Below are 57,671 nucleotides of genomic sequence, written 5' to 3' on the forward strand. Positions count from 1 at the left end.
CCGCGTCGACCGCGCCGGCCGCGCTTCTGATGCCGCCGAGCAGGTGCTGACGGAAGTTCGCCTCGGAGTACGACGCGTCGGTGTGCCCGAGGCCGGTGTACCAGGACCGGCCGCCGGAGTAGTTCTGGCACCATGAGATCGGGTGGTCGGCGCCCATGCTTCCGCCGGTGTAGGTGCTCTCGTCCAGGGTGGCCAGCACGTGCGCGTTGCCCCGGGGGTTGGTGCGGTAGTTGTACCACTCGTCCAGCCGGGTCCAGCGCTGCGGCAGCGTCTCGGTGGAGGGGTGCACCTGGTCGGCCACCTTGATGGTGGCGGTCTGGTCGGCCGGGTGCGAGGCGAAGTACGCCCCGACCAGCCCGCCGTACCAGGGCCAGTCGTACTCGGTGTCGGCGGCGGCGTGCACGCCCACGTATCCGCCGCCGCCCTGGATGTAGCGCTCGAACGCGGCCTGCTGGGTGGCGTTGAGGACGTCGCCGGTGGTGGAGAGCCAGATCACCGCGGCGAACCGGTCCAGGTTGGCGTCGGTGAACTGGGCCGAGTCCTCGGTGGTCTCGACGGTGAACCCGTTGGCGGCGCCGAGTTGCTGGATGACGGCGATGCCCGGGGCGATGGATCCGTGCCGGAAGCCGGCGGTCTTGCTGAACACCAGCACGGTGAACGGTGCGGCGTTCGCCGCGGGTGGCGTGGCGACTATGCCGCCCATCACGAGGATCGCGCTCAGCACGGCGCCGAGCCACGATCTCAGGGATCTGCGCACGGTGGGTCCTTTCGCGGTGCGGGGACGGCGTGCGCCGATCACGCCTGGTGGTGTGCGGGAGGTGGTGCCGGGCACATGCCCACGCCTCGCCCTGCGGCACCGTCGCCACCACGAGCGCGAAGACATGTAAATACATCGTTACGGCTGGATCACGAGCCCGTCAAGCACTCTCCCACCATCCGTGAGAGCGTTATCTCCGCAGCTCAGGGCCGACGGCCGAGCGGAGATCAGATTACGGTTTTCCGGGCCCGATCTCGCCACGCAGGCCGCGCACGAGGTTGTCGACCAGGGCGCGGGCGAAGTCCTCGGTGAGGGGCTGGTCGGGGATGAGCAGCCGGTGGTAGCAGGCCCCCCAGAGTTGGTCGACGACGACCTCGGGGTCGAGGTCGTCGCGCAACTGGCCTCGGGCCATCGCCCTGGTGAGGGCCTCGACGCCGAGGGCGCGACGCGGCGCGGAGTAGCGCTCACGGTAGGCGGCGGCCAGTTCGGGATCGGTCTGCGCCTGGGCGACGAGCTGGCTGATGACCCGCCCGGCCGGAGTGTCGGTCATAAGGTGGACGAAGGCGACGAGCTGGTTGGTCAGGTCGGCGACGACATCGCCGGTGTCGGGGAAGGCCAGCGTGTGGGCGACGACGGAGAAGTAGCCGTCCAGGGCGAGCGCGCCCTTGGAGGGCCACCACTTGTAGATCGTCATGCGGCTGGCGCCCGCCAGGGCCGCGACCTTCTCGATGGTGAAGCCGGCCATGCCCTCGGCCAGCAGGAGATTGCCGGCGGCGGCGAGGATCTCGGCCCGGACCTGGTCGGCTGGGCGCCGGCCTCGCCCACGGCGAGGCGGCGGGTCGGCGCCGGGAGTGAGCTGGGGCACGGTCCCTCCAGTTATATGGACAGGGTGTCTTCATCGTGGTTATATGGACACAGCGTACACATGAGTAGAGCCGAAGGAGACACCCCATGAGCAGCACCTCGGCCAGCGGAACTCGGGTTGCGATCGTCACCGGCGGATCCCGGGGCATCGGTCGGCAGGTGGTCCAGCGGCTGGCGGCCGACGGATACGCCGTCGTCGTGAACTACGTGGGCAACCAGGCCGAGGCGGACGCGGCGGTCGCCGAGGTCCGCGCGGCGGGCGGCCAGGCCGTCGCGGTACGGGCCGACGTCGCCGACGAGGTCGCCGTGGCCGCCCTCTTCGATGCCGCCGAGCGGGAGTTCGGCGGGATCGACGTGGTGGTCAACGCGGCCGGGGCGATGGCGTTGAGCCCCATCGCCGATCTCGACCTCGACCAGCTCGACCGGCTCCTGCGGGTGAACGTGCGGGGCACCTTCGCCGTCGACCAGCAGGCCGCCCGTCGGGTGCGCCGGGGCGGGGCGATCATCAACTTCTCCAGCTCGCTCATGCGCTTCGCCCGCCCCGGCTACGCGGCGTACGCGGCGAGCAAGGGCGCGGTCTCCGCGATCACCCTGATCCTCGCCCGCGAGCTGCGCGGCCGGGACGTGACGGTGAACGCGGTGGCCCCCGGCCCGACCGGGACCGCTCTCTTCCTCGACGGCAAGGACGAGGAGACCCTGGCCCGAATCGCGGCCGAGCCCCCGATGGAGCGCATCGGCACCCCCGAGGAGATCGCCGAGGTGGTGGCCTTCCTCGCCGGCCCTGGCCGCTGGGTCAACGGCCAGGTGCTGTTCGCCAACGGTGGGGCGATCTGACCCGCCCCTCCCCCGCGGCAAGGTCAAGCCGGCACCGGTCGGGCCGCCCACTCGGCGGCCACCCGGTGCGGATCACCGAGGCGGAACCGCGGCGGGTCGTGCAGCAGGAAGTCGCGGTGGCTGATGTTCCAGGCGTACGCGCCGGCCATGGCGAAGACCAGCACGTCCCCCACGCCGACCGGCCCGGCGTCGGCCGAGCGGGACAGCACGTCCTTGGGGGTGCACAGCTGGCCCACGACGGTGACCGGGCCGCCGTCGGTGCGCGGACCGGCGCCTCCCGGTCGCCGGTGCACGGTGAACGGCTGCGGATGCCCCTTCGCCGCGGGCGTGCGCAGGTGATGCGTGCCGCCCGCCACCACCACGAACCACTCGCCGTGCGACCGCTTCACGTCGATGACCTCGGTCAGGTACGACCCGCAGTAGGCGGTGACCGACCGGCCCGGCTCGATCCGCAGTCGCAGCCCGGGGTACGCCCCGAGGATGTCGGCCAGCGCCCGGCCGTAACCGGCCCAGTCGAACCGGGCCGCCGGGTGGCGGTAGTCCACCGCCATGCCGCCGCCGACGTCGACCTCGGCCGCGTCGAGCTGCCCGACCGACCAGCGCACCACCTCGGCGGCGACCTCCCCGGCCAGCGGGGCGTCCAGACCGCTGGCCAGGTGTGCGTGCACCCCCCGCACCTCGACACCTTCGGGCGGGCGCCGGGCGCACCGCACCGCGTCGACCGGGTCCATGCCGAACGGGCTCGGCCCGCCCCCCATGACCAGGCTCGCCCCGGGCGCGGCGACCGGCAGGTTCACCCGGAGCAGCACCTGGGCCGTGGTGCCCGCGGCGAGGGCCAGCGCGCCGAGGCGCCGCAGCTCGGTCGGCGACTCGACGTGGATGCGGTGCACCCCGGCGGCGAGCGCCGCGACGAGATCCTCGTCGGTCTTGCCCGGTCCGGCGTACGCGGCCGGCGCCCGGCCGGGCAGCACCTCGGCCAGCCTGCGCAGCTCGCCGCGGCTGGCGGTCTCGAACCCGTCGACGGCCGGGGCCAGGGTCCGCAGCACGTCGGCGTCCGGGTTCGCCTTGACGGCGTAGAGCAGCTCGACCCGGCGCGGCAACGCCGACCGGATGGACCGGGCGTGCGCGGCGAGCCCGTCGAGGTCGTGGACGTAGACCGGTCCGGTCACCGGAGCACGCCGATCGGGTTGGGCACCGGCACGAAAGGCGCGGCACGGTCAGGATCACGCCGCCAGCGGACCAGCAGGTTCGCCTTGGCCACCAGCGGTTCCCCGCGCAGCAGCTGACGCAGCTCGGGCGGGTCGCCCAGGTCGGCGGCCACGTCCGCGACGACCTCGCCCAGTTCCTGCCACAGGCGCGGCTCGATGCCCGGCCGGGCGTCGGCGAGCGCCCCGCAGACGCCGGCCAGGTGGTTGACGAACAGGCAGTAGACGATCCGGTGGCGGGCGTCCGAAGCGCGGTAGCGCGCCTGCGGTGGAACACCGTCCGGCCAGGTCGCCAACCGGTCGGCGTCCAGCTTCACCCCCTCCAGGTCGCGCAGCAGCATCCGCACCGGCCGGCGGGCCCGGTCGAGCAGCACGACCACGTTCTGCAGGTGCGCCTCGTACACGACGCCGTGGCGGAGCCAGGAGCGCAGCACCGCCGGCACCAGCAGTCCGACGTACGCGCGCCACCAGGCCACCGGGTCCGGCACCGCGAGCGGCGCGGCGGCCAGCGCGGCCGCCAACAGCGGGGTCTCCCCGGGGCGCAGGTGCGGGCGCAGGCCGGTTCGCAGGATCGTTCCGTACGCCTCGTCCGCGCCCGGCACGTCGACCGTGCGGTAGGCGGGCTCGGTGAGCAGCGCGACCCCGGCCGGCAGCGGCACGGTGGCGAGCAGCCCGGTGAGGGCCACCGCTCCGGTGAGTTCGTACCGCGCGTTCTTGCGCAGGCAGTTGGTGATCCGCACGTGCAGGCTGGTCTTGACGAACAGGTCGGCCATCGGGGCGTAGAGGGTGCGGACGCTGGCCGTCGGCCGCACCGGGACGCCGGCCGGGCCCAGCTGCAGAGCCCACGGATGCACCGGCGGGACCAGCGACAGCTGCCAGGGATGCACCGGCAGCACCTGGTGCCCGGCGGGTGCCCGCGGCGGGTCGAGGGCCTCGATGAGCGGATCGAACGGCCCGGCGCCGGCCACCCGCTCGTCCGGGATCGCGAGCCAGTGCAGCCGGAAAGCGGTGCGCAGTTCCGGCGCGTACGCCCGCCAGCCGTCCGGATCCCCGCTGCGCCACTTCGGGGCGGGATGGTGCGGATGGCCGAAGAGCAGTGACTGCTCGGAGTCCACGTAGGCGTCGACGGCCGCGTCGCCGGTCGGGCTGGGATCCTGCGCCGGCCGCCCGGCCAGCAGCCGCGCGACCGTGTCGCGGCTGGCCCGGATCTGCCCGACGAACTCGTCGTTCACCAGGCCGGTGCGGGCGGTGAGCTCCGCCGCGACCTGCTCGGCCAGCTGCGCCGCGTCGAGATCCTCCCACTGGTCGCCGGCGGCCAACCGCTGCACCGGCCCGGTGTAGCGGTGCGCACCGAGCGGTGAGGCCCGCGCGAGGGCGCAGCGCAGTGTCACGTCGAGGTGCCGCAGCCGCAGGCGCACCGCCCGGCCCGTCACGCTCGCGTCGCCGTCGGGCTGGGCGACCTCGCGCAGCAGGCAGCCGAAGACGGCGTGGGCCGCGGCGAGGTCCGCGAGCCGGTCGGTGTCGGGGCCCGGCCGGGAGCGCAACCCGGTGCACGTCATGACGTCTCCCGCAGGTAGTTCGGTCCGGTGCGCCGGTAGTACTTGTTCACGTCGGCGCAGCCCAGTCGCTGCTTGGGCAGGAGGGTGCCGGCCGTGAGCATCGCCTTGATCGGCAGCCGGGCGGCGTCCAGCACCCGCTCGGTGAGCAGGCGCGCCGCCGGCCCGGCGCCCCACCGGTCGCGGGCGGCGGCCAGCCGAGGCGCCAACGCGGCGGCCGGCGACGGCACGCTCACCCCTCGGGCGGCGAGGGCGAGCAGGGGCGCCGCCGCGGCCAGGTGCAGGCTGATCGTGACGAACACGTCGGCGAGTTCCTGCGGATCGTGTGCCCACATCCGCTCGTCGCGCAGCGTGAGCCCGCCGGGCCCGCGGTGTCGGGGGTCCAGGCGGGCGCCGTCGTTGTCCTTGTAGAGCAGACCCACCGACCGGTCCGGGCGGACCAGCAGGTGGATGTTCTGCGGATGTGCCTCGAGGGCGACTCCGTACCGCAGCCAGAGGCAGACGTGCCAGTCGAGCAGCAGGTCCAGGTAGGACCCGATCAGCGCTCCGGGCCTGCCGTCGCTGACCCGCTCGGCGACGGTGCCCGCCACGGGGTCGGTCGCGGCGAGGGCCGCCACCGGCACCACCTGCGCCCCGGCCAGGTCGCGCGGGAATCGGCGCAGCAGAAAGCTCAGTCGCTCGTCGCCGCCGACGTGCGCGTACGTGCCCTCGTCAACGTGCCGGATCCGGCCGGCGAAGGCCGGTTCCGTTGCGGCGATCCGGTCGAGCAGCCCGGCGACGGCCGCTCCGTCGGCGAGCGTGTCCGGGTGCAGCGTCCGCCGGTTGCGGGCGCCGAGGGTCGCGGTGGGCAGCGGCAGCTTCAGGTGGGTGTACGGGTCGTGCTCGAGCGCCACGGTCCGCATGGAGAGGGTGGGCCGCACGGCGATCACCGGCTGGTCCGCCACCGGCAGCGCGTCGCGCGCGGCGGTGAGCGGGTGCACCGGCATCAGCGGCTGGTCGGTCCGTTCCGCCCGTGGCCACCACGACGGCAGTTCACCGGTGAGCCCCACCGTGTCGGCGGGAACGGCGTGCCAGCGCAACGGGAAGCGGGGCGCGTGTTCGGGCGCATAGCGGAGCAGTTCGTCGTCGCCGAGGCCGTGCCGGCAGCGGTCGGTGGGATAGACGGGGTGCCCGGCGTGCGCGGCGAGCACGTCGTCGAGCAGCGCCGCCGGCATGCCGGTGCGGGTGAGAGCCCGTTCGGCGGCCACCGAGGCGTACACCCGGGGGCGGGCCCGGGCGGTGAGGCGCCGAGCCCGCAGGTCGGCGCGGCACTCGGCGGCGAAGGTCCGCCAACCGGCCTCCGCGTCGGGGTCGGTGTGGGGTGCGAGCAGGGTCAGCAGACCGTCCACGGTGTCGACCTGACGCACGGGCGCCGCCGCGCCGACGACGTGCAACCGCGGCTCGGCCATGCGGAAGCTCTGCTGGAAGCCGTCCCTGCGGACGGGCATCCGCAGCAGCCCGTTGGCGTGCGGGACCTCCCACCAGTCGGCGCCGGCCGGCCGGCCCCGGCTGAGCAGCCCGAGGTGGTCCTCGCGCAGCAGGGCGTCGAGCACTCTGGCGAACAGTTCCCGCTCGGTGTCGTCGGTCATCCGGCGATGGTCCAGCGGAGGTCGTCCCGGAAGGCGGCCAGCGCCGCACGGACGCTGCTCTCGTCGGGGCCGATGGCGTGCAGCACGGCCAGATAGTCGCGGTTGGTCCCGGTCCGGTCGGCGCTGCGCCCGATCTCGCGCAGCGGTCGGCAGGCCAGGTGGACGCCGTCATGCACCGCGTCCAGCCGGTCGGGGGCCGCGACCAGCCGGCCGGGGCGGTCCGCGCAGACGTACTCGACCCGGGCGTACCGGTTGCTCGCGGCGGGGGCGGGCAGCTCCAGCGCGGTCAGCGGTTCGCCCAGGTGCAGCCGGATGACGTGCTCGAACAGCGGTACGCCGAGCAGCTCCGCGAGGATCAGGTCCATCCGGTCGCCGATCAGCCGGTAGTTCACCTCGATCAGCCGGACCCGGCCGTCCTGCACGACGTACTCGGTGTGGCACGCGCCGAAGCCGACGCCGAGCGCGTCCAGCTGCGCCCTCACCTGGGCGCTGACCCGCTCCTGCGCCGGCGACCAGTCGAGGCTGACCTCGGTGAAGGTCGGTGGCGGGCCGAGACCGGTACGCCAGCCGCCGAGGACGGCCAGCGTCGTCGCGTCGCCGAGGGTCTCATGGGTACGCAACTCGCCCGCGAGGTACTCCTCGACCATCAGCGCGACGTCTGGTCGGCGCTGGCGGATCTCGGCGATCCGCGCGGTCAGCTCCCGGTGGTCGGTGACCAGGTAGACGTCCTCGCTCGCCACGCCGTCGCGGGGTTTGACGACCGCCGGAAACATCTCGTCCGGCACCGCCGGTGTCGTATCGGGGTCGACCACGACGGCGCTCACCCGGTCGAGACCGGCGGCGGCGATCGCCTGCCGGGCCGCGGCCTTGTCCTTGCAGCGCCGGGCCGCGCCGGGCTCCTTCGCGGGCAGGCCGAGCTTCCGCGCGGCGAGCGCGGTCGCCTCCTGCAGGTGATCGCTGTTGGAGAACAACGCCGCCGGTCGGTCCGCTGCCGTCGCCGCGAGCACCGCCGCCGGGTCGCGGACCGCGCATCCGCTGACCGGCACGCCGGCCGGCCACTGGTCGGGGCGGTCGGTCAGCACGGTGACCGACAGGCCGAGTGCGGCCGCCGCCGGCAGGAATCCCTCCAGGACGGCGTCGGTGGGATTGAGCGCGGTGAGGTACAGCCGCATCTCACCTCCGTCGACGGGACTGACCGTCCGCGATCCGGTGAATCAACCTGACAGGAGTGACCTCCGTGGCCGCCGGCAGCGCGGTCCGGAGCCCGGGACGTCGGTTCACGTGGCTCTCCAGTAGCCGAGGCTGGTGAGCTGGTGCTTGCCGACGCCCAGAGTACGGCGGATGTGCCGGGAGATGCTGCGGGTGTTGGCCGCCTCGCCGGCCACCCAGTAGTGGGCGGTGTCGCTGGCGGGCAGGGCGGCGCGGACGGTCTCGACCAGGTGCTCGCCGGCATCGCGGCGAGGCACCCAGGTGACGTCGTGGTGCGCCCGCGCGCGCGGGGCGAGCACCTGCTCGCCCTCGTGGGCGTACTCCAGCCAGACCGTCGCCGGGATGTCGGCGCCGGCGTCGAGCAGGCTGTTCACCGCGGGCAGCGCGGAGGCGTCGCCGATCAGGTAGAGGTGCCCGGGTGCGGGGTCGGGGAGGCGGAACGCGCTGCCCTGCACCGTCGCGTCGATGGTGTCGCCGACCCGCGCCGCGGTGGCCCAGCGGGCGGCGCAGCCGTCGTGCAGGGCGAACTCGAGGCTGAACCGGCCGGTGGCCGGGTCGGGATCGACCAATGTGTACGCACGCTGGTGGGGCCGGCCGTCGTTGTCGAACCACAGTCGCACCCACATCGTCGGGTGCACCCCGCACGCCTCCAGCAGACCGCCGCCGTCCACGAGCAGCCGCTGATAGTGCCCGTCGACCGACTCGGTGCCCAGCACGGTCAACCGGAAGTCCCGGCCTCCCATGGCCTTGAGCACCAGGCCCTCCCAGTTCCGCTTCACGCACCCTCCAGGTAAGGTAAGCCTTTGTTAGGGGAGGGTAGCCTAGCCTAACTTTCAACCATGGGGGGTTCCCCAACACTCAGAGAACGGAAGACCTCACCATGCGCGCATGGCGTCCGATCCTGGCGGTGGTGGCGCTGAGCGCCGTGCTCGCCGGCTGTGGCAGCAACACCGACACCGGCGAGACCTCCGCCGCCGCTGCCGGTCCCTGGTCCTTCACCGACGGGTCCGGCCAGGTGGTCAAGGCTGACAAGACCCCGACCCGGATCATCGCCCACGCCGGTGAGGCCGCGGCACTCATGTCGTTCGGCATCAAACCGGTGGGGGTCTACGCGGACGAGTCGGTCAAGACCGACGCCAACCTGAAGAACCTCGACCTCACCGGCATCGAGATCCTCGGCCAGGAGTGGGGCAAGATCGACGTGGAGAGGGCCGCCGCCCTGCGGCCGGACCTGATCGTCGGGGACTGGTGGCCGGCCGAGAAGGCGCACAGCGGCATGGAGGAAGGCGTCGACGAGAAGAGCAAGAAGCTCGCCGAGCTGGCCCCCGTCGTCGGGGTCTCGCAGGGCAAGTCGATCGTGGCGCTGGCCGAGGGGTACGAGTCGCTCGCCAGGAGCCTCGGCGCCAAGGTCGACAGCCCTGAGATCGCGGCCAACAAGAAGCGCTTCGAGGAGTCGGTCGCCAGGTTCAAGGAGGCGGTCGCGGGCAAGTCCGACCTCACGGTGGCGGCCATGTCGCCCACCGACGAGAAGGTGTACGTGGCCAACCCCGAGTACGCGCCCGAGCTGCTGGACCTGCAGAGCTGGGGGCTGAAGGTGCTCAACCCGGCCAGCCCGGACCCGGGCTTTCCGTACTGGGAGAACCTCAGCTGGGAGAACGCGGACAAGTACCAGCCGGACCTGATCCTGTGGGACGGTCGCTCCCACACGCCCACCGTCAACGCCGAGTGGGGCAAGAAGCAGCCGACCTGGTTCAAGATCAAGGCAGCGAAGGCCGGCGCGGCCGTCTCCTGGCCGGCGTTCTGGTTGCACACGTACGGCGACTTCGCCACCGAGCTGGACAAGCTGACCGAGGCGGTCAAGGCCGCGGATCCGAATGTCGGCAACTAGCCGGTACGCGACGCGCACCGGGACACCCGACGTGCGGCGCGCCTCGGCCCTCGGGCCGGGGCTCGTCGCGCTCTGCGCGGTCCTCGCCGTCGTCGCGTTCCTGAGCGTGACGATGGGCGCGCGCTCGATCGGCCTGTCCGAGGTGCTCCGCGCGCTGGGCAGCCTGGGCGCTGACGGATCGATCGCCGACACGGTGACGCTGGAGCTGCGGGTGCCCCGCACCCTGCTGGGCATCCTGGTCGGCGCCGCGCTCGGGGTCGCCGGGGCGATCCTGCAGGGCGTCACCCGCAACCCGCTCGCCGACGCGGGAATCATGGGCATCAACTCCGGTGCGGCCGCCTTCGTGGTCTTCGCCATCACCGTGCTCGGCGTACGCGGCGTCGGCGTCTACGTCTGGTTCGCGTTCGCCGGAGCGATCGCGGCGCTCGCGCTGGTGTACGCGATCGCGTCGCTGGGCCGGGAGGGCGCCACCCCGGTCAAGCTGGCCCTGGCCGGGGCGGCTGTCACCGCCGGCCTGGTCTCGGTGACCACCGGCATCATGATGACGAACGTGGTCGCCCTCAACGAACTGCGGTTCTGGCAGGTCGGGTCGCTCGCCGGCCGGTACGCCCCGATCCTGACCGGGGTGGCGCCGTTCCTGCTGCTCGGCCTGGCCGCGTCGCTCGGTTTCGGGCGTGCCCTCAACGGCCTCGCGCTCGGCGAGGACACCGCCCGCGGCCTCGGCCAGAACGTCACCCGCACCCGGGTGGCCGCCTTCGCCGTGGTGGCGGTGCTCGCCGGCGCGGCCACCGCCGCCTGCGGACCGATCGTCTTCATCGGGCTCGTCGTGCCACACCTGGCCCGGTTCGTCTGCGGCCCCGACTACCGGTGGATCCTGCCGTACTCGATGCTGCTCGCCCCCATCGTGCTACTGCTCGCCGACGTGCTCGGCCGCGTGGCGGCGGCTCCGGACGAGTTGCAGGTCGGCGTGGTTCTCGGGGTGCTCGGCGCGCCCGCGTTCGTCGCGGTGGTGCGCTACGCCCGGCTGTCGGAGGTGTGAGCGGATGACGACAACGACGACCACGACGGACACCGCGGTCACCCCGCTCGACGTGGCGGCGGCGCTGCGCGGCAACCGGCGGCGTCGGGTCGCCCGGTCGGTCGTGGTGACCTGCGGCCTGGCCGTGGCCGTGGCCGCGCTCTTCGTGCTCACCATGATGGTCGGCAGCTTCCGGATCTGGGCGAGCGAGGTCATCGCCTCGGTGCTGCACCTCTCCGACAACCCCAGCGTCGACTTCGTCGTGCGCGGCCTGCGGCTACCGACGGCCGCCTCGGCCCTGGCGGTCGGACTCGCGTTGGGCGCCTCCGGGACGATCTTCCAGCAGCTGCTCCGCAACCCGCTCGCCTCCCCGGACTTCGTCGGCATCACCTCCGGAGCCGGGCTCGCCGCGGTCGCCGGCATCGTGCTCCTGCAGGCCACCGGGCTCGCCATCAGCGGGCTCGCCCTCGGCGGGGCGATCGTCGCCGCCCTGCTGATGTACCTGCTGGCCTGGCGCGACGGGGTCAGCGGCTACCGCTTCATCCTGATCGGCATCGGCGTGGCGGTCTTCTTCGACGGCCTCATCGGCTACGTGCTCACCCGGGCGCAGCTCTCCGAGGCCCGACAGGCCACGCACTGGCTGACCGGCTCCATCGGTCAGGCCAGCACCAGCGAACTGCGGCTGCTCATCGGCGCCCTGCTGGTGCTGCTGCCCCTCGCGATACTGCTCCAGCGACCGCTGCGTGCCCTCGAACTCGGCGACGACACCGCGCGTACGTTGGGCACCCCGGCGGAGCTCAGTCGCGCAGCCCTGCTCGGCACCGCGATCGCACTGGTCGCCCTGGCGGTGTCCGTGGCCGGCCCCATCGTCTTCGTGGCGCTCGTCGCCGGACCGATCGCCAACCGGCTCCTCGGCCCGGCCACCGGCGGGATCCTCCCCGCCGCACTGGTCGGTGCCGCGCTACTGCTCCTCGCCGACCTCGTCGCCGTGCACCTGCTGCCCACACCGCTGCCCACCGGCGTGGTGACCGGCGCGGTCGGTGCTCCCTATCTGCTGTGGCTGCTGATCACCACCAACCGGCAAGGAGCGGGCGGATGACCCGACTGCGCACCGAGAACCTGACCCTCGGGTACGACGAGCGGACCGTCGTCAGCAACCTCGACGTCGAGGTGCCCGACGGCCGGATCACCGCGATCGTCGGCGCGAACGCCTGCGGGAAGTCGACCTTGCTGCGTGGCATGGCCCGGCTGCTCGCACCCCGTGGCGGCGCCGTCTACCTCGACGGCAAGGCCCTCGCCGAGCTGCGCACCCTCGACGTGGCGAAGGTGCTCGGCCTGCTCCCGCAGACCCCCGTCGCGCCGGACGGCATCACGGTCGCCGACCTCGTCGCCCGGGACCGCTACCCCCACCAGGGCTGGTTCCGGCGGTGGACGGAGCACGACCACGAGGCGGTCGCCCGAGCACTGGAGGCCACCGGCAGCGCGGAGCTGATCAACCGTCCGATCCGGGAGCTCTCCGGCGGGCAGCGCCAACGCGTCTGGGTCGCCATGGCCCTGGCCCAGGACACCGATCTGCTGCTGCTCGACGAGCCCACCACCTACCTGGACATCAACCACCAGGTCGAGCTGCTGCGACTGCTGCGCAGGCTGAACGCGGAATCCGGCAAGACGATCGTCATCGTCCTGCACGATCTCAACCTCGCCGGCCGCTTCTGCGACCACCTCATCGCAATGGCGGACGGCTCCATCGTCGCCGAGGGAGCCCCCACCGACGTGGTCACCGCCGAGCTGGTCGAGAAGGTCTTCGGCCTCAGCTGCCTCGTCGTGCCGGACCCGGTCAGCGGCACCCCGATGATCGTGCCCGCCTGATCCAGGCCGCCCCGACAGGCGCCGGGGCTGCTGCTCGTCTCAGCGGCCGAGGAAGGCGAGCTGCGCCGGCTTGTGCGGGGTCTGCACCACCGCGCCGAAGGTGAACCCCAGCCGCTTCCACCGGCGCAGCGCGCGTTCGTTGCGGGCGTCCGGCTCGACCACGATGCGGCGTCGGCCCGGTTCCTGGAAGACGAACCGGGTCAGCGCGCCGGCGATCGTGCCGGTGAAGCCGGGGATCTCCCGCTCGGCCGGGGCGACGAACAGGTGGATGCCGAAGTCGCCGTCCCGCACCGGATAGAACTCTCCGATCGGATCGGCCGCGGGCTCGTAGGTCTGGAAGATGCCCGCCGGCACCTCGTCGAGCAGCATCAGGTAGGCGTGGTGGGTGGTGAGCCCGTCGACGAACTCGTAGACCTCGCGGACCTCGTCACGGGTGTAGCCGGTCATACCCCAGAATTCGGCGCGCGGCTCGGTGACCCAGCGGTGCACGGTGTCGAGGTGTTCTGACGGGTCGAGCGGGACCAGGGTGAACCGTCCGAGGCCGGGAAGGTCCTCGGTGTAGGCGCTCACCGGGACGCCTGCAACGGCAGCGACCGGACCAGCATCCGGTGCGAGCGCCAGCCGGGGTACGGCTCCAGGTCGCCGACGTGCCGGAACTTCAGTCCCTGCAACGACCGCCAGACCCGGGTGTTGGTCTCGGCGACCGCGAGCGAGACCCGCTCCTCCGGGCGCTGGGCCAGCAGGTCGGCCGTCATCCGCAGACCCAGGCGGTGCCGCCGATGCTCCGGCAGCACGAACGCCTCACAGATCGCGAAGGTCCGGCCCGACCACTCGGCGACCAGGTCCGGGTCCTCCGCAGAGAAGAGGTCGCGCCACCAGAGCGTCTCGGCCGGCAGCGGGCAGCCCATCACCGTGCCGACCAACTCGCCGCCGACATAGCCGACCGCGGCCTGGAAACCGGGCGCCTCGGCCGTCCAGCGCAGACGGTCCTCGACGGTGGGGTCGCTGTGGTCGGTCAGGTGCAGGTCGGCGGCGTGCACCCGGCGGTAGACGTCGGCGAGCGCGTCCAGATCGACCTCGTCGGTGATGACGACGCTGCTCTCCCGGTCGTCCTGCTGCATCTGACACTCTCCAAGTTCGGTTAGGCTTACCTAACCAGATGGAGCTTCCCCTCGGCAAGCAAGATCCGCCCACCGACCCCGACGACAGACCCGGGCGGATGCGAGGTTAGCCTCACCTAATTTACGAGATCGTTCCAGCAGACGGAGCAGGTGATATGCGCACCGGTCCATCCCGGCGTGGGCGCGGTGTGCTCTCCGGCGCACTTGCCGGGCAGCGCCGCCTCGTCATCCTGAGCGCGCTCATGGTCACCGCCCACCAGGCCGGCGAGGCGCTGGTGCCGTTCCTCATCGGCGTGGTCATCGACCGGGCGGTCGGCGGCGGCGCCGGTGATCTGGCGCTCTGGCTCGGTGTGCTCGGCGCCGTGTACCTCGGTCTCAGCTACGGCTTCCGGTACGGCGTGCGCTACGGCGAACGGGCCGCCGAGCAGGTCGCCCACGGGCTACGGCTGCGCCTGACCCGACGGGTGCTCGACGCGCGCGGCGGCGCCGAGGCGGACCGGCTGCCCGGCGCGCTGGTGTCGATCGCCACCAGCGACGCCGCCCGCGTCGGCGCGGTCGCCGTCGCGATCGCGTCGGGCGTGGCGGCCGTGATGGCGCTGGCCCTCGCGGCGGTGCTGCTGCTCTGGATCTCGCTGCCGCTGGGGCTGCTGGTGCTGCTCGGCATCCCGCCGCTGCTGCTGCTCACCCATCTGCTGGGCAAGCCGCTGGAGGGGCGCAGCGAGTCCGAGCAGGAACAGAGCGCGCACGCCTCGGGCATCGCCGCCGACCTGGTCAAGGGGCTGCGGGTGGTCAAGGGGCTGCGGGCGGGGGACGCGGCGGTCGAACGGTACGCCGACCGCAGCCGGCGCGCGTTGACGGCGAGCGTCCGGGTCGCGCGCGCCGAGGCGGCGTACCAGGGTCTGGTGCACACGGCCAGCGGCGTGTTCCTGGCGGTCGTCGCCGTCGTGGGTGGCGTCCTGGCGGCCGGTGGCGACATAAGCGTCGGCCAGCTGATCTCCTCGGTGGGCCTGGCCCAGTTCCTGGTCGGTCCGATGTCGACATTCGGATGGGTGGGCGTCGACCTCGCCCAGGGGCGCGCGTCGGCCCGGCGCATCGCCGCGGTGCTCGACGCCGCGCCGGCCGTCGCCGGGGGTGCCGCCGAGCCGGCCAGGCCCGTCCGGGGCCGGGTCACCCTGCGCGGGCTGCACAGCCCACCACTACGGGGCGTCGACCTCGACATCGACGCCGGGGAACTGGTCGGGATCGTCACGGCCGATCCGGCCGAGGCGGCCGCGCTGGTCGGCCTGTTCGGCCGCGCGTACGACCCGGTTGCCGGGGCGGTCGAGCTGGACGGCGTCGCCCTGGCCGAGCTGGATCCGGGCAGCCTGCGCTCCGCGATGCTGACCACCGAGCACCACACCGATCTGTTCGACGGCACGATCCGCTCGAACATCACCGCCGCCGGGCGGGCCCGGGTGGACCTGGTCGACGCCGCGGTGGCCGCCGCCGCCGCGGACGAGGTGCTCTGGACGCTGCCGGACGGCCTGGACACGGTCCTGGACGACCAGGCTCGCGCACTGTCCGGCGGGCAACGCCAACGCATCGCCCTGGCCCGGGCCCTGGCCACCGACCCGGCGGTGCTCGTGGTGCACGATCCCACCACCGCGGTCGACACCGTTACCGAGGCCCGTATCGCCACGCGGCTGCGGTCGGTGCGGGACGGCCGGACCACGGTTCTGATCACCACCAGCCCGGCCCTGCTGGCCGCCACGGACCGGGTGATCGTGCTGGACGACGGAGTCGTGCGGGCGACCGGCCGGCACGGCGAGCTGGTCGCCGCCGACTCCCGCTACCGATCGACGGTGCTGGCATGACGGACGGATCGATGTTGCTGCCGATCGCCACCGGGCGGCGTACGCGCGCGATGCTGCGGGTGCTGCTGCGTCCGCACCGAGCCCGCCTCGCCGGGGCGTTCGCGCTGCTGGTGGCGGGGACCTCGGCCGGGCTGGTCACGCCGCCGCTGCTCGGCCATGTCGTCAACCTCGCCACCGCCGGCAGCGGCGCCGGGGAGATCGTCCTCGCCGGCGTCGCGCTGGTCGGCGCGGCGCTGACCGAGGCGGCGCTCGCCGGCGTCGGCGTCGCCCTGCTGGCCCAGGTCGGCGAGGGGGTGCTGGCCCGGCTGCGGGAACGCTTCGTCGAATCGGCGCTGCGGCTGCCGTTAGAGCAGGTGGAACGCGCCGGCGCCGGGGACCTGACGTCCCGGGTGACCAACGACGTCGCGGTGATCGCCGAAGCCGCCCGCACGGCCCTGCCCGAGTTCACCCGGGCGCTGCTGACGATCGGGCTCACCCTGGCGGGCATGGCCGTGCTCGACTGGCGGTTCCTGGTCGCGGCGCTGATCGCTGTTCCGGTTCAGTTGCACACCGTCCGTTGGTACGCCCGCCGCGCGATCCCGCTCTACGCCCGGCAGCGGGTCGCGGTGGCCGGGCAGCAGCACCACCTGCTCGCCACCATCAACGGCGCGGCGACCATCCGGGCGTTCCGGCTCGCCGATCACCACCGCGACCGGGTCGGCGCGCGCTCCCAACAGGCCGTGGACCTCCTGCTGCGGGGAGTCGCCCTGCAGACCCGCTTCTACGCCCGGCTGCACGTCGCCGAGCTCGCCGGACTGGCCGCGGTGCTCGGCACCGGCTTCTTCCTGGTACGCGCGGACGCGGTGAGCATCGGCACCGCGACCGCCGCGGCCCTGTACTTCCACGGCCTGTTCGGCCCGATCAACGTCGCGCTGGCACTCGTCGACGATGCCCAGGCGGCCGCCTCCGGGTTGGATCGGCTGGTCGGTGTGGCCGACCTGGCCACGCCGCGCACACCCACTCCGACGACGCCCCCCGGCCCGCGCCGGTCCGGAGTGCCCGGGCCCGCGGTGTCGGTGTCCGGGCTGGACTTCGCCTACTCCCCCGACCGGCCGGTGCTGCGCGGCATCGACCTGACCGTCGGCCTTGGCGAACGGGTGGCCGTCGTCGGCGCCAGCGGCGCCGGCAAGACGACACTGGCCAAGGTGATCGCCGGGGTGCACCGGCCGGTCGTCGGAATGGTGGAGGTACCCGGCGGCGAGGTCGCGCTGATCACCCAGGAGGTGCACGTCTTCGCCGGTCCACTGATGGAGGACCTGCGGCTGGCCCGGCCGGGCGCCGGCGACGACGAGGTGCGCGCGGCGCTGGCCACGGTGGACGCGCTGGCCTGGGCGGAGCAGTTGCCGGACGGACTGTCGACCGAGGTGGGCGCGGGCGGACACAGCCTGACCGCCGCCCAGGCGCAGCAACTCGCGTTCGCCCGGCTGATCCTGGCCGACCCGCCGGTCGCCATCCTCGACGAGGCCACCGCCGAGGCGGGAAGCGCCGGCGCGCGCCTGCTGGAACGGGTGGCCACGGCCGCGCTCGAGGGCCGGTCGGCGCTGATCGTGGCGCATCGGTTGAGCCAGGCGGTGAACGCGGACCGGATCGTGGTCATGGACGCGGGACGGATCGTGGAGGTCGGCTCGCACGAGGAGCTGATCGGTCGGGAAGGGCCGTACGCCACGCTGTGGCAGGCGTGGTCGGACCAACGGCCGCTGCCGACCGCGTGACGGCCCCGCTTTTCCGGCGACGCCGACTGTCAGACGTACGACCCGCGATGACCTCGTGCCGCCCGGAGGCTTCACTGCCTTGCGGGCGGCACCGGCCAGGCTCGCATCCGGCCCGGAGTCAGCCCAGACCGGCCGTCGCCTCGTCGAGATGGGTGAGGAACCGTTGGGCGGCTGGCGGCAGGCTGCGGTTCCTGGGGGTGGCGGCATAGACCCGCCGGACGGCGGCGTCGTCGGGGTGCAGACGGAGCAGGGCCAGGTCGGGCGGGGCGGCCCGCACGGCCAGGGCGGGCACCAGAGCGACGCCGAGCCCCGCCGCGACACAGCCCAGCTTGCCGGTCCACTCGGCGGCCACGATGTCGATGCGAGGCCGGAAGCCCGCCGGCAGGGTGGCGCGCAGCAGAGTTTCCTCGGCGACGGCCGAGCCGGCGATGAAGGCGTCCTCGGCCAGTTCGCGTAGCCGGACGTTTCGCCGGTGGGCCAGTCGGTGGGTCCGGGGAACCGCCACCAGCAGGGCCTCGTCGAGTAGGTGGTGCAGGTCGAGCCGGTCGCCGTCGAGGGGCTGGTCGGGTGCCGCGCTCACCACGACGACGTCGGCGTCCCCGGCGACGAGGCGGTCCAACAGGCCCGGCGTCAATCCTTCGACCAGGGACAGCGCCACGTGCGGGTGGGCGGCGCGGAACGCGGACAGGGCGCGCGGAACGAGCGCGGCGACCGCCGTGGGGAACGCGCCGACCCGCAGCCGGCCGGCGGTCAGGTCGCGGAGCGCGGTCAGGTCCCGACGGGCGGCGGCGAGCCGGTCGAGCACCGCCTCGGCGTGGCCGAGCAGGCAGCGGCCCTCTTCGGTCAGGGCGACGCCGCGCGGAAGTCGGTCGAAGAGGGGCGCACCGGTCTCGGCCTCCAGTGCGGCGATCTGCCGCGACACCGCGGACTGGGTGTAGCGCAGGGTCCGGGCCGCGGCCGTGATGGAGGAGAGCTCCGCGACGGTGCGGAAGACGTGCAGGGCGTGCGATTCCATACCACCAGCCTGCCATGCCGCACAGGCATGACAGCGATGCGGAACATTCGCTGGTGGCATGGGCTCTCGACGCCTAGCGTTTCGGATCATGGACGTCATCGCACTGCTGGGAACGGGCACGATGGGTACGGCGATCGGCCACCGGTTGCTGGCCACCGGGCGGCGGCTCGTGGTCTGGAACCGCACTCCCGCCCGAACGGACTCACTGGTCGCGGCAGGGGCCCGGGCTGCTGCCACGGCGGCCGAGGCGGTGCGGGACGCCGACGTGGTGATAACCATGCTCACCGACGCGACGGCCGTGCGGGCGGTGCTGTTCGGCGCCGACGGGGCCGCTGCCGTCCTGCGGCCCCACGCCCACCTGGTCGAGATGTCCACGATCGGCCCACGGGCCGCAGCTGAACTCGCCGAGTTCCTGCCGGCCGGCGCGCGGCTGGTGGACGCGCCCGTCGCCGGCGGCGCCGGTGCCGCCGAGCAGGGTCGGCTCGTCGTGCTGGCAGGCGGCGAGGAGGCCGCCGTGGAACGGGTCGCCCCGATACTGGAACTGCTCGGCACCGTCCGGCGCTGCGGGATCCCCGGCAGCGGCGCCGCGCTGAAACTGGTCCTCAACACCGCCCTGGTGACGGCGGTCGCGGCCGTCGCGGAAGCGCTGGCGGTCGCGGCGGCGGTCGGTGTCGACCGGCAGACGGCACTCGAATCTCTCGCCACCGGGCCGCTCGGCGGCGCGCTCGCCCGAGCGACCACCAGGGACGCCACGTTCGCCGCCGCCCTGGCCGCCAAGGACGCCGCGCTCGCCCTCGACGCGCTCGGCGACACGCCTGCGCCCGTACTGCGCGCCGCCGCGTCGGTGCTGGCGGCCGTACCTGATCCGCACGCCGACATCGCCACTCTCACCGGCGGCCGCGTCGCGGACGCCGCAACTCACCGCAAGGAGCGAGCATGACCCTGACCCTGGACAATCCCGCGAGCGTCGCCGCTCCGTTCGGCGATCGGTTCTCCCACGTCGCCCGCCTCGACCTGCCGGGCGGCGGCGCGCTGCTCGTGCTCTCCGGCCAGGTCGGCGTCGACGATCAGGGCGCCGTGGTGGCGCCCGGCGACGTCCGGGCGCAGTCCGAACGGATCTTCGACCTGATCGGCGGTCTGCTCGCCGCGCACGGCGCCACGTTCGCCGACGTCCTGCACGTCAGGACGTTCATGACCGACCTCGGCCTGCTGCCCGGCTACGGGGAGGTCCGCGAGCGGTACTTCCCGCACGTCAAGCCGGCCAGCACCACGGTGGAGGTGAGTCGACTCTTCCTGGCGGGCGCGGTGCTGGAGGTCGAGGTGACCGCCGCCCTGATCACCGGTTGACGCGGGCCGCCGGCGGTACTGCCGGCATCGACGCCGACCACCACTAGGCTGCCGGCATGCAGATCATCGATGGCGCAGGTCGGTGGGGTCCGCCCGCCGACCTGGCCGCCAATGACTGGGTGGAGCACCTGCGAGTGCCGGACCTGTCGGTCGGGACGTACTGCATCCCGGCGGGCGGGGTCGACGACCAGAGCCCGCACACCGAGGACGAGATCTACGTGGTCACCGCGGGGCGGGCCCGGATCGTCACACCGAGCGGCGACGCCGCGGTCGGGCCCGGCGCGGTGATCTTCGTGCCGGCGGGGGAAGAGCACCGCTTCGTCGACGTCACCGAGGACCTGGTGCTGCTGGTGGTGTTCGGCCCGGCCTACGGGTCACGGGCGAGGCGCGACGTCTAGCCCCTATCCCGCCCCGATGACAGCAACTAGCCTGCCCGGATGCGACACACTCTCGCACCCGGCGACGACACCCTGCACGGCCACTTCTCCCCCGACTTCCCGCCGGTGCTCACCATCGATTCCGGCGACACCGTCACCTACCGGACGCTGGACTGCTGGTGGTCGGCCGGCCCGTACCCGGGCGGGCCACACCGGGAACGACCCCGGGCCCCGCAGTACCAGCCCGACCACGGACACGCGCTGATCGGTCCGGTCGCCGTCCGCGGTGCCCGCCCCGGCCGGACCCTCTCCGTGCGGATCGACACGATCGTCCCGGCCAGCTGGGGAACCACCGTCGCCGGCGGCTGGCCGAGCGGTTTCAACCAGCGCTACGGCGTCGCGCAGGAAGGGGTGGTCCACGCCTGGGAACTCGACCCGGTGGCGATGACCGGTCGCAACCAGCACGGCCACACCGTCGCGCTGCGCCCCTTCATGGGGGTGCTCGGCCTGCCACCGGCCGAGCCGGGGCGGCATTCGACGGTCCCGCCCCGGCCCTGCGGCGGCAATCTGGACTGCAAGGACCTGACCGCCGGCAGCACCCTGCTGCTGCCGATCACGGTCGACGGAGCGCTGTTCTCGGTCGGCGACGGGCACGCCGCGCAGGGCGACGGGGAGATCGGCGGCACCGCGATCGAGTGCCCGATGGACGAGGTGAGCCTCACCTTCGACGTCCGCGACGACTTTCCGGTCACCGGCCCGGTGGCCAGGACCGCGGACGCCTGGCTGACCCTCGGCGTCGGCGCGACCCTCGACGACGCGACGTTCATGGCCCTGGACTCGATGCTGACCCTGATGCAACGGCTCCACGGCGTGAGTCGCCCGGACGCGGTGGCGCTGGCCAGCGTCGCGGTCGACGTACGGGTGACGCAGATCGTCAACCAGAGCGTCGGCGCGCATGCGGTGCTCCGCGACGACGCGCTGCGCTGAGCCGAGGCCGTGGGCGACGTACCGACGGTCGCACCCCGGATGCCGCGGCAGCAGGTCCCGGACCGGGACGGGCTCCGGCCCGGCGGATACCGCCGGGCCGGAGCGTGGTGCTGGTAACGGGTGTGCGGATCAGCTCGTCCGCACCGAGCCGTTGATCTTGCTGTCCCGGATGGTCGCGCCGATGGCGTCCACCGAGCCGTTCACCCGGCTCTCCACGATCGACACCACCGAGGCACCGCTCGCGTGCAGCGAACCGTTGAGGGTCGAGTTGAAGACGATCAGACCGGCGCCCGGAGCGACCTTGATCGCACCGTTGACGCTCGCCCCGTCCAGGCAGGTGACGCCGGACGTGATGTTGAGGCTGCCGTTGCGCCGCTCACGCAGGACGGTGGTGCAGGCCGGGTAGCTGGGCTGCGTCTGCACGTTCAGCTCAGCGAAGGCCACCGCCCGGGCGTTGTTCGTCCGCGGGTCGTCCAGCTTGAGGACGTCGAAGCCCTTCTGGATGTCGTTCGAGTAGATGTAACCGTTGTGGTAGTAGGTCGACCACGCCCCACCGAGGACGCGGCGGGTGTCCGACAGCGGACCCCGCTCCCAGTAGGCGATCTCGACCGGGTTCGCCGAGTCGGTGAAGTCGATCACCGAGACACCGCCCTGGTACCAGGCCTGGACCATGATGTCGCGGCCCATCGCCGGGATCAGCGAGCCGTTGTGCGCCACGCAGTTCTCCAGCGTGGTGTTCAACCGCGGGATCTTGAAGTAGCCCTTGAAGACCAGCTCACGATCCGCGCCGGAACCGACGATGTCGTAGATCCCGTTCGCGCCCTGGTTGGCCCGGTAGCCGCTGGTGCAGATCGCGCCGCTGCCGCCGCCGAGTTCGTCGGTGAACACGACCTTGGTGCCGGCGTTGTTGAACGTGGCCGAGTGCCAGAACGCGAAGTTGGTGTCCCGGACCTGGCTGAGGATCACCGGGCTCTCCCGGTCGGAGATGTCCATCAGGACGCCGTCACCCATGCAGGCGCCGGCGGCCAGGTCCAGCTCCGGGTAGGCGGTGATGTCGTGGCAGCCACTGGTGGAGGTGGCGCCGGCGGTCTGCGGGAAGAGGACCGGCGTGGCCACCACGGCGGCGTCGGTCGGGCTGCCCAGCGGCACCTTGATGATCGAGATCTTGTCGTGCGGCGGCTTGCAGTAGAACGCGTTGTTCGACGGGCCGTACGACTGGACGTAGACGTAGACGCTCTTGCCGTCCTTGCTCGGCACCAGCGTCTGGGTGTGCGAACCACAGTCGGTGCGGACCGCCTTGATGTACCGCGGGTTCGCCTTGTCGCTGATGTCGAAGATCCGGACGCCCTCCCAGGAGCTCGCCTGGCCCGAGGAGCCGCTCGCGCTGTTGCACGAGTCGTCACTGCGGGGCGCGTCGACGGCGAGGAACAGCAGGTTGCCGAAGACGGTCGGGTCGCCCTGGGAGCCGGGGCAGACCACCTGGCTGGTCACCTGGGGCGAGCTGGGGTCGGTGATGTCGAAGACGTTGAAGCCCTCGTAGTTGCCGGCGAAGGCGTAGTTGCCCTGGAACGCCAGATCCGAGTTGTACGCCCCCTCGCTGGCGAACCCGCCGAACTTCGGGATGTTGGCGATCTGCCGGATGTTGGCGGTGCTGGAGATCTCGTCGACGCCCGGGATCGCGTCGGCGGCGGACACGTCGTTGGCCGCCTCCTCCGCGATGCAGTACTCGGCGAAGTTGTCGCCGGCGGCCCGGAACGACTCACAGTTGTCGGTGCTCTGCGTCGAGTCGACGGCACCGCTCGCCGGGGCGGCAACCGCCACGACGGCGGCGAGGAGGAGAGCACCACCGGCGGCCAGGCCGACGGCCCGCCTTCGGCTCGCTCGTGAATTGGGTTGAGACATGTAGCGACACCCTTCGTCATGGGTGAGCAGGAGGTAACGGGACGATATCCCTGGTCCGACACCGGGCTGACGCGGGTTTAGATCACGGTTCGGCCAATGGCCGAGAATTACGCCGGTCCAAACAACCGCAGGTCAGGCAATCGAGCCTTTTCGCTGCCGGTGATCTTGCCGGCGCAGGTGGACCCCGGGATACCATCCCGCCAATCCAGGCGTACGGCGGGAGTCGAGTTGTGCTGAGTGGACGGTTCCGGGCGCTTTCCCGGCAGTCGAGGGCGATTGTGCTGATCGAGCTGGCCGTACTGACGGTCTTGGCCCTCGGGGCGGCGGTGACCGTCGCGCTGCCCGACGGCGACTCGCGGCCGACGGCGCAGGCGAAGCCGCCGCAGCCGCTCGACCTGCCCGGCCTGCCGGACGCCACCGCGCCGGTGCTGTTGCCGGGGCGACCCGGCGAATCCGCGCGGAGCCGACCGGCGAACGAGGCGTCGCCCGCGCCGCGCCCGTCGTACAACAACGCCGACATCCGCTTCGTCACCAAGATGATCCCGCACCACGAGCAGGCGCTCGTGATGGCCCGGCTGGTGGCCGACCGGTCCGAGAACCCGCAGTTCAGGATCATCGCCGACCGGATCCTGGCGGCTCAGGAACCGGAGATCAAGACGCTGGAAGCCTGGCTGACGGACCGGGGCCTGCCCCGCGACTCCGGCACCGAGCACCAGCACACCATGGGTGGGATGCAGTCGGCGGACGCGTTGAACCGCCTCACCGCCCTGCGCGGCGTCGAGTTCGACCGGCTGTTCGTCAGCATGATGACCGAGCACCATCAGGGCGCCATCGACATGGCGGACGAGGTGCTGGCGCTCGGTGTCGACAACATCATCAACGAGATGGCCAGCAGCGTCGTCGTGGAGCAGGGGGCCGAGATCAACCGGATGCGCCAGACTCTGGGCGACGCGAAGTAGCGCCCTCGGCAGGAGCCAGGCAGGGCATGAGCGCGGGCGCCGCACCGGGGACAACCCGGCTGCGACGCCCGCTACCTCATGGCCCCGCCCGTGGCGCCAGCTCCGTTGCCACGGGCGGGATCGTTCAGCGAGCGGTCGCGTACGTGGCACAACCGATCAGCTCGAGCGACACCTGGAGCCGCTCGAGGCTGATGTTCTTGGCGATGGTGTCCTCCGGCGTGTGGTACGGCGGCTCCAGCAGCGCAGGGGTCTCCTCCCCGCGCCAGGAGAAGTTGGCACTGGCGATACCGACCTCCTGGAAGGCCTGGTGGTCGCTGGAGCCGCGCTGCGTCACCGGCGAGATCCGCGGGTCGTAGCCGAGGCGGACGGCGGCGGCCGCGACCTCGTCGGTGGCCCGGCTGGACTGGCCGGTGAACGAGAGCAGCCAGTAGCGGGTCGCCGGATCCCAACTGGTGGCGACCATGTCGTTCTGGTACACCGCGAGGATCCGGTCCCGTTCCGCCTGCGGGAGCTGCCGTACGTGATGGCGCGCGCCGAGCAGCCCCTGCTCCTCGGAGCCCCACAGGGCGAACCGGAGGGTGGCCTCGACCGGTATCGCGCGTAGCACCCGGGCCAACTCGAGGCAGAGCACCGTGCCGGAGCCGTCGTCGTTGGCGCCCGGAGCGCCGATGACCGTGTCGTAGTGGGCGCTGACCATCACCACCGGCCCCCCGGCACCGGAGCGCCCGACCCGCTCGGCGATGACGTTGTTCGAGGTCAGACCGCGGTGAGCGACGGTGGAGATGGTGAGCGTGAGCCGACCGGCGGCGAGCAGGCCACGCAGCCGCTCCTTCTGCGCCTGGGCGACCCCGACCACCGGAATCGGCACCGGCGAGCTGGCCGAACCCGGCAGCGTCGGCGAGAACGCCGCGGTCCGCCGGGGCGGTACGCCGTCGGCCGCGAGGAACACGACGGCGGCTGCCCCACGGGTCAGCGCGACCGCCACCAGTTGCTCGCGCCGCGCCGCCACGTAGTCGACCAGCACGATGCGACCGGTCACGTCGGCGGGGTAGTTTTCCGCTGCGCCCGCGCCCACGTCCACCACGTCGCCGGCGACGGTGGTGTCCAGCGCGGCGTGCGGTGAGGCACCGGCCTGCCAGTTCAGGTCGGTCGGCAGTCCGGCCGGCGAGGCGAGCTGAGCGAGGAACTTGTCCGCCACCCCGAACGGTTCCAGCCGGACGTCGTAGCCGAGGTGATCGAGCTCCTTGGCGATGTAGTCCGCGGCGCGGCGCTCGGAGGCGGTGCCGCCGATGCGCGGCCCGATCTCCTCGCTGAGGACACGCAGGTGGGACAGCGCCCGCTCGGCTGAGACCTGAGCGATGACCTTGCGGTCGTCGGGGGTGAGCGCGGGCGGACGGTGGGCACCGGGACGCTGCTCGGTCGCCGCCCATGCCGGCGCGGGAAGGGCCACGGTGGCGGCGCCGCCGAGGGCGATGGTCAACATGCGTCGTCGGTTGGCGGTGGAGCTGGCCAGGCCGGTAGGGGACGTGTCGGTAGCGGACGTGTCGGTAGTGGACGTAGCGGGATGGCCGCCGTGGGTCATGGGTCCTCCTGATCTTTGGCGAGCCCGGCCGACCGGTGGGTGACCGAGCCCACAGAAATTTGAACCTATCCACTTCTTCGCGCCCTCTCCAAGATCCGTTCGGCGGTCGCCGGAGGGCCGTGCAGTCGCCCTGACCAGGCCGGCCGGCCAGGTCCGGCGGCGAGGGGCGGTGCCGGTGTGGCCGCGCGACGCCCGATCACGCAGATCACCGCCGTTGGAAGGGACGCCGACCATTTTCGGTCCAACGTGTACCGCCGAGCCAATTCGTCGGATGTATTGCACCCGCCGTCGGGCCAACTCGGCACTGGTGGCACAAGATTGTCGAACCAGAAGGATTGACCCGCAAAGACGTCCGATGTTAACTGCATATCAACGATGTGGGTCGATGTTTACCTGGCCGTCGGTGCAACCGACGTCGGTGGGCACCGCCCCAGATCCGTCTCGACGTCGCCCGCGTTTCGGCGGACGCGGGCAGACCGGGGCATTCCCCCGGGGCGCGAGACATCATCCGCACGGACGATCCAGAGGAGATCGTGTCGATGAAGGTGAGAACGCCGCTGCGTATCGCGCTCGCCGTCTTGCTCGCCGGTGGCGCCGTCGCCATCGGGTCGGGCGGACCGGCCGCCGCAGCACCGACGGACGCCGCATTCAACACCGCCACCGGGACCCTGAACGTCAACCGGGCCGCCTACCTGGCCAAGCACGACATCGTCTACAACCGACCGAACACCAACCCGCTGCACGGTCTCACCGTCGGCAACGGCCGGACCGGCGCCATGGCCTGGAACGCCAACGGCCTGAGCATGCAGGTCTCCGGCGTGGACCTGGCCCAGCAGTCGACCTACGCCGCCGGCCTGGTCAACCTCTACAGCAACCCCCAGCTCGACACCGGCTACACCACGTTCCAGCAGCGACTCTCGCTCTACGACGGAACGCTGACCACGAGGTACGACAACAACCGCACGGTCACCGTCATGGGCGCGCCCAACTCCGAGGTGATGGGCATCCACGTTGAGGACAGCCGTCCCGGGGTGACCAGTGTCGGCCTCGACCTGAGCCTCTGGGACATGAACAGCGTCCAGAACATCGCCGACGTCCCGGACCTCAACACCTGGCGGACCGTCTCCACGTTCGCCGACGCCAGCGGCGTCGGGTTGAGCCGTGGACAGACCGACGCGAACAACTTCGGGTACACCCTGGCGGCCACGGTCGAGGGAGCGTCCTACACCTCCCAGGTGGTCAACGGCACCCGGGTCCGGCTGACCATCACCCCGACGTCGAGCTACACCGTCTGGTTCACCGCGGCCAGCCGGATCAACTCGCCCGGCCTCAACTCGGTGACCCAGGCGAAGAACCAGCTCGCGACGGTCAAGAGCGCCGGCTACACCACCACGCTGAACAACTACCGCACCTGGTGGCACGACTTCTGGGCCAAATCGTTCGTCCAGTACTCCAACGCCGGCGGCGACGCCGCCTACCTGGAGAACGTCTACTACCTGGCGACCTACATGATCGCCGCGGGCGGTTACGGCAACTATCCGCTGCACTTCATCAACGGGGTCTTCCGGGCCACCCAGGACAACTCCAAGTGGAGCAACGGGTACTGGTACTGGAACCAGCGCGACGTCTACAACTCGTTCCTGGCCAGCAACCATGTCGACCTGATGGCCGGCTTCAACCGGCTCTACAGCCGCAACCTCGCGGCGCTGAAGTCGTACACCACCACCCGCTACGGCAGCGACGGACTCTGGGTGCCGGAGACGATGGGCTGGGACGGCAACGCCCGGGGCACCGTCAACAGCGACTACGTCAACGACCTCTACTCGACCGGCACCGAGGCCGCCTACAACATGTACCTGCAGTACCGGTACACCAACGACGAGGCGTACCTGCGCAACACCGCCTACCCGTACATGCGCGAGGCGGTGAAGTTCTACGAGGACATGCTGGACCGCGACGGCGCCACGGGCCGGTGGTACATGGCCAACTCGAACGCGCACGAGACGTACTGGGACGTCCGCAACGCCATCACCGACCTGGCCGCGGTGCGGCTGCTCTTCCCGCTCGCCATCCAGGTGAGCCAACAGCTCGGGCTCGACGCCGGGCTGCGGGCCAACTGGCAGAACATCGTGAACAACCTGGCCCCGTACCAGGTCCAGAACGGGGCGTACCTGCCGCACGATCCGCCGATCTCCCAGACCCGCAACAACGAGAACGTGGCGCTGGAGCTGGTCTGGCCCTACGACCAGACCGGCATCGGCTACCCCGACCAGCAGACCGCGATCAACACCTGGAACGTGCGCCCGCACCCGTACGGCAACGTCTGGTCCAACGACCACGTGCACGCCGCCCGGCTCGGCCTCGGCAACCAGGCGTTCCAGGGCATGCGGACGATGCTGCAGAAGTACCAGAACTACCCGAACGGAATGACCAACAACACCAACGGCGTCTTCGAGTACCTCGGCATCCACCTGGCGGCGATGAACGAGTCGCTGATGCAGTCGTACAACGACAAGATCCGGGTCTTTCCGGCCGTGCCGACCGATTCCAGCTTCGTCGGCAAGTTCACCCTGCTGGCCAAGGACGGGTTCCTGGTCAGCTCGGAACGGGAGGCCGGCGAGGTCAAGTACGTCGGCCTGCGCAGCCTGCACGGCAAGCCGGCCCGGGTGGTGAACCCGTGGGGCGGCCAGGAGGTACGGGTCCGCCGCGCCTCGGACAACGCCGTGCTGACCACCACCTCGGCCGCCGAGATCACCTTCGCCACCGCGGCGAACACGGTGTACGTGGTGGAGCGCACCGCGAAGCCGCTGTCGACGTACGCCGTCACCACCCTCACCGGCACCGCCAACCAGGGCGAGAAGGCGCTGTCGGGCACCGCCTCGACCCTCGGCCTGGGCGGTCTCGGCGGCGGTGGCCTGGTCAACGACACGATGTTGACCTACGACGCCAACTGGCACCACACCACCGCCCGGGGGTACGGCGACTACAACGACGACACCCACCACAGCACCACCGTCGGCGCCGCCGCCAGCTACACCTTCACCGGCACCGGGGTGGAGTACCTCTCCGAGCGGTTCAGCGACATGGGCAATGTCGACGTCTACCTGGACAACGTCCTCCAGGCCAACGTCAACCTGTATGTCGCCGGTCCCCGCCAGGCCCAGCAGGTCGTGTTCCGCCGCACCGGGCTGACCAACGGCACGCACACCATCCGCATCGTCAACAGGGGCACCTCGGTGGGCATGGTGGACGCGATCCGGGTCCTCAACGGCGGCAGCCCACCGACGGGCGGGGCGGTCGCGCTGCGGGCCCAGGCAAACGGCCGGTACGTCTCCGCCACCAACGGTGGCGCGGGCAACCTGGTGGCGAGCGCCACCGCGATCGGCGGCTCGGAGCAGTTCGACCAGGTCGACCTCGGCGGCGGCAACGTCGGACTGCGGGCCCGGGTGAACAACCAGTTCGTCTGTGCCGAGAACGCCGGCGCCAACCCACTGGTCGCCAACCGGGCGGCGGCGGGGTCGTGGGAGACCTTCGCCCTGGTCCGCAACTCGGACGGCTCGGTCAGCCTGCGGGCGACGGTGAACAACAGGTACGTGGTCGCCGAGAACGCCGGGGCCGAGGCACTGATCGCGAACCGGGACGCGATCGGCCCCTGGGAGAAGTTCGACCTCGTTCCCGCCTGACGCCGGAGCCGGCGGGCCGGACCGGGCCCGCCGGCCGGCATCCCCGTGTCCCCCTGTCGAGTCGGGCGTCGGCGGCCCGGCTCGACCCCACCTCTCCCCTCCCCCGGCTGCGCGCACACCCCGCCGGTGCCGCACGCCCGACTGGTTCGGCCGTCCCCGTCCCCCGAACACCGGAGAACGCCATGATCCGCAAACCGCGTCCGCGCCTCGTCGCGGCCGTCGTCCTGGCCACCCTCGCCGGCCTGCTGCCGATCCTCGTCGGCGTCACCACCGCCGCCCCGCCGGCGATGGCGGCGCCGCCCCCGACCAACCAGTTCGAGAAGGTCAAGCTCGACGGCGGGCTCTCCATGGGTGAGCCGATCGAGCTGTCCGTCCTGCCCGACGGCAAGGTGCTCTACATCAACCGGGGCACCAGTTCCGGCGGTGGGCAGGTCCGCCTCTACAACCCGACCAACCGCACCACGACGGTCGCGCTGACCCTGCAGCTCGACGCCCGGTTCGAGGACGGCCTGATCGGCATCACCCTGCACCCGAGGTTCGCCTCGAACCGCTGGGTGTACCTGTTCTACTCGCCGGTCGCGACGCCGTTGGTGAACCGGATCTCGCGGTTCACCTTCAACCCGAGCACCCTGGTGCTCGACCCGGCGAGCGAGACGAGACTCATCGAGTGGCCGACCGAACGGCGGCTCTGCTGCCACTCGGCCGGATCGATGGCCTGGGACAGCAACGAGAACCTGTACTTCGCCGTCGGCGACAACACCAACTCCGGCGGCGACTCGGCGGGCATGGCCCCGATCGACGAGCGGACCAGCCGCGACGCGCAGTACGACGCACAGCGCACCTCGGGCAACACCAACGACCTGCGGGGAAAGATCAACCGCATCCACCCGGAGGACAACGGCACGTACACGGTCCCGGCGGGCAACCTCTTCGCACCCGGCACCAGCGGCACCCGCCCGGAGGTCTACGTCATGGGCCTGCGTAACCCGTACCGGGTCTGGGTCGACAAGAAGAACGGCAACACCCTCTACTGGGGTGAGGTCGGGCCGGACGCGGGCGCGACCATTCCCAACCGGGGACCGGCGGCGTACGACGAGTGGAACCGGGCCACCGCGCCGGGCAACCACGGCTGGCCCTACTGCGGCGGGCCCAACGTCGCCTACAACGACTGGGACTTCGCCGCCAACGCGCCGCGCGGCTGGTTCCCCTGTGGCGGCAGCACCGGCCCGGTGAACAACTCGCCGCGCAACACCGGGCTGCAGCAGCTGCCGCCGACCCGGGGCGCGCTGGTCTGGGAGCAGCACGGCGGCAGCCGGGAGTGGCCGGCCCTGGACAACCCGGGTGGCTGCGGCTCACCCAACCACGCCGAGGTCTACCACTACGACCCCAACCTGAACTCCGAGGTGAAGTGGCCGCAGTACTACGACAACAAGCTGATCATCACCGAGTACTGCCGTAACTGGATCAAGGAGGTCCAGTTCGACAACGGCAACGCGCGCACCGGCAATCCGACCGTCATCGAGCCGGTGCTCGCCGGCATGTCGTTCGTCCACCCGATCGACATGGAGTTCGGCCCGGACGGCTCGCTCTACTTGCTGGAGTACGGCAACGGCTACTTCTCCGGCGACGCCGCCGCCGGCCTCTACAAAATCAACTACGTCGCGGGCGGCCGGTCGCCGACAGCAGTCGCCTCGGCCACGCCGGACAACGGGCTCAGTCCGCTGACGGTCAGCTTCTCCAGCGCCGGCAGCAGTGACCCGGACGGCGACCCGCTGACCTACGCCTGGGACTTCGACAGCAACGGCACCGTCGACTCCACCGCCGCGAACCCCACCTACACGTACGCCAGCAACGGCGACAAGCGGGCTCGGCTCACCGTCTCCGACGGCACCGGCCGGTCCGGCACGACGCAGATCGCCGTCGTAGTGGGCAACAACCGGCCCACAGTCGCCCTGAACGGGCTGCCCAACGGTGGCCTGTTCTCCTGGGACGAGAACCTGACCGCCACCGGCAGCGCCACCGACGCGCAGGACGGCACCATCCCCTGCGCGAACGTGGTGATCCGGGCGGCCCTGGGTCACCAGGAGCACGCCCACGAGGAGGGTCAGGGCACCGGCTGTGGCTTCACCGTCAACACCGGACCGGTGCACGCCGGGCCGGACTCGGTGCTCTTCTTCCTGCTGCGGGCCGGCTACACCGACCGGGGCGCCGCCGGCTCGGTGCCGCTGACCGCGGAGAAGGACGTCACGCTCTGGCCCAAGCAGTGGCAGGCCGAGCACTACGTCTCGCTGCACGGCCCCCAGGTGATCAATGCCGGCGGCGCCGAGGGCGGTCGCCGGCTCGGTGACATCCAGAACGGCGAGTACGTCCGGCACCACGCGGTGAGCCTGAAGGGGATCACCGGGGTCCGGGCCAGGGTCTCGTCGGACAAGGCCGGCAACGTCGTCTCCTTCCGGTACGACTCACCCACCGGTCCCGAGGTCGCCCGGGTCACCGTGCCCAACACCGGCGGCTGGGACAACTACACCGAGGTCAGCGCCACGGTCACCAAGCCCGACGACAACACCCACGACCTCTACGTCGTCTTCACCGGTGGCACCGGCGGGGCGCTGCTCGACCTGGACAGCTACACGTTCACCGGCGTCGGGGTGAGCACCCCGGTCGGCGGCACCCGCACCGGCCCGATCCGGGGCATGGGCAAGTGCGTCGACGTCAACGCCGGCGGCACCGCCGACGGCACCCGGGTCCAGATGTGGGACTGCATCGCCGGGGCGACCAACCAGCAGTGGACGCTGCCCGGCGACGGCACCATCCGCAGCCTGGGCAAGTGCCTGGACGTCCAGTCCAGCGGCACCACCAACGGCACGCCGATCCACCTGTGGACCTGCAACGGCACCGGGGCCCAGCAGTGGGTCTCCGGTCCCAACGGCAGCCTGCGCAACCCGCAGGCCAACCGGTGCCTCGACATCCCCTCCTCCAGCCCGAGCAACGGCCGGCAGTTGCAGATCTACGACTGCAACGGCACCGCCGCGCAGAACTGGACCCTGCCCTGACCCGACCGACCCCAGCCGCCGGCACCCCGCCGGCACCGGACGAGTACCCGGGGGCCGTTCGCGCCGACGGACGGCCCCCGGGCCCGACCCCAGCAAGGAGCCCCCACATGCGCAGACGCGCCATCATCGCGACGGCCGCGGCCGTGGTCGCCGGACTAACCGTCGCCGCCGGTGCGGCGGCGGTGACCCCGGCCCCGGCCGAGGCCGCGCCGCTGACCAAGGTGCTGGTCTTCTCCAAGACCGCCGGATTCCGGCACTCCTCCATCCCCAACGGCATCGCCGCGATCCAACAGCTCGGCACGGCCAACGGCTTCACCGTCACCGCCACCGAGGACGCGACCGCCTTCAGCACCGCCAACCTCACCCAGTACCAGGCGGTGGTCTTCCTCAGCACCACAGGCGACGTGCTCAACGCCGGGCAGCAGAGCGCCTTCGAGGCGTACCTGGCCGCCGGCGGCGGCTTCGTCGGGGTGCACGCCGCCGCCGACACCGAGTACGACTGGCCCTGGTACGGCGGTCTGGTCGGCGGGTACTTCGCCTCGCACCCGGCGACCCAGCAGGCCACCATCCGGGTCGAGGACCGGGCCAACCCGTCCACCGCGCACCTGCCGTCGACCTGGACGCGCACCGACGAGTGGTACAACTACCGGACCAATCCCCGCTCGACGGTCAAGGTGCTGGCCAGCCTCGACGAGTCGTCGTACAGCGGCGGGTCGATGGGTGGCGACCACCCGATCACCTGGTGCCACAGCTACGGCGGCGGACGCGCCTGGTACACCGGCCTCGGTCACACCGAGCAGAGCTACAGCGACCCGAACTTCACCCGGATGCTGCTCGGAGGGATCCAGGTGGCCGGCGGTGCCGCCTCGGCCGACTGCCGGCCGGAGCCCGGCTACACGCCGATCTTCGACGGCACCCAGGCCAGTCTCGCCCAGTGGCGGCAGGCCGGCCCGGGCGGCTTCACCCTGGCCGACGGCACGCTGACCTCGTACGGCGGGATGGGGTTGCTCTGGTACCCGGTGCGCACCTTCGGCAACTACTCGCTCAAGGTCGACTGGATGATGCCGGGCGACGACAACGGCGGCGTCTTCATCGGGTTCCCCGATCCGCAGGGCGACCCGTGGGCTCCGGTCGACGCCGGCCACGAGATCCAGATCGACGCCACCGACGCGGATCCAACGCGCACCACCGGCAGCGTCTACAGCTTCCAGGCGCCGAACCAGGCCGCCCGGGCGGCGGCACTCAACCCGCCCGGCTCCTGGAACACCTACGAGATCGGCGTGCACGGTCAGCGGGTCGAGATCTGGCTCAACGGCGTGAAGATCAATGATTACGTCAGCAGCCGGGCCATCGCTAACGGATACATCGGCTTGCAGAACGACGGCGCCGGGCTCGACATCAACTACCGCAACGTACGGATCAAGACCGACGGCCCGAGCGAGCCGCCCGCCACCGACCTGGCCCGTGGTCGGCCGGCCACCGCGTCCAGTGTGGAGACCGGCAGCGGGCACGTGGCGGGCAACGCGGTGGACGGCAACCCGGGAACCCGCTGGGGCAGCGCCTACGCCGACCCGCAGTGGATCTCGATCGACCTCGGTGCCACGTACGCGATCAACCGGGTCCGGCTGGCCTGGGAGACGGCGCACGCGCGGGCGTACCAGGTGCAGGTGTCCCCGGACAACGCCACCTGGTCGCCGGTCTACAGCACGACCACCGGCGACGGCGGCGTCGACGACCTCACGGTCGCCGGCACCGGCCGCTACCTGCGGGTGTACGGCACCCAACGGGCCACCCAGTGGGGCTACTCGCTGTGGGACGTCAACGTCTACGGCACCGCGTCCGGTGGCACCCTGCTGTCCCGGGGCCGGCCGGTGACGGCGTCCAGCGTGGAGACCGGCAGCGGGCACGTGCCGGGCAACGCGGTGGACGGCAACCCGGGAACCCGCTGGGGCAGCGCCTACGCCGACCCGCAGTGGATCTCCGTGGACCTCGGCGCGTCCCGCGCCCTGAACCGGGTCCGGTTGACCTGGGAGGCGGCGTACGCGCGGGCGTACCAGGTGCAGGTGTCCCCGGACAACGTCACCTGGTCGCCGGTGCACACCACGACCACCGGCGACGGCGGCGTCGACGACCTCGCCATCTCGGCCACCGGCCGCTACCTGCGCGTGCACGGCACCCAGCGCGCCCTGCCCGCGTACGGCTACTCGCTGTGGGAGCTGGAGGTCCACGGCAGTTGAACCCGGTCCACCGGCCCGGCTCGTCCCGTCCCACCTCTTCGTCCGCGGGGGCCGCCCACCGCAGCACCGGGCGGCCCCCACACCCCCTCGGAAAGAAGGTCCCGTGTCCGCACACCCCAGACGGCGGCTCCGGTCGTACCTGGCCACGGCGGTCGCCACCGCCGCCGTGGTCCTCGCCGTCGCGCCCCCGCAGGCCGCCCAGGCGGCGGTCATCCCCGCCGCCGACTACCAGCAGGTCACCCTCGCCACCGGTACGGCCGAACTCGGCGAGCCGATGTCACTGGCCGTGCTGCCGAACCGGTCGGTGGTGCACACCGCCCGCAACGGCACCGTCCGGATCACCGACGCGGCCGGCAACACCAAGGTCGCCGGGACCCTGCCGGTCTACACCCACGACGAGGAGGGCCTGCAGGGCGTCGCGGCCGACCCCAACTTCGCCACCAACCGGCACCTCTACCTCTACTACTCCCCCACGCTGAGCACGCCGGGCGGTGACGCCCCGGCCACCGGCACCGCGGCGGACTTCGCACCGTGGAAGGGGCACCTGCGGCTGTCCCGGTTCACCCTCAACGCCGACGACACGTTGAACCTTGCCAGTGAGCGGATCATGCTCCAGGTCGACGCCGACCGGGGCATGTGCTGCCACGTCGGCGGCGACATCGACTTCGACGCCGCCGGCAACCTCTATCTCTCCACCGGCGACGACACCAACCCGTTCGAGTCCGCCGGCTACACCCCGATCGACGAGCGGACCAACCGCTATCCGGCGTACGACGCGCAGCGGACCTCGGGCAACACGAACGACCTGCGCGGCAAGGTGCTGCGGATCAAGCCGCAGCCGGACGGCAGCTACACCGTCCCGGCGGGCAACCTCTTTGCGGCCGGCACGCCCAACACCCGGCCCGAGATCTACGCGATGGGTTTCCGCAACCCGTTCCGGATGGCGGTGGACAAGCCCACCGGCATCGTCTACCTGGGCGACTACGGCCCGGACGCGGGCGGCACCGACCCGAACCGCGGCCCCGGCGGCCAGGTCGAGTTCGACCGGATCGCCAGCGCCGGCAACTACGGCTGGCCGTACTGCACCGGCACGAACACCAGCACCGAGACCTACAACGAGTACACCTTCCCCTCCGGGCCGTCCGCGGCGAAGTACAACTGCGCCGCCGGGCCGACGAACAACTCGTTCCGCAACACCGGCCAGAGCACACTGCCGCCGGCCCGGCCGAGCTGGATCAGGTACGGCGACGCCGGGTCGCCGCCGCAGTTCGGTAGCGGGTCCGAGTCGCCGATGGGCGGGCCGGTCTACCGCTACGACCCGAACCTGAACTCCAGCATCAAGTTCCCGGCCTCGCTCAACGGGCAGTTCTTCGCCGGCGAGTACGGCCGGCGTTGGATCAAGGCGATCGCGGTCAACGCCGACGGGTCACCCGGGGAGATCTCCGACTTCCCGTGGCGCGGCACCCAGGTGATGGACCAGGCGTTCGGCCCGGACGGGGCCCTCTACGTGCTCGACTACGGCACCGGGTCGAACAACCAGGCGCTCTATCGGATCGAGTACATCGGTGGTGGCAACCGCAGCCCGATCGCCGTCGCCGCGGCGAACCGGACCTCCGGTCCCAGCCCGCTGACCGTCACCTTCTCCTCCGCCGGCAGCCAGGACCCGGAGGGCGGAGCGCTGAGCTACCTCTGGACCTTCGGCGACGGCACCACCTCGACCGCGGCCAACCCGACGAAGACGTACACCGCGAACGGGACGTACACCCCGACGTTGCGGGTCACCGATCCGACCGGGCTCTCCGCCACCGCGAGCCTGGTGATAACCGTCGGCAACGCCGCGCCGACCGTGACGCTCACCGTCCCGACCGACGGCTCCCTGTTCACCTTCGGCGACACCGTCCCGTTCCAGGTCACCGTCACCGACCCCGAGGACGGCACGATCGACTGCTCGCGGGTCCGGATGGCCTACGCCCTCGGTCACGACAGCCACGCCCACGAGATCACGGTGCGCAACGGTTGCTCGGGCACCATCACCGTGCCGGTCGACGGGGAACACGACACCGCCGCCAACATCTACGGCGTCTTCGACGCCAGCTACACCGACAACGGCGGGCTGACCTCGCGCAGCACCCGCATCCTGCAGCCCCGGCACCGGCAGGCCGAGCACTTCGGCGCCCAGTCCGGCGGCGTCCAGACCGCGGAGCACGCCACCGCGGAGGGCAGCCGCACCGCCGGCTTCATCGACAACGGCGACTGGATCTCGTTCCAGCCGTACCATCTGGCCACCGCCACCCGGTTCACCGCGCGGGTCTCCTCCGGCGGCCCGGGCGGCACCATCGAGGTGCGGGCCGGCTCCGCCACCGGCACCCTGCTCGGCAGCGTGGCCGTGGCCCCCACCGGCGGCTGGGACACCTTCACCAACGTGTCGACCACGCTGACCAGCCAGCCGTCCGCGCCGACCACGCTGTACCTGGTCTTCAAGGGCGGTGCCGGGAACCTGTTCGACGTGGACGCCTTCACCCTCGACGGGGGCACCGGCGGGGGCACCGGCACCACCCTGCGGGCGGGCGCCAACAACCAGTACGTCAGCGCCGTCGGCACCGCCGCGCTGATCGCCAACAAGGCCACCGTCGGCGCCACCGAGCGCTTCGACCTCGTCGACCTCGGCGCGGGCAACGTCGCGTTGCGTTCGCGCAGCAACGGCATGTACGTCTGCGCGGAGAACGCCGGCGCGCAACCGCTGGTCGCCAACCGCGCGGCGGTCGGGGCGTGGGAGACGTTCGCGCTGGTGCGCAACACCGACGGCACGGTCAGCCTGCGGGCCGCCGTCAACAACATGTACGTCGTCGCCGAGAACGGCGGCGCCGCCGCCTTGATCGCCAACCGGGCCGCCGTCGGACCGTGGGAGAAGTTCACCCTCGGCAACGGCTGACCATCACCAGACCGGCGGTGCGGCCGGCGTCCCCCCGGCCGCACCGCCAACCCCGACCCCGACCCCGATGGAGCGTCATGTACCCGAGAAACCGCTGGCTGCGCCGCGCGGCCGCCGCCCTGGTGGCGGCGGTCGGTCTCGCCGTCGCCGCCGCCCCGACCGCTCAGGCGGCCCCGCCGCCGACCGCCGCCGGCCCCGCCGCGCCGGTCGCGCCGCTGGCCGCGACCGCCAGCAACGTGCACATCTTCTACTACTCCTGGTACGGCAACCCCAGCGTCGCCGGCAGCTACCGGCACTGGCCGCAGGGCGGCCACACCCCGCCGCAGGACATCGGCGCGAACTTCTACCCGACGCTCGGCACGTACGACTCCGGTGACCCGGCCGCCGTGCGTCGGCACATGGCGTGGATCCGCGACGCCGGCGTGGGCGTGCTCGTCCACAGCTGGTGGGGCCAGGGCTCCTACGAGGACAACCTGACCCCGATCGTGCTCGACGCCGCGGCCGCGTACGGCCTGCGGGTCGCCTGGCACCTGGAGCCGTACGCGGGCCGGACCGCCGCCTCGACCGTGGCCGACATCAACTACCTGCACAACCGCTACGGCAGCCACCCGGCGTTCCACCGGGACGCGGCGCACGGAAACCGGGCCCCGTTCTACGTCTTCGAGAGCCTGCGGATCGCCGACTGGTCGCCGCTGGCGCAGGTCCGCGACACCAGCATCGTGCTGGCCCAGACCACCGACACCACCAAGGTCGCCCACTTCGGCGGGATGTACACCTACGACGGGATCGCCGGGGCGACCGCGCCCGGCTGGGCGTCCGCCAGCGCCTTCTGCCGGGCCAACGGCCTGGTCTGGGCGCCCTCGGTGGCCCCCGGCTATCTCGACGACCGGGCCGTGCCGGGCAACACCACCCCCACCGTCGACCGGGCCAACGGCGCGATGTACGACCAGCAGTGGTCCAACGCGTTGAACCCGTCGCACGGCGGCCCGCCGACCTGGGTCTCCATCACCTCGTTCAACGAGTGGCACGAGGGCTCGACGATCGAGCCGGCGAGCGCGAGCCCGCCGGCCGGGCACGGCTACCTGACCTACTCGGGCGCGTACGGCCGGACCGGCGCCGCGGCCGAGACGGCCTACCTGGACCGCACCCGGTACTGGGTCAACCGGTTCGATCCCTCTGTCGACCCGGCGCCGAACCCGGACCGACCGGTGAGCCTGCGGTCGCACGCCAACGGCCGGTACGTCAGCGCCGCCGGCACGGCCCCGCTGGTCGCCAACCAGCCGGCGGTCGGCCCGACCGAGCAGTTCGACCTCACCGATCTCGGCGGCGGCACGGTGGCGCTGCGCGCCCGCGGCAACGGTCGGTACGTGGCCGCGGAGAACGCCGGGGCGGCTCCGCTGGTCGCGAACCGGGCCGCGGTGGGGCTGTGGGAGACGTTCCACCTGGTGCGCAACGGTGACGGCAGCGTGAGCCTGCGCGCCGCGGTCAACGACCGGTACGTGGCGGCGGAGAACGCCGGGGCCGCGCCGCTGATCGCCAACCGGACCGCGATCGGGCCCTGGGAGCGGTTCGACCTGGTCGGCGGCTGACGACCGCCCGACCATGGCGCACGCTGGTTCTCGACGTCGTGCTGGCCGACGGCGTCGGTTGCCAACGCCGGGGCACCACAGGCTCCGGCCCGGCGGCTTCCGCCGGGCCGGAGCATGGGTCGGAGCGGTCGGATCCTCAGTGCGCCCAGCCCGCGGCGTGCATCGCGTTGTGGAACCACCCACCCGAGTCCATCAGCCCGAACTCGCCGTCCGCCGTCGCCCCGGGAAGCTGCGCGAGATCCTCGGCCAGGGTCCCGGCGCCGATCCGCGGCAGCGCGGCGAGCGCCTCCTCGACCGAAAGGCCGGACCGGGCGATCACCTCCGGGTGACGCCGGATGTGGTCGCCGACGTGCTGGACCACCGCCGCCAACCGGCCGGTGAGCAGCTTCGGGTCCGGCTCGTCCAAGGTGGGCGCCAGACCTGCCACCTCCCACGTGGGGCTCAGTACCGGCGCGAGCCGGCGGCCCGACCGGTCGAAGAACTCGAGGCCACCCTTCGCACCGAGGTCGCGCTCGCTCAACATCTCGGCAACGCTGGCATAGGCGTGCGCGAAGGTGTTGTCGCTGGCGATGACGACCGGCTGAACATCCATGGTGGACGCCGGCTAGGTCGGTAGCTGGGCCATGGCGCTCCCCTGAAGATCCGCTCGACGTCGCACGAGCGCGGGTCGGTGACACGCTTCCTCCCGCAGCCTAGGCACGGCCCGCAAGCCCGCCAGCGGTCTGGCGCTCGCGTGTCGGCAATCCGTCGTTGTCCCCCGGCGGAGCCGCTCCGTAGCGTCGCGGCTACGGATCGCCGCCACGCGGAAGGGGCCCCTCGTGACCGAACTCGTCGCCGCACAACTCGTCGTGAACAGCAGGATGCTCTACTTCGGCTGGACTCCGGCCGACCCTGAGGCCGTGTCCGCCCTCGTTCCGGAGGGACTCACTCCGGCCCCGAACCGCCAGGTCTTCATGAACCAGTACGTCGTCGACGACGCGACGCAGACCTCCGGCTTCGGCGCCTACTCGCTGACGTACCTCGGGCCGGACCTGTCCGGGATGGACGCTCCGGACGGGGTGACCCCGGGCCGCTGGTGGACGCACTACTTCAACTCGAGTCCCGCCGTACGCGCCTACGCCGCTGCCCGCGGCGTGCCCGCGTCGGTGGGGACCACCACCATCGAGCTGAGGGGCCACCGGCTGGTTGCCACCACCGAGTCCGACGGCGTACCGGTGATCAGGACGACCGCCCGCGTCGGCCGCACCGGCGACGCCGTGAACCGGGGACAACTGCGCTACCTGACCCACCTGGACGGCGAGCTGCTCAGCGGGAACTACCCCTTCGTGGCCGAGCCGGTCGACCCCTTCGAGGTCGAGTCACTGGAGTTCCTCGAGCCCGACCACCCGGTGTACGCGCTGCGGCCGGCCGAGCCGCTGGACGTCACGTGGGGCTTCTACTCACCGCGGGCGTCGTTCGCCTACCCGGGTGGCGAGTCGGTACTCGCGTCGGTCGACTGACAGCCCGGTCGGCCTTCCGCCGGCCTCCGTGCCACGTCGACTCGAGCGCCGCCACGGGACGCCGTCGCGCGAATCAGTGGTCGGCCGGTCGGACCGAGAGCTCGTGCCGGAAGACGTTTCGTGGGTCCCATCGGGCCTTGATCTGTCGCAGCCGTCGGTAGTTGGGGCCGTAGTAGAGGTCGGGCCAGGGTCGGGCTCCGGTCGCGACATCGATGTCGGGATAGTTGACGTAGGCGCCGTCCGGGGGCACGCCGCAGGTGTCGGCGTACATGTCGCGGTAGAACTCCCGGATCCAGGCCAGGTGTCGCGCGTCGGCCGCCGGGTCGGTCCAGCCCGCTAGGTAGAACAGCAGGGTCGACGCGTCGCGGTGGACGGCGGCGGTGGCGGCGGCTGGTACGGCGTTGATCGCCCCGCCGTAGGTGTTGAGGCTGAGCGAGCCGGTGAGCAGGTCCTCTCCGGCGCCGGTCAGGTGGCGGTAGGCGACGTGCAGCTGCCGCTCGGTCAGCGGCGCGCGATGGAAGGCGGACTTGACCTTGAGCCGCCAGCCCTTGCCGTCGTCGCTCTCACCGCCGAGCGTCGCGGTCAGCCAGGGCAGCGTCTCCGACGAGACGGTCGGGGTGACCCCGACACCCTCGCCGAGCGCACCGACGAACTCGTCGAGCAGGTGCCGGCGGTCGTGCGGCACCTGACCGACGAGGGTGTGGCCACCGGCCTGCGGGCGGGACAGGATCAGCTCGCCGTAGAGGTGCGCGCCCGGCGAGCCGGGTGCGCTGTGGCGCGCGCACCAGGCGCCGAAGTTGCCGGCGAGTCGGTGGAAGCCCGGCTCGTCCAGGCCGGCCCATGGCCAGGTGACGGTGAAGTCCAGCACCCGGGCGGGTGGGGTGGGCAGCGCCCGGAACCAGTAGCGGGTGACGACGCCGAGGTTTCCGCCGCCGCCACCGGTGTGCGCCCACCACAGGTCGCGGTGCGGGTCCGTGCGCTCCCGGGTGGCAACCACCGCCCGGGCGGTGCCGCCGCGGTCCACCACGACCACCTCGACCGCGTGCAGGTGGTCGACCGCGAGCCCGTGCAGGCGGGACAGCCGGCCGTAGCCGCCGCCCGCGATGTGGCCACCGACGCCCACACCCGGGCACGATCCTCCCGGGATGGTCACCCCCCAGCCGAGGTAGAGCCGGCGGTACGCCTCGCCGAGCGTGGCGCCCGCCTCGACCGCGAAGCCGAACCGGCGTGGGTCGTGGTAGATCCCGGTCAGGCCCGACATGTCGATCACCATCCGGACCGCCGGGTCGTCCACGAACCCCTCGAAGCAGTGCCCCCCGCCGCGTACCGCGACCCGCCGGCCGGTACGCACCGCGTCCTGCACGGCCGAAACGACCTGCTCGGTCGAGCCGACCACGCGCACCTCGTCGGGCGCACCCACGAACCGCCGGTTGCCCCGGCGGACAAGGCTCGCGTACCTGGGGTCGTCCGGGAACACCCGCACCGGGCCCAGCGGCGGCGCACAGTCCCCCGCCGGTGGGGAGGCGGACGCCGGAGACGGCTGGAGGACGGCGGCGGACGCGACGGCACCGGCGCGGAGCAGGTCTCTGCGGCTGGGCTGCTTCATGCCCTCGATCCTGTGGCCGCCGGCGGACGGTGTGCAGTATTTTCGTCACACGACGTGCCGTGACGAAAGCGGAGACGGCTGTGCTCACCGTCCGATGTGTCGAGTGCTTGGCCGAGCTGCCCGCCGGTCCGGGCCGGGGGCGCCCACGCCGCTACTGCTCGCGCCGGTGCCAGGCACGCGCGTACCGCCGGCGCCGTGATTACGGCCCCACCGCCACCTCGCGTCGCCTCCCCGATCCGCCGCCGCCCACCGGCGGCGATCCCCGCGACCGGCTGGTCGGCCTCGCGGTCCGGCTCGCCGACACGGCGGGCCTGGGCGCGGTCTCCATGCGGGCCCTCGCCCACCGCGCCGCGACGCCCGCCCACGTCGTGTACCGGCACCTACCGAACCGGGCCGAGCTGCTCAGCGCGATGGCCGAGCAGGTCACCGCCGCCCGCCGACTCGACGCACCACTGCCGCACGACCCGCGCGAGCAACTCGAACGGCTCGCCGGGGACGAGTGGGCGATGTACCGCCGCCACCCGTGGCTGCTGTCCGTCCTCGCGACCGACCGGCCACCGACCGGACCCGCCGTGCTGGCCATGGTCGACCGCGTGGTGGCGGCGTTCACCGCCGTCGGGTACGACCCGGCCGAGGCGTTCCGCGCCTACCTGGTGCTCAGCGGCTACGTCCAGGGCATGGCCCTGCTCATCCGGGGCGAGCCGGCCGACACCACCTACCAGGCCTGGTGGTCGGCGACCCGCACACGGCTCGAGCGAACCGGCCGCACCGAGCGACGGCCCTGGCTGGCCGCAGCCGGCCGCACCAGACCCGACACCGCCCTCGACACCTGGTTCCAGTTCGGCCTACGCCGGCTGCTTGACGGCCTCCTGCCACGCTCCGAGGCATGACCAACAGCCACCCACCTGCATCCGTGTCCGGCGCGGAGGTCAAGACTGGGGCATGGAGTTCTTCTGCTACCACCGCGACCGACGCGGCTCCGCGGCACTGCGCGACGAGCTGCGGGAAGAGCACTGGTCCTACATGGACCGCTTCGCGGCGGAGATGATCGCCCGTGGCCCGACGCTCGCCGACGACGGCACGCCCACCGGCAGCGTGCACATCCTCGACCTGCCCGACCCCGCCGCCGCCCGGGCGTTCGCCTTCGACGAGCCCAACTACCAGGCCGGCGCGTACCGGGACGTACTGCTGCGCCGGTGGCACAACACGCTGGGGCGCACGATGTGGGACTTCCCCACGGGCCGCACCGGCGGCAACCGATACCTGGTGCTCGGTCTCGGCACCGGGCAGGCCGCCGACCCGGCCGTGCCGTCGGACCGCGCCGGGCTGATCGCGTACGGGCCGTTGCTGTCCGACGACGGCGACAGCTGGCTTGGTACGGCGGCGCTGGTCCGGGCGGCGGATCCGGTCGAGGCGCGCGCGGTCCTGACCCCGGACCGGTACGCCGACATCGAGGTGCACAACTGGATGTTCGGCGGGCGGCCGTCCTGACCCGACCGGCTCCGGCCCGGGTCCGCGGAAGCTCAGGAACGGCGGTTCAAGAATTGCAAGCTCTTGTTAAGAACTTGCAGGGGTTCATTGAATTTCCGTAGGCTGCTCGCGTGACCGAATCCCCCCTGGTCGAGGCGAGGAATCTAACCAAGATCTATCCACCGCGAGGCTCCACTGCGGAGTTCCGTGCCGTCGACGGCATCGACTTCGAGCTCCAGCGGGGCGAGGCCTTCGGACTTCTCGGGCCCAACGGCGCCGGCAAGTCCACCACCATGCGAATGATCGCCGCGACGTCGCCGATCAGTGGTGGCAGCCTGCGTGTGCTGGGCATGGACCCGATGAGGCAGGGCCCGCAGATCCGCGCCCGGCTGGGCGTCGTGGCGCAGGACGACTGCCTCGACAACGAACTCACCGTGCGGGAGAACCTGCACATCTACGGGCGATACTTCAGCCTGCCGCGGGCGGTCATTCGCGAGCGCGCGACCCGGCTGCTGGATTTCGCTCACCTTCAGGAGCGATCAGGCGACCAGGTCGAGACGCTCTCCGGCGGTATGCGCCGGCGGCTGACCATCGCCCGTTCCCTGATCAACGAACCCGACATCCTGCTGCTCGACGAGCCGACCACCGGCCTCGACCCGCAGGCCCGGCACGTCCTGTGGGACCGGCTCTTCCGGCTCAAACAGGAGGGCGTCACGCTCATCCTCACCACGCACTACATGGACGAGGCCGAGCAGCTCTGCGACCGGCTCGTCGTCGTCGACCACGGCCGGATCGTCGCGCAGGGCTCCCCTCGCGAGCTGATCGCCCGACACGCCACCAGGGAGGTCCTCGAACTCCGTTTCCACCTCGACGAGCGGGACACCGCGGCGGAGAAGCTCCGCACGTCGGCGCTGGCCACCGGCGGCAGCGACACCGACGGACGCGTCGAGCTGCTCCCCGACCGGGTGCTCGTCTACGCCGCCGACGGCGAGGCGGCCCTGGCCGCGGTGCACGCCATGTCGATCACCCCGCTCACCGCGCTGGTCCGCCGCGCGACCTTGGAGGACGTGTTCCTCAGGCTCACCGGCCGATCGCTCATCGAGTAGCAGGAGACCACTGGTGCTTCGCGCATTCGGATACTGGATCATGCTCTATCGGCGCACCTGGCGTGGCTCGATCGTGATCAGCGTGCTGAACCCGTTGCTGTTCCTCATCGGCATCGGCGCGGGCCTGGGTGCACTCGTCGACGACAACGCTCCGGCGCAGATCGCCGGCGTCTCCTACGCGGCGTTCTTCGCGCCGGGCATGCTGGCCGCGGCCGCGATGCAGAGCGCTTTTCTGGAGGGGTCCGCCGGAGTCGCCCGAGCTGCGACCTTCGGGGCCTACCGGGGTGCGACCCCGACACCGCTCGAACCCGAGCAGCTCGCCGCCGGGCACCTGCTCTTCATCGCGTTCCGGGTGCTCACCGCCAGCGGTGCGTTCATCGCGGTCATGGCCGCCTTCGGGCTGATCAGGGGCTGGTGGGTTCTCGGGGCCCTGCTCGGGGCGACGCTGACGGGGGTCGCGTTCGCGGCGCCGGCCGCCGCGTGGGCGGTCGGCGTACGCAAGCTGCGCCACATCGACACGGTGTTCCGCTTCGTCATCATGCCGCTCTACATGTTCTCCGGCACCTTCTTCGCGGTCTCGCAGCTACCGGAGTGGATCCGGCCGCTGTCCTACGTGTTGCCGCTCTGGCATGGAGTGGAGCTGTGTCGGACCCTCAGCCTCGGCACGGCGACGATCACCGGCAGCTGGGTCCACATCGCCTACCTACTGGTCCTGGCGATCGGCGGGTTCCTGGTCGCTCGGATCACCTACCGCCGGAGGTTGCACGGATGACGGCCGACGTCCAGCGCACCGCGGAGTCACCGATGACCACCACCGCCGCGCCCGGGTGGGCGGTGCGCCGGTCCCTGGCGCTCATCGAACGCAACTTCATGATCTACCGCCGGTCGGTCACGCCGCTGCTCAACGCGCTCGTCGAACCGATCCTGTACCTGTTGTCGATCGGCGTCGGCGTCGGGTTGCTGGTGGGCACGGTGCCCGGGGTCGATGTCCCCTACGCCGTCTACGTGGCCCCGGCGATCCTGGCCACGACCGCGATGAACACGGCGTTCAACCAGACCAGCTTTGGCGTCTTCGTCCGGATGAAGGTGGAGAAGACCTACCAGGCGATCCTGCCGACGCCGCTGTCCGTCACCGACATCGCGGTCGGTGAGGTCACCAGCGCGATGATCAACGCGTTGCTGACGTCGATCGGATTCCTGGCCGTCATGGCGATCGGTGGGCTGATCACCTCGGCCTGGGTGCTGCTCGCGCTACCGGCGTCGGTGCTGATCGCGTACGCGTTCGCCGCGGGCGGGCTCGCTGTCACGACCTACCTGCGCGACTTCCCCGACTTCCAGTACATCCAGCTCTTCATGCTGCCGATGTTCCTGTTCGCGACCACGTTCTACCCGCTGTCGGTCTACCCGGAGGCGGTACAACCCCTGGTCGGGGCCCTGCCGCTCTACCACAGCATCGAGCTGGTACGTGAGCCGGCGCTGGGGCACCTCGGCTGGGACCTGCTGATCCCGGTGGTCTATCTCGTCGCCTTCGGGTCGATCGCCATGCTCATCGCCACCCGACGGATGACCCGAGCGATGCTGCACTGACACCGCACGCTCGTCCAGCGCGGCAGTTGGAGTTGTGGACCGGACCGGAGGCGGCCCGCGTTCCTACCGGATGCGGGCGGCAGGGGCTCGGTATGCCGCGGCGGTGAAGGCGTGCAGGGCAATCTCGGCCGACTGCTCCAGTTGGCTGCGCTGCGCGCCGGCTGCCGCGTGGACGGCGTGGCCTTCGGTGACGACGCTGAGAAAGCGGGCCAACGCGGCGGCATCGACGTCCGGCGGAAGATCGCCCTCGTCGACGGCGCGGGCGAATCGGGCGGCCAGGGCCTGTTCACCGGCCAGCCGGCTGGCCGCCAGGAACTCGGAGATGGCCGCGTTCTCGGTGCCGCAGGCGGTGCCGCCCTGAACGGAGAGGCATCCCGCGGGACGGTCGGGCCGAGTCAGTGCCACCACGTTCTCCCGTAGCAGGACCGCCGCCACCTGGTGGGCCGTCGGCTGATCCAGCGCGTCGCGCGCGTAGGCCATCTCGACGTCCGCGTACCGGGCGACCACCTTGCGGAACAGGCCCTCCTTGTTGCCGTACGCGGCGTAGAGGCTGGGCTTGTTGATGCCCATGGCCGCGGTGAGGTCGGTCAGCGAGGCGCCCTCGTAGCCGTGCCGCCAGAACACCTCCATCGCCCGGTCCAGGGCCTGTTCGGTGTCGAATCCGCGCGGTCGTCCGGTTTGCGTCACGTCGTGCACCCCCTCCTGGCACCAACGATACCGCCGCTCCAACCGATCGGTACAAAAGTTTGGGATGGGCGGAGGACCCTGCTACGTTGTTTTGTACTGAGCGGTACAGAACTACGGAGGAGTCGAGATGGACAACGGAAAACACAGCCTCGGCACGGTCGGGATCTGGAGCATGGAACTGCGCGGAGCAGCCCGGCCCAAGGTCCGCGAGGCCGCCGCCGAGCTGGACCAGCTCGGCTTTCCCGCGCTCTGGATCCCGGGCCTGGACGGTCTGGGGGCGTTGGACGACGTCCAGCACCTGCTGGCCGCCGCGCCACGCGCCACCGTCGCCCTCGGTGTGCTGTCGATGTGGGGTCAGGACCCGGCCAGGCTGGGCGACCGCTGGTCAGCGCTTGATGCCGCGTACGGTCCCCGCGCCCTCCTGGGCCTCGGGGTCAGCAACGCCCACTCCGCTGCCAACGCTGGGCAGGACTACGGCAGGCCAACCGCGTCGATGAGCCGTTTCCTCGACGGCCTCGACACCGCACCCCGTCCGGTCCCGGCCGACCGGCGTCTCCTGGGCGCGCTGGGGCCGAAGATGGCCGATCTCGCCACCGCACGGACCTCCGGCTGGCACCCGTTCCTGGTGACGCCCGAGTACTCGGCGACGCAGCGGGCGCGGGTGGGCGAAGCCCCGCTGATCGCTCCGCACCTGGCCGTGGTCCTGGACCGCGATCCCGCTCGGGCGAGAGCGGCCGCCCGGGCCGGTGTCGGGATGTTCATCGGCTTCCCGGCCTACCGATCCAACCTGGTCCGCCTCGGCTTCGGCGCGGAGGACCTGATCCCGGGCGGCAGTGACCGGCTCATCGACGCCCTGGTCGCCTGGGGAGACCTCGACGACGTCGCCGAGCGTATCCAGGCCCACCTGGACGCCGGCGCCGACCACGTCACCCTGCACGTCCTGCGGCCCGACGCCCACGACGGCGGCGACCTGCCGCGGCAGCAGTGGCGCGAGCTCGCCACGTTGCTGCCCCGCTTCACCCCCCGCACTGACCAACCCCGCTGACCCGCCTGCCGAACACCCGATCAGCGACGCACCAAACCCATCCCGCAGCACGGACCTGAAGGAGCACCACACATGGCACAGCTCAACGGCAAGACCGCCCTGGTCACCGGTGGCACCACCGGCATCGGCCTGGCCGCGGCCCGCCGCTTCGCAGCCGAAGGCGCGCACGTCTTCATCACCGGGCGCCGCCAGCAGCAACTGGACGAGGCCATCAGCGCCATCGGCCGAGATGTCACCGGGATCCGCGGTGACGTGAGCAACCTCGACGACCTCGACCGCGTCATCGACGCGATCACCGCCCGCGGCGCGGGTCTGGACGTGCTGTTCGCCAACGCCGGCGGCGGCGAATTCGCACCCCTGGGCAGCATCACCGTCGAGCACTACACGGACACCTTCGACAGCAACGTGCGAGGCACCGTGTTCACCGTCCAGAAGGCCCTGCCGGTGCTGAACGACGGCGCTTCGGTCATCCTGTCCGGCTCGACCGCGGCGACGAAAGGCACCCCGGCATTCGGTGTCTACGCCGCCTCCAAGGCCGCCATCCGTTCGTTCGGTCGCACCTGGGCCGCCGAGCTGACCGGCCGCGGGATCCGGGTCAACACCCTCATCCCGGGCCCGACCGAGACCCCGGGGATCACCGGGCTGGCCGCCAGCCCGGAGGAGGCCGCCGGCCTGCTGCAGATGCTCGCCGCCACCGTGCCGATGGGGCGGATGGGCCAGCCGGAGGAGATCGCCAACGCCGCTCTGTTCCTCGCGTCCGACCAGAGCAGCTTCATGACCGGCGACGAGATCTTCGTCGACGGCGGCGCGAACCAGGTCTGACCGCACCGGTGTCCGGAGCCGTCGTGGTGGCTCCGGACACCGGGACCGCGGGGGCCTCGACGACGAGACGTCGACAGCTCCCACTACGCACCGGCCGCCCGGCGAGACACCCGGGCCCTCCTGATCGTTGAGCCAGTACCCCCAACCGGGGCCGTGGCGAACTGGAGGACAACGTGCCGGACTACCCGAAGGCGATCGGCCCGGACGACCGCGTGGAGCCGGTGCCCCGTCGGATCCGCGCGTACCTCGCCGGCGAGCTGGTGCTGGACACCAGGCGGGCGCAGTACGTGTGGGAATGGCCGTACTACCCCCAGTACTACATCCCGCTCGCCGACGTGAAGCGTGACCTGCTGGTCGACGAGCATCGCACCGAACGGATCCGGTGCGGGACCGGACGGGTGCACGGGCTGCGGGTCGGCGAGACGTCCCGTCCCTCGTCCGCGCGGTGCTACGGGAAGGACGCGCTGCCCGGCCTGGCGGACGCCGTCCGGTTCGAGTGGGCCGCCATGGACGGCTGGTTCGAAGAGGACGAAGAGATCTTCGTGCACCCCCGCAACCCGTACGCCCGGGTGGACGCGCTGCGCTCCACCCGCCGCGTACGGGTGGAACTCGACGGGGTCATGCTGGCCGAGTCGGCGTCGCCGGTGCTGGTCTTCGAGACGGGCCTGCCCACCCGCTACTACCTCAACCGGACCGAGGTGAACTTCGGGCACCTCGTGCCGTCGGAGACGAGGACCGCCTGCCCGTACAAGGGCCGAACCAGCCGCTACTGGTCCGTGCGCGTCGCCGGCACGGTCCACCCCGACCTGGCCTGGTCGTACGAGTTCCCCACCAGCGCGCTGCTACCGATCGCCGGGCTGGTCGCCTTCTACAACGAGAAGGTCGACCTGATCGTCGACGGGGAGGCACTCCCCCGGCCGAAGACGCACTTCTCCTGAGGCCCGACCCGACGCAGGCGGGCTTCAGCAACTGGCGCGGAGGCCCCGGCGGTGGTGGGTCAACTGTGGATACGGGCGAGATTGGTGGCCCGCCACGACGGCCATCCGTTCGGCCAGGTGTCGGGCCAGTCATCTCCACCCTGGCCCGCCCGTGGGATCCCGCCGGGCTCCGGCCCCGTCACCTCTCTGGCGAGCCGCTCGGCGACGTCGACGACGTCGGCGGCGGACAGCGCCACCCAGCCGTCGAACCGTGCGTCCAGCGCCCTGTCGACCAGCGTCGCGCTTCGCTGCTCCGGCACCCCGGCAGCGTTGAGGAACCAGGTGAGGATCCGCCCGCACCAGCCCTGCCACCCGTCCTCATCCTCGACACGCGCGACCGCGGTGGTCATCAGGTGGGCGATCGCCGCCTCCCAGACGGCGACCGTCTCGCCTACCTGGGCCACTCCCTCGGTGCGCAGCGACGGCAGGAACCGGTCGAACCGGCCGGCCAGGTGCTCCAGCCAACGCCGCCAGTGGACCAGCGAGTCGGCGACCTTCAGCAGCGCCTCCGCCGGGGGCGTGGTGATCGGCCCGAAGAAGTCCCACGTGCTGACCGGCTCGCCGAGATAATCTTCGAGGCCGGGCGACCAGTGCCAGCCGTAAGCCCAGGCCCCGTAGTGGTCGACAAGGGCTTCGGTGATCGCCAGGTTCCACTGCAACGTCTCCTCGCGCGTGGCGGGGCAGTCGAACCATGCGGCAGCCTGCACAGGCAGTGGCACGGCGGGTGGCACTGGGGGCGCCAGGGCTCGCACGACGGCCGGCACCCCCGCAGGGTCGAACGGGTGCCGCGCCGGGTCGACCTCAGCCCAACCGAGCAGAGGGTGTCCGCGCCGAGGCGCGGGGTTGTCGCTCGCCATCGGTCATATCCTATGCGCTGACGGACAATGCTCCGGGGCAAGGCGCCATCCCGACCCATGCCGCTCGCTGCCGATGGTGCTCCTACGTCCGCGCCTCGGCCGGCGCGGCGACGATGAGCCCGGCCGGCGCGGCCAGCGGCAGGTGAGCCACCTGCCGCCAACCGGTCGCGTCGAGCCACTGTGCCGCCTCGCCCGCCTCGTAGGTGTCCCCGCCACTGATCATGAGGAACTCTCCCCCGCCGAGGCGGGTCGCCGGGTGGGGTGCCGACGGGTCGCGCCACCAGTCGACCAACAGCAGCCGGCCCTGCGGTGCGACCACATCCCGCAGCCGGGTCAGCAGCTCGGTGTTGCGCTCCGGGGAGAACAGGTGCAGGAAGTTGGCCACGATCAGCACGTCGTGCCCGTCGGGCAGGGCGTCGACGAAGACGTCCGCGCCGACCAGATCGAGCCGGTCGGCGAAGGCGTCGGCGGCGAGCTGCTCTCGGGCGACGTTCACCACCTCGGGCAGGTCGAGCAGGGTCGCGGTGAGTTGTGGATGAGCGCCCAGGATCGGCTTGACGAAGGTGCCGATGCCGCCGCCGATGTCGAGCACTCGGCGGTGCGGGCCGAAGTCGTACGCCTCGGCCAGGTCGACGGCCGTCTCCGCGGTCACCAGGGCCACCGACGACTCGTACGCCTGGACCTGCGCCTCGGTGAGGTCGCCCCGGACGCCCTGCCGGGTGCGGAACGCGGTGGACGCCCGGGCCCAGGCCGAATAGCTCACCGTGTCCCAGTAGGTCAGCATGGGTCGCATGTCGAGTGGCCCTCGGCCGGCGAGGAACGCCTCGGTGTCGGCGGCGTTGCGGTAGCACTCGCCGTCGTGTTCGAGCAGACCGGTGGCGACCAGCAGGTCGGCGAGCGCACGGGCGCTGCGCGCCGGGATTCCGCAGCGTTCGGCGATGCCCGACGCGGTCGCTCCCTCGGGGGGAATGGCGGCGAAGAGACCGACCTCGGCGGCGACGAAGAGCGCCTTGGCGGTCATGAAGCCGGAGGCCACGCCGGTGATCCGCGCGGGATTCAGCGGCGGCACCGGGTCTGGGCCGTCCGGCGCCGATCCTTGGGGCGGTGGTGCGAACACACGCTGGATCTGCTGGTCGGCCACTGATCCCCCCGAAGATCGTTATTCATCTATTTTCCTGCCCCATGCTACGGCCAGCGGCAGCGGGCCAGCCACCCCGTCCAGGACTCGTGCCCGGCGCCGGACGTGGCGGAGTCATGAGCGCCCGACCCGCCGGCTTCGCCACTGTCAGGGGCGTGTCGGTGGCGTGTCGGGGCGGTGTCAGGTGACCGGCGCACGCTCTGAGGCATGACAGCTGACCTGGTGATCGAGGCCGAGGGCCTCGTCAAGAACTTCGGGAAGACGAGGGCGCTACAGGGCGTGGACCTCGCCGTACCCCGAGGGACGGTACTCGGGGTGCTCGGCCCCAACGGCGCCGGCAAGACCACCGCCGTCCGCATCCTCTCCACGCTGCTGAGCCCGGACGGCGGCACCGCCCGGATCAGCGGCTTCGACGTCGTCCGCGACGCCGAACGGGTCCGACACAGCATCGGCCTCACCGGTCAGTACGCCTCGGTCGACGAGGACCTGACCGGGCGGCAGAACCTGGAGCTGTTCGGCACCCTGCTGGAGCTGGGGCGCGCCGGCTCCCGACGGCGGGCCGCCGAACTGCTCGACTGGTTCGACCTGGCCGATGCCGCCGACCGGCCGGCCAAGACCTACTCCGGCGGCATGCGGCGCCGGTTGGACCTGGCCGCCAGCCTGGTCGGGTCGCCGGATGTGATCTTCCTGGACGAGCCGACGACCGGGCTCGACCCGGCCAAGCGCGAAGACATGTGGGACGTCGTCAGGTCGCTGGTCACGAACGGGTCGACCGTCCTGCTCACCACGCAGTACCTGGAGGAGGCCGACGCGCTCGCGGACGCGATCACGGTGATCGACCACGGCCGGGTCATCGCGCACGACACCCCGGAAGGGCTCAAGAGGGTCGTCGGCGGCCAGACGCTCGAGGTCCGGCCGTCCGACCCCGCGCAGCTGTCCCGGACCGCGGCGATCCTGTCCGAGGTCAGCTCGGGCGCGCAGGCCGACGAGATCCGCAAGGGCGTGCTCGCGGTACCGGTCACCGACGACGCCGCGCTGACCGAGAGCGTCTCGCGGTTCGCCACCGCCGGCATCACGGTCACCGAACTCTCCCTGCACCTGCCGAGCCTCGACGAGGTGTTCTTCACTCTCACCGGGCGTACGGCATCCGAGGACGACACCACCAACCGCAAGGAGGTCGCGGCATGAGCACCCTGGTCGGCGCACCACCCACGGCGAGCCCCGCGCTCTCGACGGCCGCCCCGAGCCCACGACCGTTCCGGCTGGTCCGGCACTCGTTGGCGCTCGCCAAACGCAGCCTCATCAAGACCTGGCGTACGCCCGAGGCGCTGATCGACGTCACGCTGCAGCCGGTGCTGTTCCTGGTCATCTTCGTGTACATCTTCGGCGGCGCGGTCGCCGGATCGACCCACGACTACCTGCAGTTCCTGTTGCCCGGAATCCTGGCGCAGACCATCGCCACCGGCGCCATCGCGATCGGCGTCAACCTCAACACCGACATCGCCAAGGGCATCTTCGACCGGTTCCGGTCGCTGCCGATCCCCCGCTCCGCACCACTGGTCGGCGCGGTCCTGGGCGACGTCGTCCGGTACGTGATCGTCACGGTCTCCACCCTCGCGATCGGCTACCTGCTCGGATTCCGGATCGACACCGACCCGCTCCGGGCGATCGCCGGCTGCCTGCTCGCGGTGCTGTTCGCGCTCTGCCTGAGCTGGCTGCCGGTCTTCGTGTCGATGAAGGTGCGCACCCCGGGCGCCGTGCAGGGCCTGATGTTCGCGCTGATCATGCCGCTGAGCTTCGCGTCGAACGTGTTCGTCAGCGCCGACACCCTGCCGGGCTGGATGCAGGCCTTCGTGGACGTCAACCCGATGACCCACCTGGTCGCGGCGGTGCGCGGGCTGTTCCTCGGCACCCCGCTCGGCTCGCACGTGTGGTGGACGCTCGCCTGGTGCGCCGGCTTCGTGGCGGTGTTCATGCCGCTGGCGCTGCGCGCGTACCGCAGCAAGATCTGACCTAGGCGAGCAGGTCGTCCATCAGCTCGCGGATGCGGGCGACGGCGGCGGCGACCGGCCGCCCGCGCCACGCGGCCAGCAACGGCTCACGCTGCTCCTCGCTCCCGAGGGCGGCGCTGAGCCGTTCGGCGTCGCCGGGCGGGAAGAACGTCCCGACGTGGGTGCCGATGCGCGTCCCGAGCGCGAACAGCTCGCGCACGGCCTCGACGTCACCCCGGTGCGCCGCGAGTTCGGCGCCGCCCTGGGCCCACGCGCCGATCACCGGCAGGTCCTTCGAGGAGAGCGCCTCGTCCCGAGCGAGGGTCAGCAACGCGGCAGCGTCGGCGTCGGCGTCCTCTCCGGGGACCGGCCGCACCTGGGCCATCCGCAGGTGCAGCACCGCCACCGCGACCCGGAGTATGACGCGCGGCTGCGGCGGCGCCCCGGTCCACGCGGCCAGGATCCGCTTCACTCCCTCGGCGTGGGCGAGGGCGTCGTCGTACCGCCCACGCTGCCAGGCGAGGTGGGCCAGCCCGAGGCGCGCCTGGGCGCTGTCCAGCTCCTCGGCCTCGCCCGGAGCCGCCGTGTCGACCAGCCTCCGCTCGGCCTCCCGGTCACCGGCCAGGGCGAGCTGCATGTCCAGCCGCACCCGGATCGACCGGGCGTCCTGCGTGGCGCCGACCAGTTCCATGTGCCGGATGCTGCGGGCCAGCCAGTCGGTCGACCGGTGGTCGTCGCGCGGCATCAGGAACTGCCCGACGGCCCCCGCCGCCATCGCCATGCCCCAGTGGTCGCCGGCCACCTCGAACCGGCGGTACGCCTGCTCGGCGTCGTCCACCGACGCCTCGGGCATGCCGCCGTTCTCCCGGATCGCGGCGCGGGCGAACAAGCCGAGCCCCTGCACGTACGGGTCCGGGTCGGCGATCAGCTCGGCGGCACCCTTCATGCTCTCCTCCGGATCGGACGTGTCGAACCCGGGCAACGCCGACGCGAGCGCGGTCTGTCGGGGCGACACCTCGGCCGGCCGTTCGGCGAGGAGCATCCGCAGCGCCCGGCGGGCGAGCACGGCGAGCCGGAGTTCCCCGCTGATGCCGGCGTTGACACCGATCAGAAGGCACGTCCGGGCGATCCGGTCGGCATCGGGCAGCGGCCGGCCGGTGGACCGGCCGGACAGGATCGCCGAGCGTCGCCGTCGGTCCGGGTCCGCCACGTGCAGCAGACCCCGTGCCCACCCGAGAACCTCGAGGTGCAGGCCGCGCACCGTCCACAGGTAGAGCAGCGCGGTGGCGACGTCGATCGCGGCCGGCTCGTCGTCCTGTTCCAGCGCCCAGCGCAGACCCGCGATGAGGTTGTCCTGCTCGGTGGCGCAGCGGGCGAGCGCCTCGACCTGGCTGGCGCCGACGAACCGGTCGGCGAGCGCCACGGCCTGCTGCCGCGCCCACCCGACCAGGCCGGCCATGGCCACGTCCCGGTCGCCGGACGCGTCGAGGCGGGCCTCGCCGTACTCGCGGACGGTCTCGAGCATCCGGTAGCGGGGCGGGCCCTCCCCCTCCACCAGGGTCAGCAGGGACTGCTCGACGAGCGTCGCCAGACCACGGCGTACGTCCGGGGTCCCCGCGACCGCGGCGGCGAGGTCCGCGGTGAACGGCGCGGGGATGACGGCCACCCGCTGGAGCAGCTCACGGTCGTCGGGCGCGAGCAACTCCCGGCTCCAGTCGACCATCGCCCACAGGCTCGCGTGCCGGTCCGGCAGGCCGCGCAACGCGTCGTCGAGCAGCGCGAACCGGTCGACCAGCCCGGCGAGCACGTCGTCGATCGGCATGTGCCGCAGTCGCGCGGCGGCCAGTTCGAGCGCCAGCGGCAGGTTGTCGAGTCGGTGGCACAGTGCGAGCGCCCGCACGGTGTCCCAGGTCGGCACCGCGCCGCCGGCCCGCGCCCGCGACTCGAGCAGCCCGAGCGCGTCGGCGTCCGGCAACGCGGTCAGCCGGTGAACCAGCTCGCCGGCCAGGCCCAGCGGGGCCCGGCTCGTCGCGAGCACCGCGACCTCCGGCGAGGTCACCGCGACCAGGTCCGCGACGACGGAGGCCACCGCGTCGAGGACGTGCTCGCAGTTGTCCAGCACGATCAGCCCGTCGAGGTCCGGCGCCACGGCACGTAACCGTTCCTCGGGGCTGAGCACCCGCCGTTCGAGGCCCAGGTTGCCGCCGGTCGCCGAGGTGTCCGCGCCGCCCAGCGCCGCGAGCACCGTGGGCAGCACCTCGTCGGGTGAGCGTAGGCCCGCGAGTTCGATCACCCGTACGGCCCGACCGGCCGCCGTCGCGCGGCGCGCCACCTCGGCCGCGAGCCTGGTCTTGCCCGCGCCGCCGGTCGCCACGATCGTCACCAGGGCGGCCTCGGTGAGCGCCTCGCCCACGGTCTCCACGTCCCGCTCCCGACCGACGAGGGCGGTCACCGGCCGACGCCATGCGGCGGGCAGGGCGATCCGCGCCGGCGGCCTGGGCGGCGCCACGACGGCCGGAGTGGTGAGTTCGCCGCGCAGCAGCGCCAGGTGGACCTGCGTGATCACGGGCGACGGGTCGGTGCCGTACCGGTCGGCCAGTTCGGCGCGAAGCCGCTCGACCACCTCCAGGGCCTCGGCGTCCCTGCCTTGAGCGGCGAGCACCCGAACGAGCAGCGCGGCCGACGGCTCGTCCGGGGGCGTACGCGCGACGAGCCGGCGCAGGTCGGCCTCGTCGAACGAGCCCGCACCGGCGAGCGCCGCCTCCGCGCGCAGCGCGGCGACATCCGCGAACAGCCGGGCGTCCTCGGCGGTGAGCAGTTCCGGGACCTCCGGGAACAGGGCGCGGGCCCGCTCGGCCGAGTCGCGGGCGGCCAGCACGTCACCGGTGCGGAGCAGGGCACGCCCCCGCTCGACCAACGCCCGCGCCTCGATCGCGTCGACGGTGACCTCGTTTGCGGGCAGGCGGTATCCCCCCGGCACCGCGACCACCGGTAGCCCGAGTCGGCGCACCCGGGACACGAGCGCCTGGACGGCGCCGGGCGCGTCGTCGGGTGGTGCGCCGCCCCACACCGCGTCCATCAGCAGCGTGGTGGAGACCGCCCGGCCACGCGCGTCGACGAGCGTGCGGAGCACCGCCGCGAGCCGCTCACCCCGGACCGGCCGGCCGTCGACGGCGAGCGGGCCGAGGATCGTGATCTGCACGGACCCAGCATCCCCCACCCCCGCACGGGACTGCCGGTCGCCCGCTCAATCGCGGACAGCGGCGCGTGGCGCCGTGGTACGCCGATCGAGTGGAGCTCCGGTTGCCCGGCGGACCTGTGCGTCCGTGCCAGAGAGGTCATCCCGTCCTGGCGGCCGGCGCCCGCTCCGCTCTCAGCAGGAAGCGCTGGATCAGCGCGGCGTAGCCGAGCATCACCGCCGCGATCGCGACGAGCATCGCCGCCGGGTGCGGCGCCCACGCCGCGGCGAGCACCCCGAGCACGCCGATTCCGGTGACCGCAGCGCGTCGACGGCCGACCCCGCCGGGACCGACGTGCTGCAGGGCGGCGCCGGTGACCATCCACAAGCCGAGCGAGACTCCGACGAGGAGGCGGAAGTGCGCGGGTGCCGCCTGCGCATCGGCGGCAGCTTGCCGCACCAGCACACCGAGGCACCAGCCGATCAGGAGCA

47 protein-coding genes (2 of these 47 cut by a window edge) are annotated in these 57,671 nt (G+C 72.1%); 28 read left to right on the plus strand and 19 right to left on the minus strand.

Translation table 11 applies throughout. The features are described 5' to 3' along the window. Both ACIBBA_RS21950 and ACIBBA_RS21955 read right to left on the minus strand, forming a co-directional pair. Positions 1-703: the start of a ThuA domain-containing protein gene (locus ACIBBA_RS21950; protein ID WP_396699910.1), read on the minus strand. It extends 3,176 nt beyond the left edge of the window; only the first 703 of its 3,879 coding nucleotides appear in the window; the start codon lies at positions 701-703; its stop codon lies beyond the left edge, outside the window. 286 nt (positions 704-989) lie between these two features. Next, positions 990-1,622 carry a TetR/AcrR family transcriptional regulator C-terminal ligand-binding domain-containing protein gene (locus ACIBBA_RS21955; protein WP_396699829.1) on the minus strand — a complete coding sequence of 211 codons (633 nt, stop codon included), beginning with the start codon at positions 1,620-1,622 and terminating at the stop codon, positions 990-992. Between the two features lie 86 nt (positions 1,623-1,708). On the opposite strand from ACIBBA_RS21955, the gene ACIBBA_RS21960 reads away from it, so the two are divergent. After that, positions 1,709-2,455 (plus strand): SDR family oxidoreductase, encoded by a 747-nt coding sequence (locus ACIBBA_RS21960; protein WP_396699830.1) that lies wholly within the window; start codon positions 1,709-1,711, stop codon positions 2,453-2,455. Positions 2,456-2,478: 23 nt separating this feature from the next. Here the strand turns inward: ACIBBA_RS21960 and ACIBBA_RS21965 are convergent, their stop codons facing one another. The 5 genes from ACIBBA_RS21965 to ACIBBA_RS21985 form a co-directional block, all read right to left on the minus strand. Then, positions 2,479-3,624 (minus strand): alanine racemase, encoded by a 1,146-nt coding sequence (locus ACIBBA_RS21965; RefSeq protein WP_396699831.1) that lies wholly within the window; start codon positions 3,622-3,624, stop codon positions 2,479-2,481. Next, positions 3,621-5,219 (minus strand): IucA/IucC family protein, encoded by a 1,599-nt coding sequence (locus tag ACIBBA_RS21970; RefSeq protein ID WP_396699832.1) that lies wholly within the window; start codon positions 5,217-5,219, stop codon positions 3,621-3,623. The genes ACIBBA_RS21965 and ACIBBA_RS21970 overlap by 4 nt, the downstream gene beginning before the upstream one ends. Further along, complete coding sequence (locus tag ACIBBA_RS21975; RefSeq protein ID WP_396699833.1) at positions 5,216-6,844, minus strand: IucA/IucC family protein; 1,629 nt, start codon at positions 6,842-6,844, stop codon at positions 5,216-5,218. The genes ACIBBA_RS21970 and ACIBBA_RS21975 overlap by 4 nt, the downstream gene beginning before the upstream one ends. Then, positions 6,841-8,016, minus strand: coding sequence for an acetyl-CoA carboxylase biotin carboxylase subunit family protein (locus ACIBBA_RS21980; RefSeq protein ID WP_396699834.1), 1,176 nt, complete (start codon positions 8,014-8,016; stop codon positions 6,841-6,843). Before ACIBBA_RS21980 ends, ACIBBA_RS21975 begins: the two co-directional genes overlap by 4 nt. A 105-nt stretch (positions 8,017-8,121) precedes the next feature. Continuing rightward, positions 8,122-8,832: a siderophore-interacting protein gene (locus ACIBBA_RS21985; protein WP_396699835.1), complete on the minus strand. Its 711-nt coding sequence runs from the start codon at positions 8,830-8,832 to the stop codon at positions 8,122-8,124. A gap of 101 nt (positions 8,833-8,933) precedes the next feature. Between ACIBBA_RS21985 and ACIBBA_RS21990 the strand changes: the two genes are divergently transcribed. Genes ACIBBA_RS21990 through ACIBBA_RS22005 form a run of 4 tightly spaced genes read left to right on the plus strand, consistent with a single transcriptional unit; the run spans position 8,934 to position 12,828 of the window. Further along, positions 8,934-9,941 carry an ABC transporter substrate-binding protein gene (locus tag ACIBBA_RS21990; protein ID WP_396699836.1) on the plus strand — a complete coding sequence of 336 codons (1,008 nt, stop codon included), beginning with the start codon at positions 8,934-8,936 and terminating at the stop codon, positions 9,939-9,941. 31 nt (positions 9,942-9,972) lie between these two features. After that, positions 9,973-10,980, plus strand: coding sequence for a FecCD family ABC transporter permease (locus ACIBBA_RS21995; RefSeq protein WP_396699837.1), 1,008 nt, complete (start codon positions 9,973-9,975; stop codon positions 10,978-10,980). A 4-nt stretch (positions 10,981-10,984) separates the two neighbouring features. After that, a complete protein-coding gene (locus ACIBBA_RS22000) occupies positions 10,985-12,058 on the plus strand; it encodes a FecCD family ABC transporter permease (protein WP_396699838.1) in 1,074 nt (357 codons plus the stop codon). Further along, positions 12,055-12,828 (plus strand): ABC transporter ATP-binding protein, encoded by a 774-nt coding sequence (locus tag ACIBBA_RS22005; RefSeq protein ID WP_396699839.1) that lies wholly within the window; start codon positions 12,055-12,057, stop codon positions 12,826-12,828. Before ACIBBA_RS22000 ends, ACIBBA_RS22005 begins: the two co-directional genes overlap by 4 nt. Positions 12,829-12,867: 39 nt before the next feature. Here ACIBBA_RS22005 and ACIBBA_RS22010 read toward each other — a convergent pair whose 3' ends face one another. Both ACIBBA_RS22010 and ACIBBA_RS22015 read right to left on the minus strand, forming a co-directional pair. Beyond that, positions 12,868-13,398 carry a GNAT family N-acetyltransferase gene (locus tag ACIBBA_RS22010; RefSeq protein ID WP_396699840.1) on the minus strand — a complete coding sequence of 177 codons (531 nt, stop codon included), beginning with the start codon at positions 13,396-13,398 and terminating at the stop codon, positions 12,868-12,870. Further along, the gene (locus tag ACIBBA_RS22015) at positions 13,395-13,949 is read right to left on the minus strand and encodes a GNAT family N-acetyltransferase (RefSeq protein ID WP_396699841.1); all 555 of its coding nucleotides are present in this window, start codon (positions 13,947-13,949) and stop codon (positions 13,395-13,397) included. The genes ACIBBA_RS22010 and ACIBBA_RS22015 overlap by 4 nt, the downstream gene beginning before the upstream one ends. Positions 13,950-14,104: 155 nt before the next feature. On the opposite strand from ACIBBA_RS22015, the gene ACIBBA_RS22020 reads away from it, so the two are divergent. Together ACIBBA_RS22020 and ACIBBA_RS22025 are read left to right on the plus strand one after the other, a co-directional pair. Beyond that, on the plus strand, positions 14,105-15,802 hold the full coding sequence (locus ACIBBA_RS22020) for an ABC transporter transmembrane domain-containing protein (protein WP_396699842.1): 1,698 nt from the start codon (positions 14,105-14,107) through the stop codon (positions 15,800-15,802). Continuing rightward, complete coding sequence (locus ACIBBA_RS22025; protein WP_396699843.1) at positions 15,799-17,553, plus strand: ABC transporter ATP-binding protein; 1,755 nt, start codon at positions 15,799-15,801, stop codon at positions 17,551-17,553. Before ACIBBA_RS22020 ends, ACIBBA_RS22025 begins: the two co-directional genes overlap by 4 nt. 118 nt (positions 17,554-17,671) lie before the next feature. On the opposite strand, the gene ACIBBA_RS22030 is transcribed toward ACIBBA_RS22025, so the two are convergent. Next, positions 17,672-18,568, minus strand: coding sequence for a LysR family transcriptional regulator (locus ACIBBA_RS22030; protein WP_396699844.1), 897 nt, complete (start codon positions 18,566-18,568; stop codon positions 17,672-17,674). Positions 18,569-18,656: 88 nt separating this feature from the next. On the opposite strand from ACIBBA_RS22030, the gene ACIBBA_RS22035 reads away from it, so the two are divergent. The 4 genes from ACIBBA_RS22035 to ACIBBA_RS22050 are packed head-to-tail and all read left to right on the plus strand — an operon-like array spanning position 18,657 to position 21,279. Next, complete coding sequence (locus ACIBBA_RS22035; protein WP_396699845.1) at positions 18,657-19,508, plus strand: NAD(P)-dependent oxidoreductase; 852 nt, start codon at positions 18,657-18,659, stop codon at positions 19,506-19,508. Then, a complete protein-coding gene (locus ACIBBA_RS22040) occupies positions 19,505-19,915 on the plus strand; it encodes a RidA family protein (RefSeq protein ID WP_396699846.1) in 411 nt (136 codons plus the stop codon). The genes ACIBBA_RS22035 and ACIBBA_RS22040 overlap by 4 nt, the downstream gene beginning before the upstream one ends. A gap of 56 nt (positions 19,916-19,971) precedes the next feature. Next, the gene (locus ACIBBA_RS22045) at positions 19,972-20,313 is read left to right on the plus strand and encodes a cupin domain-containing protein (protein WP_396699847.1); all 342 of its coding nucleotides are present in this window, start codon (positions 19,972-19,974) and stop codon (positions 20,311-20,313) included. Positions 20,314-20,352: 39 nt separating this feature from the next. Next, complete coding sequence (locus ACIBBA_RS22050; RefSeq protein WP_396699848.1) at positions 20,353-21,279, plus strand: acetamidase/formamidase family protein; 927 nt, start codon at positions 20,353-20,355, stop codon at positions 21,277-21,279. A gap of 129 nt (positions 21,280-21,408) precedes the next feature. Here the strand turns inward: ACIBBA_RS22050 and ACIBBA_RS22055 are convergent, their stop codons facing one another. Further along, positions 21,409-23,181, minus strand: a complete 1,773-nt coding sequence (locus ACIBBA_RS22055; protein WP_396699849.1) for an LVIVD repeat-containing protein — start codon at positions 23,179-23,181, stop codon at positions 21,409-21,411. Between the two features lie 230 nt (positions 23,182-23,411). Here ACIBBA_RS22055 and ACIBBA_RS22060 point away from each other — a divergent pair, with 230 nt between their 5' ends. Beyond that, positions 23,412-24,140: a DUF305 domain-containing protein gene (locus tag ACIBBA_RS22060; protein ID WP_396699850.1), complete on the plus strand. Its 729-nt coding sequence runs from the start codon at positions 23,412-23,414 to the stop codon at positions 24,138-24,140. A gap of 124 nt (positions 24,141-24,264) precedes the next feature. Here the strand turns inward: ACIBBA_RS22060 and ACIBBA_RS22065 are convergent, their stop codons facing one another. Further along, positions 24,265-25,623, minus strand: a complete 1,359-nt coding sequence (locus ACIBBA_RS22065; protein ID WP_396699851.1) for a M28 family peptidase — start codon at positions 25,621-25,623, stop codon at positions 24,265-24,267. Between the two features lie 638 nt (positions 25,624-26,261). On the opposite strand from ACIBBA_RS22065, the gene ACIBBA_RS22070 reads away from it, so the two are divergent. The 5 genes from ACIBBA_RS22070 to ACIBBA_RS22090 all read left to right on the plus strand — a co-directional run bounded on the left by ACIBBA_RS22070 (position 26,262) and on the right by ACIBBA_RS22090 (position 39,216). Beyond that, positions 26,262-29,405, plus strand: coding sequence for a glycosyl hydrolase family 95 catalytic domain-containing protein (locus ACIBBA_RS22070; protein WP_396699852.1), 3,144 nt, complete (start codon positions 26,262-26,264; stop codon positions 29,403-29,405). A gap of 182 nt (positions 29,406-29,587) precedes the next feature. Beyond that, entirely contained in the window at positions 29,588-32,458 is a 2,871-nt protein-coding gene (locus ACIBBA_RS22075; protein ID WP_396699853.1) for a ricin-type beta-trefoil lectin domain protein, read from the plus strand. A gap of 107 nt (positions 32,459-32,565) precedes the next feature. Beyond that, on the plus strand, positions 32,566-34,695 hold the full coding sequence (locus tag ACIBBA_RS22080; RefSeq protein WP_396699854.1) for a ThuA domain-containing protein: 2,130 nt from the start codon (positions 32,566-32,568) through the stop codon (positions 34,693-34,695). Between the two features lie 103 nt (positions 34,696-34,798). After that, on the plus strand, positions 34,799-37,627 hold the full coding sequence (locus ACIBBA_RS22085; RefSeq protein ID WP_396699855.1) for a PQQ-dependent sugar dehydrogenase: 2,829 nt from the start codon (positions 34,799-34,801) through the stop codon (positions 37,625-37,627). Positions 37,628-37,704: 77 nt separating this feature from the next. Then, positions 37,705-39,216 carry a hypothetical protein gene (locus ACIBBA_RS22090; protein WP_396699856.1) on the plus strand — a complete coding sequence of 504 codons (1,512 nt, stop codon included), beginning with the start codon at positions 37,705-37,707 and terminating at the stop codon, positions 39,214-39,216. 136 nt (positions 39,217-39,352) lie between these two features. On the opposite strand, the gene ACIBBA_RS22095 is transcribed toward ACIBBA_RS22090, so the two are convergent. Further along, positions 39,353-39,808 (minus strand): hypothetical protein, encoded by a 456-nt coding sequence (locus ACIBBA_RS22095; protein WP_396699857.1) that lies wholly within the window; start codon positions 39,806-39,808, stop codon positions 39,353-39,355. Positions 39,809-40,034: 226 nt separating this feature from the next. Here ACIBBA_RS22095 and ACIBBA_RS22100 point away from each other — a divergent pair, with 226 nt between their 5' ends. Continuing rightward, a complete protein-coding gene (locus ACIBBA_RS22100) occupies positions 40,035-40,715 on the plus strand; it encodes a hypothetical protein (protein ID WP_396699858.1) in 681 nt (226 codons plus the stop codon). 73 nt (positions 40,716-40,788) lie between these two features. Here the strand turns inward: ACIBBA_RS22100 and ACIBBA_RS22105 are convergent, their stop codons facing one another. After that, positions 40,789-42,321: an FAD-binding oxidoreductase gene (locus ACIBBA_RS22105; protein WP_396699859.1), complete on the minus strand. Its 1,533-nt coding sequence runs from the start codon at positions 42,319-42,321 to the stop codon at positions 40,789-40,791. A gap of 80 nt (positions 42,322-42,401) precedes the next feature. Between ACIBBA_RS22105 and ACIBBA_RS22110 the strand changes: the two genes are divergently transcribed. From ACIBBA_RS22110 to ACIBBA_RS22130, 5 genes are all read left to right on the plus strand, one after another. Continuing rightward, entirely contained in the window at positions 42,402-43,211 is an 810-nt protein-coding gene (locus ACIBBA_RS22110; RefSeq protein ID WP_396699860.1) for a TetR/AcrR family transcriptional regulator, read from the plus strand. Between the two features lie 52 nt (positions 43,212-43,263). Continuing rightward, the gene (locus ACIBBA_RS22115) at positions 43,264-43,812 is read left to right on the plus strand and encodes a YciI family protein (protein WP_396699861.1); all 549 of its coding nucleotides are present in this window, start codon (positions 43,264-43,266) and stop codon (positions 43,810-43,812) included. A 110-nt stretch (positions 43,813-43,922) separates the two neighbouring features. Continuing rightward, complete coding sequence (locus tag ACIBBA_RS22120; protein WP_396699862.1) at positions 43,923-44,897, plus strand: ABC transporter ATP-binding protein; 975 nt, start codon at positions 43,923-43,925, stop codon at positions 44,895-44,897. Between the two features lie 13 nt (positions 44,898-44,910). Beyond that, positions 44,911-45,669 carry an ABC transporter permease gene (locus ACIBBA_RS22125; RefSeq protein WP_396699863.1) on the plus strand — a complete coding sequence of 253 codons (759 nt, stop codon included), beginning with the start codon at positions 44,911-44,913 and terminating at the stop codon, positions 45,667-45,669. Further along, positions 45,666-46,484 carry an ABC transporter permease gene (locus tag ACIBBA_RS22130; RefSeq protein WP_396699864.1) on the plus strand — a complete coding sequence of 273 codons (819 nt, stop codon included), beginning with the start codon at positions 45,666-45,668 and terminating at the stop codon, positions 46,482-46,484. The genes ACIBBA_RS22125 and ACIBBA_RS22130 overlap by 4 nt, the downstream gene beginning before the upstream one ends. 63 nt (positions 46,485-46,547) lie before the next feature. Here the strand turns inward: ACIBBA_RS22130 and ACIBBA_RS22135 are convergent, their stop codons facing one another. After that, positions 46,548-47,171 (minus strand): TetR/AcrR family transcriptional regulator, encoded by a 624-nt coding sequence (locus ACIBBA_RS22135; protein WP_396699865.1) that lies wholly within the window; start codon positions 47,169-47,171, stop codon positions 46,548-46,550. Positions 47,172-47,298: 127 nt separating this feature from the next. On the opposite strand from ACIBBA_RS22135, the gene ACIBBA_RS22140 reads away from it, so the two are divergent. From ACIBBA_RS22140 to ACIBBA_RS22150, 3 genes are all read left to right on the plus strand, one after another. Then, positions 47,299-48,216 (plus strand): TIGR03620 family F420-dependent LLM class oxidoreductase, encoded by a 918-nt coding sequence (locus ACIBBA_RS22140; protein WP_396699866.1) that lies wholly within the window; start codon positions 47,299-47,301, stop codon positions 48,214-48,216. A 72-nt stretch (positions 48,217-48,288) separates the two neighbouring features. Then, positions 48,289-49,038, plus strand: coding sequence for an SDR family oxidoreductase (locus tag ACIBBA_RS22145; protein ID WP_396699867.1), 750 nt, complete (start codon positions 48,289-48,291; stop codon positions 49,036-49,038). A 173-nt stretch (positions 49,039-49,211) separates the two neighbouring features. Continuing rightward, the gene (locus ACIBBA_RS22150; protein ID WP_396699868.1) at positions 49,212-49,976 is read left to right on the plus strand and encodes a DUF427 domain-containing protein; all 765 of its coding nucleotides are present in this window, start codon (positions 49,212-49,214) and stop codon (positions 49,974-49,976) included. A 59-nt stretch (positions 49,977-50,035) separates the two neighbouring features. On the opposite strand, the gene ACIBBA_RS22155 is transcribed toward ACIBBA_RS22150, so the two are convergent. Both ACIBBA_RS22155 and ACIBBA_RS22160 read right to left on the minus strand, forming a co-directional pair. Then, positions 50,036-50,872 (minus strand): hypothetical protein, encoded by an 837-nt coding sequence (locus tag ACIBBA_RS22155; RefSeq protein WP_396699869.1) that lies wholly within the window; start codon positions 50,870-50,872, stop codon positions 50,036-50,038. Positions 50,873-50,954: 82 nt separating this feature from the next. After that, complete coding sequence (locus ACIBBA_RS22160) at positions 50,955-51,908, minus strand: methyltransferase (protein WP_396699870.1); 954 nt, start codon at positions 51,906-51,908, stop codon at positions 50,955-50,957. A gap of 309 nt (positions 51,909-52,217) precedes the next feature. On the opposite strand from ACIBBA_RS22160, the gene ACIBBA_RS22165 reads away from it, so the two are divergent. After that, positions 52,218-53,198, plus strand: a complete 981-nt coding sequence (locus ACIBBA_RS22165; protein ID WP_396699871.1) for an ATP-binding cassette domain-containing protein — start codon at positions 52,218-52,220, stop codon at positions 53,196-53,198. Beyond that, positions 53,195-54,022 (plus strand): ABC transporter permease, encoded by an 828-nt coding sequence (locus ACIBBA_RS22170; RefSeq protein ID WP_396699872.1) that lies wholly within the window; start codon positions 53,195-53,197, stop codon positions 54,020-54,022. The genes ACIBBA_RS22165 and ACIBBA_RS22170 overlap by 4 nt, the downstream gene beginning before the upstream one ends. A 1-nt stretch (position 54,023) precedes the next feature. Here ACIBBA_RS22170 and ACIBBA_RS22175 read toward each other — a convergent pair whose 3' ends face one another. Together ACIBBA_RS22175 and ACIBBA_RS22180 are read right to left on the minus strand one after the other, a co-directional pair. Then, positions 54,024-57,203, minus strand: a complete 3,180-nt coding sequence (locus ACIBBA_RS22175) for a BTAD domain-containing putative transcriptional regulator (RefSeq protein ID WP_396699873.1) — start codon at positions 57,201-57,203, stop codon at positions 54,024-54,026. Positions 57,204-57,339: 136 nt separating this feature from the next. After that, on the minus strand, positions 57,340-57,671 hold the 3' end of the coding sequence (locus tag ACIBBA_RS22180; RefSeq protein ID WP_396699874.1) for a low temperature requirement protein A. It continues 829 nt past the right edge of the window; the window shows 332 of its 1,161 coding nt (coding positions 830-1,161); its start codon lies off the right edge, out of view; its stop codon occupies positions 57,340-57,342.

This window comes from Micromonospora sp. NPDC051006 (genome assembly GCF_044456245.1).
GTDB lineage: Bacteria > Actinomycetota > Actinomycetes > Mycobacteriales > Micromonosporaceae > Micromonospora.

What these genes read in the sequence shown, in the direction of transcription:
- ACIBBA_RS21960 (WP_396699830.1), top strand. Translation starts at nt 1,709, where the DNA reads ATGAGCAGCACCTCGGCCAGCGGAACTCGGGTTGCGATCGTCACCGGC.
- ACIBBA_RS21970 (WP_396699832.1), bottom strand. Translation starts at nt 5,219, where the DNA reads ATGACGTGCACCGGGTTGCGCTCCCGGCCGGGCCCCGACACCGACCGG.
- ACIBBA_RS21975 (WP_396699833.1), bottom strand. Translation starts at nt 6,844, where the DNA reads ATGACCGACGACACCGAGCGGGAACTGTTCGCCAGAGTGCTCGACGCC.
- ACIBBA_RS21980 (WP_396699834.1), bottom strand. Translation starts at nt 8,016, where the DNA reads ATGCGGCTGTACCTCACCGCGCTCAATCCCACCGACGCCGTCCTGGAG.
- ACIBBA_RS21990 (WP_396699836.1), top strand. Translation starts at nt 8,934, where the DNA reads ATGCGCGCATGGCGTCCGATCCTGGCGGTGGTGGCGCTGAGCGCCGTG.
- ACIBBA_RS22000 (WP_396699838.1), top strand. Translation starts at nt 10,985, where the DNA reads ATGACGACAACGACGACCACGACGGACACCGCGGTCACCCCGCTCGAC.
- ACIBBA_RS22005 (WP_396699839.1), top strand. Translation starts at nt 12,055, where the DNA reads ATGACCCGACTGCGCACCGAGAACCTGACCCTCGGGTACGACGAGCGG.
- ACIBBA_RS22015 (WP_396699841.1), bottom strand. Translation starts at nt 13,949, where the DNA reads ATGCAGCAGGACGACCGGGAGAGCAGCGTCGTCATCACCGACGAGGTC.
- ACIBBA_RS22020 (WP_396699842.1), top strand. Translation starts at nt 14,105, where the DNA reads ATGCGCACCGGTCCATCCCGGCGTGGGCGCGGTGTGCTCTCCGGCGCA.
- ACIBBA_RS22025 (WP_396699843.1), top strand. Translation starts at nt 15,799, where the DNA reads ATGACGGACGGATCGATGTTGCTGCCGATCGCCACCGGGCGGCGTACG.
- ACIBBA_RS22030 (WP_396699844.1), bottom strand. Translation starts at nt 18,568, where the DNA reads ATGGAATCGCACGCCCTGCACGTCTTCCGCACCGTCGCGGAGCTCTCC.
- ACIBBA_RS22035 (WP_396699845.1), top strand. Translation starts at nt 18,657, where the DNA reads ATGGACGTCATCGCACTGCTGGGAACGGGCACGATGGGTACGGCGATC.
- ACIBBA_RS22040 (WP_396699846.1), top strand. Translation starts at nt 19,505, where the DNA reads ATGACCCTGACCCTGGACAATCCCGCGAGCGTCGCCGCTCCGTTCGGC.
- ACIBBA_RS22045 (WP_396699847.1), top strand. Translation starts at nt 19,972, where the DNA reads ATGCAGATCATCGATGGCGCAGGTCGGTGGGGTCCGCCCGCCGACCTG.
- ACIBBA_RS22050 (WP_396699848.1), top strand. Translation starts at nt 20,353, where the DNA reads ATGCGACACACTCTCGCACCCGGCGACGACACCCTGCACGGCCACTTC.
- ACIBBA_RS22055 (WP_396699849.1), bottom strand. Translation starts at nt 23,181, where the DNA reads ATGTCTCAACCCAATTCACGAGCGAGCCGAAGGCGGGCCGTCGGCCTG.
- ACIBBA_RS22065 (WP_396699851.1), bottom strand. Translation starts at nt 25,623, where the DNA reads ATGTTGACCATCGCCCTCGGCGGCGCCGCCACCGTGGCCCTTCCCGCG.
- ACIBBA_RS22070 (WP_396699852.1), top strand. Translation starts at nt 26,262, where the DNA reads ATGAAGGTGAGAACGCCGCTGCGTATCGCGCTCGCCGTCTTGCTCGCC.
- ACIBBA_RS22075 (WP_396699853.1), top strand. Translation starts at nt 29,588, where the DNA reads ATGATCCGCAAACCGCGTCCGCGCCTCGTCGCGGCCGTCGTCCTGGCC.
- ACIBBA_RS22080 (WP_396699854.1), top strand. Translation starts at nt 32,566, where the DNA reads ATGCGCAGACGCGCCATCATCGCGACGGCCGCGGCCGTGGTCGCCGGA.
- ACIBBA_RS22090 (WP_396699856.1), top strand. Translation starts at nt 37,705, where the DNA reads ATGTACCCGAGAAACCGCTGGCTGCGCCGCGCGGCCGCCGCCCTGGTG.
- ACIBBA_RS22095 (WP_396699857.1), bottom strand. Translation starts at nt 39,808, where the DNA reads ATGGATGTTCAGCCGGTCGTCATCGCCAGCGACAACACCTTCGCGCAC.
- ACIBBA_RS22105 (WP_396699859.1), bottom strand. Translation starts at nt 42,321, where the DNA reads ATGAAGCAGCCCAGCCGCAGAGACCTGCTCCGCGCCGGTGCCGTCGCG.
- ACIBBA_RS22115 (WP_396699861.1), top strand. Translation starts at nt 43,264, where the DNA reads ATGGAGTTCTTCTGCTACCACCGCGACCGACGCGGCTCCGCGGCACTG.
- ACIBBA_RS22130 (WP_396699864.1), top strand. Translation starts at nt 45,666, where the DNA reads ATGACGGCCGACGTCCAGCGCACCGCGGAGTCACCGATGACCACCACC.
- ACIBBA_RS22140 (WP_396699866.1), top strand. Translation starts at nt 47,299, where the DNA reads ATGGACAACGGAAAACACAGCCTCGGCACGGTCGGGATCTGGAGCATG.
- ACIBBA_RS22145 (WP_396699867.1), top strand. Translation starts at nt 48,289, where the DNA reads ATGGCACAGCTCAACGGCAAGACCGCCCTGGTCACCGGTGGCACCACC.
- ACIBBA_RS22155 (WP_396699869.1), bottom strand. Translation starts at nt 50,872, where the DNA reads ATGGCGAGCGACAACCCCGCGCCTCGGCGCGGACACCCTCTGCTCGGT.
- ACIBBA_RS22165 (WP_396699871.1), top strand. Translation starts at nt 52,218, where the DNA reads ATGACAGCTGACCTGGTGATCGAGGCCGAGGGCCTCGTCAAGAACTTC.
- ACIBBA_RS22170 (WP_396699872.1), top strand. Translation starts at nt 53,195, where the DNA reads ATGAGCACCCTGGTCGGCGCACCACCCACGGCGAGCCCCGCGCTCTCG.